Source organism: Gammaproteobacteria bacterium, assembly GCA_028819075.1.
Lineage (GTDB): Bacteria > Gemmatimonadota > Gemmatimonadetes > Longimicrobiales > Gaopeijiaceae > BD2-11.
Window position 1 is genome coordinate 115,343 of the sequence record JAPPMM010000065.1, and the last position, 57,671, is coordinate 173,013.

General features: G+C 68.5%; 50 protein-coding genes (2 of these 50 running past the window's edge). 4 read left to right on the top strand and 46 right to left on the bottom strand.

Going from position 1 to position 57,671, the window contains the following annotated elements; translation table 11 throughout:
• The 16 genes from OXU32_17320 to trxA form a co-directional block, all read right to left on the bottom strand.
• Positions 1-147, bottom strand: partial view of a phosphoribosylglycinamide formyltransferase gene (locus OXU32_17320; protein MDE0075714.1) — the 5' portion only. 585 nt of this gene lie to the left of the window's left edge; 147 of the gene's 732 nt are visible here — the first part of the coding sequence; it begins with the start codon at positions 145-147; its stop codon lies off the left edge, out of view.
• Positions 144-800 (bottom strand): MBL fold metallo-hydrolase, encoded by a 657-nt coding sequence (locus OXU32_17325; protein ID MDE0075715.1) that lies wholly within the window; start codon positions 798-800, stop codon positions 144-146. Before OXU32_17325 ends, OXU32_17320 begins: the two co-directional genes overlap by 4 nt.
• A gap of 58 nt (positions 801-858) precedes the next feature.
• Positions 859-1,188 carry an iron-sulfur cluster assembly accessory protein gene (locus OXU32_17330; GenBank protein ID MDE0075716.1) on the bottom strand — a complete coding sequence of 110 codons (330 nt, stop codon included), beginning with the start codon at positions 1,186-1,188 and terminating at the stop codon, positions 859-861.
• A gap of 140 nt (positions 1,189-1,328) precedes the next feature.
• Entirely contained in the window at positions 1,329-2,723 is a 1,395-nt protein-coding gene (selA, locus tag OXU32_17335; protein ID MDE0075717.1) for an L-seryl-tRNA(Sec) selenium transferase, read from the bottom strand.
• Complete coding sequence (locus tag OXU32_17340) at positions 2,720-4,441, bottom strand: Ig-like domain-containing protein (protein ID MDE0075718.1); 1,722 nt, start codon at positions 4,439-4,441, stop codon at positions 2,720-2,722. Before OXU32_17340 ends, selA begins: the two co-directional genes overlap by 4 nt.
• Positions 4,438-7,191, bottom strand: coding sequence for a valine--tRNA ligase (locus OXU32_17345; GenBank protein ID MDE0075719.1), 2,754 nt, complete (start codon positions 7,189-7,191; stop codon positions 4,438-4,440). Before OXU32_17345 ends, OXU32_17340 begins: the two co-directional genes overlap by 4 nt.
• Positions 7,188-7,994, bottom strand: a complete 807-nt coding sequence (locus tag OXU32_17350) for a hypothetical protein (protein MDE0075720.1) — start codon at positions 7,992-7,994, stop codon at positions 7,188-7,190. The genes OXU32_17345 and OXU32_17350 overlap by 4 nt, the downstream gene beginning before the upstream one ends.
• Positions 7,994-8,632 carry a fumarylacetoacetate hydrolase family protein gene (locus OXU32_17355; protein MDE0075721.1) on the bottom strand — a complete coding sequence of 213 codons (639 nt, stop codon included), beginning with the start codon at positions 8,630-8,632 and terminating at the stop codon, positions 7,994-7,996. The genes OXU32_17350 and OXU32_17355 overlap by 1 nt, the downstream gene beginning before the upstream one ends.
• A gap of 86 nt (positions 8,633-8,718) precedes the next feature.
• On the bottom strand, positions 8,719-8,934 hold the full coding sequence (locus tag OXU32_17360) for a hypothetical protein (GenBank protein ID MDE0075722.1): 216 nt from the start codon (positions 8,932-8,934) through the stop codon (positions 8,719-8,721).
• Positions 8,935-9,063: 129 nt separating this feature from the next.
• On the bottom strand, positions 9,064-11,664 hold the full coding sequence (locus OXU32_17365) for a DEAD/DEAH box helicase (GenBank protein MDE0075723.1): 2,601 nt from the start codon (positions 11,662-11,664) through the stop codon (positions 9,064-9,066).
• A 40-nt stretch (positions 11,665-11,704) separates the two neighbouring features.
• Positions 11,705-12,988 (bottom strand): asparagine synthetase B, encoded by a 1,284-nt coding sequence (locus OXU32_17370; protein MDE0075724.1) that lies wholly within the window; start codon positions 12,986-12,988, stop codon positions 11,705-11,707.
• Positions 12,985-14,769 (bottom strand): hypothetical protein, encoded by a 1,785-nt coding sequence (locus OXU32_17375; GenBank protein ID MDE0075725.1) that lies wholly within the window; start codon positions 14,767-14,769, stop codon positions 12,985-12,987. The genes OXU32_17370 and OXU32_17375 overlap by 4 nt, the downstream gene beginning before the upstream one ends.
• Complete coding sequence (locus OXU32_17380; protein MDE0075726.1) at positions 14,766-18,146, bottom strand: hypothetical protein; 3,381 nt, start codon at positions 18,144-18,146, stop codon at positions 14,766-14,768. The genes OXU32_17375 and OXU32_17380 overlap by 4 nt, the downstream gene beginning before the upstream one ends.
• On the bottom strand, positions 18,143-18,805 hold the full coding sequence (locus OXU32_17385) for a DUF4159 domain-containing protein (protein MDE0075727.1): 663 nt from the start codon (positions 18,803-18,805) through the stop codon (positions 18,143-18,145). Before OXU32_17385 ends, OXU32_17380 begins: the two co-directional genes overlap by 4 nt.
• Positions 18,806-18,856: 51 nt before the next feature.
• On the bottom strand, positions 18,857-19,702 hold the full coding sequence (gene rsmI, locus OXU32_17390) for a 16S rRNA (cytidine(1402)-2'-O)-methyltransferase (GenBank protein ID MDE0075728.1): 846 nt from the start codon (positions 19,700-19,702) through the stop codon (positions 18,857-18,859).
• A 22-nt stretch (positions 19,703-19,724) separates the two neighbouring features.
• On the bottom strand, positions 19,725-20,054 hold the full coding sequence (gene trxA / locus OXU32_17395; protein ID MDE0075729.1) for a thioredoxin: 330 nt from the start codon (positions 20,052-20,054) through the stop codon (positions 19,725-19,727).
• A 115-nt stretch (positions 20,055-20,169) separates the two neighbouring features.
• Here trxA and OXU32_17400 point away from each other — a divergent pair, with 115 nt between their 5' ends.
• On the top strand, positions 20,170-20,625 hold the full coding sequence (locus tag OXU32_17400; GenBank protein ID MDE0075730.1) for a VOC family protein: 456 nt from the start codon (positions 20,170-20,172) through the stop codon (positions 20,623-20,625).
• Here OXU32_17400 and OXU32_17405 read toward each other — a convergent pair.
• Together OXU32_17405 and clpB are read right to left on the bottom strand one after the other, a co-directional pair.
• Positions 20,612-21,127: a hypothetical protein gene (locus OXU32_17405; GenBank protein MDE0075731.1), complete on the bottom strand. Its 516-nt coding sequence runs from the start codon at positions 21,125-21,127 to the stop codon at positions 20,612-20,614. The two genes, OXU32_17400 and OXU32_17405, sit on opposite strands and share 14 nt — an antisense overlap.
• Positions 21,124-23,715 carry an ATP-dependent chaperone ClpB gene (clpB, locus tag OXU32_17410; GenBank protein MDE0075732.1) on the bottom strand — a complete coding sequence of 864 codons (2,592 nt, stop codon included), beginning with the start codon at positions 23,713-23,715 and terminating at the stop codon, positions 21,124-21,126. The genes OXU32_17405 and clpB overlap by 4 nt, the downstream gene beginning before the upstream one ends.
• Before the next feature lie 287 nt (positions 23,716-24,002).
• Between clpB and OXU32_17415 the strand changes: the two genes are divergently transcribed.
• Together OXU32_17415 and OXU32_17420 are read left to right on the top strand one after the other, a co-directional pair.
• The gene (locus OXU32_17415) at positions 24,003-26,000 is read left to right on the top strand and encodes an oligopeptide transporter, OPT family (GenBank protein ID MDE0075733.1); all 1,998 of its coding nucleotides are present in this window, start codon (positions 24,003-24,005) and stop codon (positions 25,998-26,000) included.
• Positions 25,997-26,350, top strand: a complete 354-nt coding sequence (locus tag OXU32_17420) for a hypothetical protein (GenBank protein ID MDE0075734.1) — start codon at positions 25,997-25,999, stop codon at positions 26,348-26,350. Before OXU32_17415 ends, OXU32_17420 begins: the two co-directional genes overlap by 4 nt.
• 31 nt (positions 26,351-26,381) lie before the next feature.
• Here the strand turns inward: OXU32_17420 and guaA are convergent, their stop codons facing one another.
• The 26 genes from guaA to murA form a co-directional block, all read right to left on the bottom strand.
• Positions 26,382-27,938, bottom strand: coding sequence for a glutamine-hydrolyzing GMP synthase (gene guaA / locus OXU32_17425; GenBank protein MDE0075735.1), 1,557 nt, complete (start codon positions 27,936-27,938; stop codon positions 26,382-26,384).
• Positions 27,935-29,188 carry a diaminopimelate decarboxylase gene (lysA, locus tag OXU32_17430; GenBank protein MDE0075736.1) on the bottom strand — a complete coding sequence of 418 codons (1,254 nt, stop codon included), beginning with the start codon at positions 29,186-29,188 and terminating at the stop codon, positions 27,935-27,937. The genes guaA and lysA overlap by 4 nt, the downstream gene beginning before the upstream one ends.
• A gap of 1 nt (position 29,189) precedes the next feature.
• Complete coding sequence (proS, locus tag OXU32_17435) at positions 29,190-30,650, bottom strand: proline--tRNA ligase (GenBank protein ID MDE0075737.1); 1,461 nt, start codon at positions 30,648-30,650, stop codon at positions 29,190-29,192.
• Positions 30,643-30,933, bottom strand: coding sequence for a hypothetical protein (locus OXU32_17440; protein MDE0075738.1), 291 nt, complete (start codon positions 30,931-30,933; stop codon positions 30,643-30,645). Before OXU32_17440 ends, proS begins: the two co-directional genes overlap by 8 nt.
• Positions 30,927-31,433 (bottom strand): hypothetical protein, encoded by a 507-nt coding sequence (locus OXU32_17445; protein ID MDE0075739.1) that lies wholly within the window; start codon positions 31,431-31,433, stop codon positions 30,927-30,929. Before OXU32_17445 ends, OXU32_17440 begins: the two co-directional genes overlap by 7 nt.
• The gene (hisS, locus tag OXU32_17450) at positions 31,430-32,734 is read right to left on the bottom strand and encodes a histidine--tRNA ligase (GenBank protein MDE0075740.1); all 1,305 of its coding nucleotides are present in this window, start codon (positions 32,732-32,734) and stop codon (positions 31,430-31,432) included. Before hisS ends, OXU32_17445 begins: the two co-directional genes overlap by 4 nt.
• Positions 32,735-32,765: 31 nt before the next feature.
• Complete coding sequence (locus OXU32_17455) at positions 32,766-34,130, bottom strand: bifunctional folylpolyglutamate synthase/dihydrofolate synthase (protein ID MDE0075741.1); 1,365 nt, start codon at positions 34,128-34,130, stop codon at positions 32,766-32,768.
• A complete protein-coding gene (accD, locus tag OXU32_17460; protein ID MDE0075742.1) occupies positions 34,112-34,969 on the bottom strand; it encodes an acetyl-CoA carboxylase, carboxyltransferase subunit beta in 858 nt (285 codons plus the stop codon). Before accD ends, OXU32_17455 begins: the two co-directional genes overlap by 19 nt.
• Positions 34,970-34,976: 7 nt before the next feature.
• A complete protein-coding gene (gene rodA, locus OXU32_17465) occupies positions 34,977-36,233 on the bottom strand; it encodes a rod shape-determining protein RodA (GenBank protein MDE0075743.1) in 1,257 nt (418 codons plus the stop codon).
• 28 nt (positions 36,234-36,261) lie between these two features.
• Positions 36,262-38,106, bottom strand: a complete 1,845-nt coding sequence (gene mrdA / locus OXU32_17470) for a penicillin-binding protein 2 (protein MDE0075744.1) — start codon at positions 38,104-38,106, stop codon at positions 36,262-36,264.
• Complete coding sequence (locus OXU32_17475) at positions 38,103-38,576, bottom strand: hypothetical protein (GenBank protein MDE0075745.1); 474 nt, start codon at positions 38,574-38,576, stop codon at positions 38,103-38,105. Before OXU32_17475 ends, mrdA begins: the two co-directional genes overlap by 4 nt.
• A gap of 43 nt (positions 38,577-38,619) precedes the next feature.
• A complete protein-coding gene (locus OXU32_17480; protein ID MDE0075746.1) occupies positions 38,620-39,546 on the bottom strand; it encodes a rod shape-determining protein MreC in 927 nt (308 codons plus the stop codon).
• 72 nt (positions 39,547-39,618) lie between these two features.
• Positions 39,619-40,662, bottom strand: coding sequence for a rod shape-determining protein (locus tag OXU32_17485; protein ID MDE0075747.1), 1,044 nt, complete (start codon positions 40,660-40,662; stop codon positions 39,619-39,621).
• A 166-nt stretch (positions 40,663-40,828) separates the two neighbouring features.
• Positions 40,829-41,941 carry an alanine dehydrogenase gene (gene ald / locus OXU32_17490; protein ID MDE0075748.1) on the bottom strand — a complete coding sequence of 371 codons (1,113 nt, stop codon included), beginning with the start codon at positions 41,939-41,941 and terminating at the stop codon, positions 40,829-40,831.
• Positions 41,942-41,957: 16 nt separating this feature from the next.
• Positions 41,958-43,175 carry a pitrilysin family protein gene (locus OXU32_17495; GenBank protein ID MDE0075749.1) on the bottom strand — a complete coding sequence of 406 codons (1,218 nt, stop codon included), beginning with the start codon at positions 43,173-43,175 and terminating at the stop codon, positions 41,958-41,960.
• An 89-nt stretch (positions 43,176-43,264) separates the two neighbouring features.
• Positions 43,265-45,391, bottom strand: a complete 2,127-nt coding sequence (locus OXU32_17500; GenBank protein MDE0075750.1) for a polyribonucleotide nucleotidyltransferase — start codon at positions 45,389-45,391, stop codon at positions 43,265-43,267.
• 8 nt (positions 45,392-45,399) lie between these two features.
• The gene (gene rpsO, locus OXU32_17505) at positions 45,400-45,660 is read right to left on the bottom strand and encodes a 30S ribosomal protein S15 (GenBank protein MDE0075751.1); all 261 of its coding nucleotides are present in this window, start codon (positions 45,658-45,660) and stop codon (positions 45,400-45,402) included.
• A 136-nt stretch (positions 45,661-45,796) separates the two neighbouring features.
• Positions 45,797-46,141, bottom strand: a complete 345-nt coding sequence (locus OXU32_17510) for a 4a-hydroxytetrahydrobiopterin dehydratase (protein MDE0075752.1) — start codon at positions 46,139-46,141, stop codon at positions 45,797-45,799.
• Positions 46,138-47,160, bottom strand: a complete 1,023-nt coding sequence (locus OXU32_17515; GenBank protein MDE0075753.1) for a bifunctional riboflavin kinase/FAD synthetase — start codon at positions 47,158-47,160, stop codon at positions 46,138-46,140. Before OXU32_17515 ends, OXU32_17510 begins: the two co-directional genes overlap by 4 nt.
• Positions 47,157-48,035, bottom strand: coding sequence for a tRNA pseudouridine(55) synthase TruB (gene truB, locus OXU32_17520; protein MDE0075754.1), 879 nt, complete (start codon positions 48,033-48,035; stop codon positions 47,157-47,159). Before truB ends, OXU32_17515 begins: the two co-directional genes overlap by 4 nt.
• The gene (gene rbfA / locus OXU32_17525; GenBank protein ID MDE0075755.1) at positions 48,032-48,403 is read right to left on the bottom strand and encodes a 30S ribosome-binding factor RbfA; all 372 of its coding nucleotides are present in this window, start codon (positions 48,401-48,403) and stop codon (positions 48,032-48,034) included. The genes truB and rbfA overlap by 4 nt, the downstream gene beginning before the upstream one ends.
• Before the next feature lie 68 nt (positions 48,404-48,471).
• Positions 48,472-48,750 (bottom strand): DUF503 domain-containing protein, encoded by a 279-nt coding sequence (locus OXU32_17530; protein ID MDE0075756.1) that lies wholly within the window; start codon positions 48,748-48,750, stop codon positions 48,472-48,474.
• A gap of 33 nt (positions 48,751-48,783) precedes the next feature.
• On the bottom strand, positions 48,784-51,717 hold the full coding sequence (gene infB, locus OXU32_17535; protein ID MDE0075757.1) for a translation initiation factor IF-2: 2,934 nt from the start codon (positions 51,715-51,717) through the stop codon (positions 48,784-48,786).
• A gap of 125 nt (positions 51,718-51,842) precedes the next feature.
• Positions 51,843-53,189: a transcription termination factor NusA gene (nusA, locus tag OXU32_17540; protein ID MDE0075758.1), complete on the bottom strand. Its 1,347-nt coding sequence runs from the start codon at positions 53,187-53,189 to the stop codon at positions 51,843-51,845.
• Positions 53,190-53,444: 255 nt separating this feature from the next.
• Positions 53,445-53,765: a hypothetical protein gene (locus OXU32_17545; GenBank protein ID MDE0075759.1), complete on the bottom strand. Its 321-nt coding sequence runs from the start codon at positions 53,763-53,765 to the stop codon at positions 53,445-53,447.
• A 66-nt stretch (positions 53,766-53,831) separates the two neighbouring features.
• Positions 53,832-55,109, bottom strand: a complete 1,278-nt coding sequence (murA, locus tag OXU32_17550; GenBank protein MDE0075760.1) for a UDP-N-acetylglucosamine 1-carboxyvinyltransferase — start codon at positions 55,107-55,109, stop codon at positions 53,832-53,834.
• 308 nt (positions 55,110-55,417) lie between these two features.
• Between murA and OXU32_17555 the strand changes: the two genes are divergently transcribed.
• Positions 55,418-56,059, top strand: a complete 642-nt coding sequence (locus OXU32_17555; GenBank protein ID MDE0075761.1) for a hypothetical protein — start codon at positions 55,418-55,420, stop codon at positions 56,057-56,059.
• Between the two features lie 47 nt (positions 56,060-56,106).
• On the opposite strand, the gene gatB is transcribed toward OXU32_17555, so the two are convergent.
• Both gatB and gatA read right to left on the bottom strand, forming a co-directional pair.
• Positions 56,107-57,546 (bottom strand): Asp-tRNA(Asn)/Glu-tRNA(Gln) amidotransferase subunit GatB, encoded by a 1,440-nt coding sequence (gatB, locus tag OXU32_17560; GenBank protein MDE0075762.1) that lies wholly within the window; start codon positions 57,544-57,546, stop codon positions 56,107-56,109.
• Positions 57,543-57,671, bottom strand: the end of a protein-coding gene (gene gatA, locus OXU32_17565) for an Asp-tRNA(Asn)/Glu-tRNA(Gln) amidotransferase subunit GatA (GenBank protein ID MDE0075763.1). The gene runs 1,257 nt beyond the window's last position; the window shows 129 of its 1,386 coding nt (coding positions 1,258-1,386); its start codon lies off the right edge, out of view — the gene reads right to left on this strand; it ends in the stop codon at positions 57,543-57,545. Before gatA ends, gatB begins: the two co-directional genes overlap by 4 nt.

Consider the following 57,671-nt stretch of genomic DNA (forward strand, 5'->3'; position numbering starts at 1 on the left):
GCCGCGCTGGAGCACCCTGGCGTCTTCCTGGTCGCTTACGACCAGCTCAACGCGCCAGGGGGGTGCGTCGAGGCCGGCGTGATAGTCGAGGATGGCCTGCAGGTTCGAGCCTGAACCGGACGCGAACACCGCCACGGGCAGGCTCACACGAACTCGCCTCCCTGGAAGGGCATCAGAAAGGGATTGGTTCGGCGCTCCCATCCCACCGTGGTCTCGGGACCGTGCCCGGTCAGAAGACGGGTGTCGTCGGGGAGCGTCAGCACCTGTTCGCGGATCGAGTGCAGCAACTGCTGCATGTCTCCACCCGGCAGGTCGGTGCGTCCGATCGAACCCGCGAAGACGACGTCCGCCACTACGGCGATCCGCTCGTCCTCATTGACCAGCACGACATGACCGGGAGAGTGACCGGGGGCGTGGCGCACGCGGAAGGCGCACTTCCCGAAACGGAGCTCGTCCCCGTGGGCAAGCGCTTCGTCGACGGCGGGCAGCCGCGGCGCGTGCACCCCGAAGGCAGTCGCCTGTTCGGTCGCGGCCCGGTAGAGGAAACCATCGGCCGGGTGGAGGAAGATCGGGGCGTCCGTGACGGTACGGATGTCGGGCACCCCCTCGACGTGGTCCAGGTGGGCGTGGGTCAGCACGACGGCCTTTACGTCCAGATGGTCCGCTTCGATCGCGCGGCACATGTCTGGCGCCGCTGCGCCCGGATCGATGACCAGCGTCTCGCGGGTTGCATCGCAGATCGCCAGCCACGCGTTCTGCTGGAAGCCGTCCGCGCCGGTGAAGGTCCTTAGACGGATCACCTGCGGGATGGGTTCGTCACGGGGGTCCTGGGGCGGTCCGCTCGGACCGGAAACGGGATCAGACCGTGAAGGAGCTTCCGCAGCCGCATCCGCCCGAAGCCTGGGGATTGGTGAAGCTGAAGCCTTGTCCCATCATGCTGGACACATAGTCGATCTGTACGCCCTCGAGGTACTGGGCGCTGAAGGGATCCACGAATACCCGGAAGTCGTCCAGCTCCAGCACTTCGTCGTCGTCTTCGGGAGCCTCTTCGATGTTCAGTCCGTACTGGAAACCGGAACAACCGCCCGGGAGCACGGCGACACGCAGCCCGGCGGCGGACCTGGGATCGTGTTCCTCCAGAAACTGCCTGATCTTCTCGGTAGCTTCGGGCGTCAGGGTGATCTGCATGGTCTTGCTCCTGAGGGTGCGACTCCATCAGTTGACGGGTCAACGGGAAAAACCCGGCTGGCGCGCCGGTGTTCCCCTTCCCCGCCGGCCCCTTGTCCGGCTCGCGCGCCGGCGCCTTGCGGGCCCGCACACATCGTGCCTTAATCCTCGTCCGGAAGGCACGCGCGCACAACCCGCTCCACGAGCAGCGACTCCTCTTCCGGCTCGACAGTACGAGGATCGAGGATGAGGCGATCGGCTTCCACGGGCGCAAGCACCGGCGGATCGCCGCGTCTCAGGCGCCCGGCGACGGCGGACACGGATCGCGCACCGGTGTCCGGTTCCACGACGAACGTGTCGAGGGCGACCCCCGGACAGGTGCCGCCCCCCACCAGCGAAGTTCCGCGCCTCACGCGGCCTGGCACGCCCCGGGCTTCGAGAGCGGCGGCGAGGCGGGTAGCCCGCTCGAGCAGCTCCCCCGGAGAGGCGGCGATCATGCGCAGCGCCGGGATCTCCCTCAGCGCGCGGCCGGGATCCCTGTAGAGGCGCAGGGTCGCCTCGAGCCCCGCCAGCGTCACCTTGTCGACGCGCAGGGAGCGGCAGAGCGGGTTCTGCCGCATCCTCGCGATCGGCTCCCCCCGTCCCACGAGGATGCCGGCCTGCGGGCCGCCCAGCAGCTTGTCCCCCGAGAAGCCGACCACGTGAGCACCGTTCGCCAGGCTGTCGGCCACCCGCGGTTCTCCCGGAAGGCCGAGCGCGGCGGGGTCCATCATCAGCCCGGTGCCCAGGTCGTGGAAGAAGTGGACACCCAGGCGATCGGCCAGCTCGGCCAGCTCGGCAACGCCGGCCTCTTCGGTGAACCCCTCGATGCGGAAGTTGGAGCGGTGCACCTTGAGCAGCGCCGCGACCTCGCCGGTGTTGAGCGCTGCCTGGTAGTCGCCGACGCGGGTGCGGTTGGTGGAGCCCACTTCGCGCAGCCGGACCCCGCTGCGTACCAGGATCTCCGGTATGCGGAAGCCGCCTCCGATCTCTACCAGTTCTCCCCGCGAGACCGCGACTTCCTTCCCCGCTGCGAGGGTGTTCATGCCCAGCACGAGCGCGCCGGCGGCGTTGTTGACCACGAGCGCGGCTTCGGCCCCCGTGAGTTCCCGCAGGAGTTGTACGCAGTGCACGTAGCGCGACCCGCGGCTCCCGCGCTCCAGGTCGAACTCCAGGTTGCCGTACCCGCGCGCGGCGCGGGCCATGGCGGAGCGGGCGGCAGGCGCGATGGGCGCCCGGCCCAGGTTGGTGTGGAGCACCACGCCGGTGGCGTTGATCACCGGCCGGAGGGAGGGGATGCCGTCCAGGACCAGCGCCTTTTCGACCTCGCCGGCGAAGTCGCCGATGTCCGGCGGCGCGTGGCCGGTTCCGCGCGCGAGATCCTCCCTGGCGTGGTCCAGCGCCGAGCGCAGGTGGTGGACGATCCGCTGGCGCGGATGCTCGGCGAGCAGCGCGGCGAAGGCGGTGGAAGCCAGCGCCCGGTCGACGCTCGGCAGGTGGCGGCGCGGATCGGTCATCGCGCCGTGCGCGGCGGCGAACCGCGGGAGAACCGGCTCCGCGCCGGCGGCATCCGCGCCCGCCTGGCGCGCAAGGGGAGGTTGGTGGCCGGGAGAAGCGCGACGGTGTCGCGGCGCACCGAATCTCCCGGTGGTGCCGAAACCGTGTCGCGGCGCAGGGAGTCTGCGGCCGGCGACGGGATCGTGTCCCTGCGGACGGAGTCGGCCGGAAGCGGAATGGTGTCGCGAGCGGTCGAGTCGGCCGGGACGGTCAGCGTGTCGTCGGGCGTTGCTTCCCCGGGGGCGTCCGCTGCCGCGGGAATGGTGTCGCGAGCAGTCGAGTCGGCGGGAGGGAGCGTGTCGCCAGGGGCCGCCGGGATGGTATCCGTGGCAACGCTGTCCGCCTCGGCTTGCGTGGTGTCTTCGGGGGGCGGGGGCGGGGCGGGACGGGTAAAGCCGACGGTGCCCCCGCCTCCCCCCACGCCGTTGATGTTGGTGATGTTCGATATCTCGACCTCGTAGGGCACCTCGGGGACCAACACCCCGTCCAGGATAACGACGAAGGTTTGCTGCGCCGTGGGCTCTTCCTGCTCCGCCTCCCCGGCTTCCGGCGCGTCCTGCGCCGCCGGAGCGGGCGGCGGGGCGGGTTCCGTCTCGGCCGGCCCGGGTGCGGCTTCGGGATCGGCTGCCGCCGTTGTATCCCCTGCCGCAGCCTCCGCCTGCGCCGCCGAATCCGCCTGCGCCTGCGCCACGCTGTCCCGAACGGCTTGTTCCCGCGCGAGGCTGTCGGCCAGCGCGCTCCGATAGGCGTCCGCCTCGTGCTGATGGAGGACGGCCAGGGCTCCGGGCGCGTCGACGCTGTCGGAAGTGACCACGACGCGCACATCGTCCAATGGGAGTTCCGGATCGAGGTAGTCGTCGAGGGAGACGCCGAGGCTGATGGAGTCCTCGACGGTAACGCGCGCGAGCCGGGCCGAGGTGGTGTCGCGCGCCAGCAGCGCGACCTCGAGCACAATCGTCGTGTCGGCGGCTTCGCCAGCGCCGTTCAATGGGGCCGGACGCGTTCCCTGGGGCTCGGTGAAGTCGGGCTGGGCGTTCCGGTTGCGGTCCAGGTAGGCGCTCACCACATAGTCGCCCGCCGGCAGGTAGCGCAGCGCGAAGATCCCCGCGCTGTCGGTGACGGCGGTGTGCACCACGCCGCTTTCGGCGACCGCCGCATCCACCCGCGCGTCACGAAGGGGCTCGCCCGTAAGCCGGTCGACGACCGAGCCCGCGACAACGTTGGGGGTGAACTCCGGCCCGGTCGAGAAAAACAGTTCGAAGGGTTCCTGAAGGGCATTGCCGAACATGTCCTGAATGACCGGCAGCACCGTCACGCGGTAGATGTGCCCGGCCTCGAATCCGCCCAGAGCGCGCACCGTGAGTCCCTCGCGGCCGTGCGACACGCGCACCTCGCCCGAGGCCGGCGACACCACCACCGACTGGTCCAGGGTGCCCGCGCTGGGTCGCTCGCTGATGCGCTCGCTGAAGCGGAGGGTCACCGGAGAACGGAAGGGCTCAACGGTGGAGAATGTATCCGGCTCGCTCAGGATCACGATCGGGGGAAGCCGGTCGGGAGGGCCGCCGGGAGGGGTGGCTTCGCGCGCACACCCCGCCATCAGCGCGCCGAGCAGAGCGGGCAGCAGCAGGGGCGTCCGCCCCGGATCCCTGCCCCGCGGCCGTTCGAATGCGGGGATCACCGGTGCGCCAGCGCCGCCAGTTTCTCCTGCAGCTTGTCGTGCTGTTCGCGGAAACTGGCGAGCTTGTCGCGCTCGTGGGCCACAACCCGTTCGGGCGCGCGCTCGAGAAAATTCCGGTTGGCCAGCTTGCGCCGGGCCCCGTGCATCTGTCCGCCGAGGCGCGCGACCTCCCGCCGGAGGCGGTCCCGCTCCCGGTCCAGGTCGATGACGTCCTCGAGCGGAATGAAGACTTCGGCGCCGTTCTGCAGGACCGCATGCGCGCCTACGCCGCGAGGCCTTCCGTCGAGCATCACCGCCTCGACGCGCGCGAGCCTCGCGATCGCCTCTGCCCCGGCGGCCAGCGTCTCCGTGAAACCGGGGGGCACCGAGGTGAGGACAACCCTTACCCGCCGGCCCTCCCCGACCCCGTATTCCTTGCGCAGGCGCCGAACCCCGGTGATGAGTTCCTGCAGAGCCGCCATCTCACGTTCCACCCCGGGCGCCTCCCACCGGGACTGCGCCTCGGGCCACGGCGCCACCATCAGCGCGGGAGGGCGTTCGGCGCCCTCCGGAAGCCGCAACCGTTCCCACAGCGCCTCGGTAACGAACGGCACGACGGGGTGAAGCAGCCTCAGGATGGTGTCGAAGGCGCGGGCCAGCGTCGCCCTGGCCGCCGTCCGGCTCGCCTCCCCCGCATCGCCGCGAAGGCGGGGCTTGACCATCTCCAGGTACCAGTCGGCGAACTCGCCCCAGAAGAGCTGGCGCAGCCGCTCCGCGGCCTCGTGCAGCCGGAACGCTTCGAGCGCCTGCGTCACCTCCCGGCAGGAGACGGACAATCGCGACAGCATCCAGCGGTCGGCCAGCTCCAGATCCTCCTCCACATCCTCGGGACGCGGAGCTGGTTCGTCCCCGAGGTTCGCGAGCGTAAAGCGGCCGGCGTTCCAGAGCTTGTTGGCGAAGTTGCGCCCCGGCGCGAACGAAGCCTCCAGATCGGTGTGGTCCAGGCGGATGTCCGCTCCCACCCCGCATTCGGCCACCATCGTATAGCGCAGCGCATCGGCTCCGAAGCGCCTGACCACCTCGAGCGGATCGATCCCGTTGCCGCGGGACTTGGACATCTTGTGCCCGCTGATGTCGCGCACCGTGCCGTGCAGATACACTTGGGTGAAGGGCGTCTCCCCCATGACTTCGAACCCGGACATGATCATCCGGGCGACCCAGAAGAAGAGGATCTCCGGGGCGGTGGAGAGGACGTGCCCGGGGTAGAAGACATCGAGGTCCTCGGATTCCTCGGGCCACCCGAAAACCGAGAAGGGCCACAGCCAGGACGAGAACCAGGTATCGAGCACGTCGGGATCCTGCTCCAGGTCCCCGGAGCCGCAGGTCGGACAGGCGTCCGGGTCCTCCAGCGCGGCGAAGATGTTGTCGCACCCGCAGTACCAGACGGGGATGCGGTGCCCCCACCACAACTGCCGCGAGACGCACCAGTCGCGGATGTTCTCCATCCACTTCTCGTAGTCGTTGCGGCGTCGCTCGGGGACGAAGGTCACGACGCCGTCGCGCGAAGCCTGGAGCGCCGGTTCGGCGAGCGGTTCCATGCGCACGAACCACTGCTTGCTCAACCGGGGTTCGACCACCGTGTCGCAGCGATAGCAGCGCGGCACGGTGTGCGGGTGCGGCTTCGAGCCGGCTACCAATCCGCCCGCCTCCAGCGCCTTCAGCACGGCGCCGCGTCCCTCCTCGCGGCTCATCCCGCGAAAGGCCGGCGGGACGTTCTCGTTCAGACGCGCATCCCGGGTGAGGATGTTCAGGAGCGGAGCCCCGGAGCGGCGAGAGATCTCGAAGTCGTTGATGTCGTGCGCGGGCGTGACCTTCACCATCCCGGTACCGAAATCGCGATCGACGAAATCGTCGCCGACGATGGGGATGCGACGGCCGGCCAGCGGAAGCACGGCTTGGGCGCCGATGAGTCCGGCGTAGCGCTCATCCTGCGGATTGACCGCCACGGCGGTGTCGCCCAGCATGGTCTCCGGGCGCGTCGTGGAAACCGTCAGATACCAGGAGCCATCGTCCGCGCGGTCCAGCGATCCGCCCAGGCGGCGTGCCTCGGCGGCGCGGTCCCAGGCGGCCTTTTCCAGAGGATAGCGCAGATCGTAAAGCGTCCCTTCGACCTCATGCCCCTCGGCTTCCTCGTTGGAAAGCGCGGTCAGGCAGCGGGGGCACCAGTTGACGATGTACTCGCCGCGATAGACCAGGCCCTTCTCGAAGAGGCGCACGAACACGGTGCGCACGGCTTTGCTCAACGCCGGCTCGAGCGTGAAGCGAGTGCGTTCCCAGTCGCACGAACAGCCGATCGCGCGCAACTGCTCGAGGATCAGGCCGCCGGTCCTGTCGATCCATTCCCAGGTACGCGCGAGGAAGGCTTCACGGCCGAGGTCGTGGCGGGTTTTGCCCTCGGCGGCGAGTTGGCGCTCGACCACGTTCTGGGTGGCGATGCCGGCGTGGTCGGTGCCGGGGACCCAGAGGGCCGCCCGTCCCTGCATGCGGCGCCATCGCACCAGCACGTCCTGGATGGTGTTGTTGAGCCCGTGCCCCATGTGCAGGACCGCGGTCACGTTGGGGGGCGGGATGACGACCACGAACGGCTCGGTGCCCTGCTCCCGGGCCCGCTCGGCGGTCATGCGGAAGTACCCGCCGTCGAGCCAGCGGCGGTAGATGCGTGGTTCGATCCGGCCGGGATCGAGACGGGGCGGCAGGTTGAGGTCGGTCATGTCCCCGGCGGGCGGCGCACCGAATCCCCGCGCGCCACCGCGCGCTCGGTGTCCATGCGTTCACGGATCGCCCGCGCGCGGTCCTTCCAGGACTGCTCCACGGCGGCCGCAACCGCGCCCCGCTGCAGCTCCATCCATTCCCAGTCGCGTTCCCGCAGCTCGTTGATGCGCGAGGGGTTGGGACCGAACTGGAAGGGAAGCGGGAGCGTAATGTTGCCCAGGTGGATCTTGCCCGGGGAGAATCCCCAGCGGCCGCCGTCGGCGTCCGTGTAGGTCCAGTCCATCGCGGCGACCCGGGCGGCCTCTGCGGTCGTGATCGAGTCGATCCAGAGCTCGAGGACCGCGGCCATCTCGAAGCGGGCGCGCTCCTCGAGGGTGAGGTCGAGCAACTCCGGGTCGATGGGGCGCCAGACCTCGGGGTTGTTCATGAAGGGCCGCAACCGCTCCGCGGCGGTGCGCGGGTCGCCTGCCGGGACTTCGACGTCGGCCACGACGACCGTCGGACTCGCGTCCTCCGGAAGCTCCGCTTGCTCGGGCGCCGGGACGACCTCGGGCTCCGGCTCCGGAGCAGGCTCCGGGGTCGCTTCCTCGAGTTCGAGCAGCTGCACGATCTGCATGCCGTCCTGGCTGGCTGGTACGAAGACAGGCAGGGGCGGGAGAGCGGGCGCCGCCTCGGGGTTCAGATGCGGATAGACCAGAATCACGATCGCATGCGTCGCCACGGAGATGGCTGCCGCGACCCAGCGCACCCACCGGGGAGCCCCGGAGGAGGCGATCGAGCGGGCCGCGGGCGCATCCCTCATCAGCTCGAATCGACCTCCTCCACCGCCACCGGGTTGGCCACCGTCCCGACGCCCGGGATCTCGACTTCGACCCGGTCGCCGGGAGCGAGCGGTCCGATGCCGTCGGGCGTGCCGGTCGCGATCAGGTCCCCCGGCTCGAGGGTCATGACCGCGGTGATGAAGCGGACCAGCTCGGGGATCGGGAACACCATGGTGTTCACATGGGCGTGCTGGCGCACGTGCCCGTTGACGCGCGTGATCACCTCGAGCTGGCCGACATCCACGTCGGCCACCGGGACCGGTTCACCCACGGGGCAGAAGGTGTCGAAGCTCTTGGCGCGCGTCCACTGTCCGTCCCTGCGCTGCAGCTCGCGCGCGGTCACGTCGTTCAGCGGGACGATGGAATCGACCACGTCCCAGGCATCCTCGCGCGCCACCCCGCGGGCACGCTTCCCCACCACCAACGCGATCTCTCCCTCGAAGTCCACCCGCCCGGCCCACGAAGGCATCCGGATGGTCTCGCCGGAGGCCAGCAGCGAGGAAACCGGCTTCAGGAAGATGATCGGCTCAGGGGGAACCTCGGTGCCCAGCTCCTGTGCGTGGAGCGCATAGTTCTTTCCTACGCACACGATCTTGGTGGGGATATTCTTCAGGCTCATGGGGACGCGCCCGTGCTTTCCGTGGTTGAGGTGATCAGAGGTCGAATCGGGACCCGTCCGAGGCAGCCGCGCGCGGTTTCGGCCTTCTAACCGCCCGATGGCAAGCGGTTCCTCCGGCGCGTGTGCAGAAGCGTGCCGACCAATGCCCCCAATCCGGCGACGGCGAGGAAGCCACCGATCACGGCCCACCAGAAGCCCAGGTCGGCGTGCCCGCCGGCCCATCCATCCGCCGAGTGGCCGAAGGCCAGGAAGGTTATGACCGCGTAGAAGGCTGCGACGAGTATGCCGGCGATCCGTTTCATGGAATCAGAGCCCGATTCGGGTGCCGCGCAGAGGCAGGACCTCTGTCGCGTGAAGGGGAGACCGCGAACGCTGGTAATGTACCCCGTTGGTCGCGGGGGACAAGCTGCCGGCCGTGTCCCGGCTCTTGCCTATCCGGTGTGCTGCGCGGCCTGCGGTTCGCCGGCGGGCTCGTAGAATGCGCGCAAGTACTCCTCCACGCGGCGCCAGGGCCCGTGGGCGAGCGGCGCCGGGGGGAGCGAGTCGAGCAGGTAGCGGCCGTAGCGGTACTTGACGATGCGCGAGTCCAGCAGCACCACGGCCCCCCGGTCCCGGCGCGAGCGCACCAGGCGACCGAATCCCTGGCGCAGGCGAAGCGCCGCCTGAGGCAGCATGAACTCCTGGAACGGATTCCCTCCGGCCGCCTCGATGGCTTCCATGCGTGCCTCGACCACGGGATCCGTGGGGACGCTGAACGGAAGCTTCTGGATGAGCAGTGCGCGCAGGGGGCGGCCGGGCACGTCCACTCCCTCCCAGAAGGAGGACGTGCCCAGCAGGATGGCGTTGCCCGCCTCGACGAAGCGGGCCAGGAGCCGGGACCGGTCATCCTCGCCGTGCACCAGCAGCGGCCAGGATCCCGCTCCCTCCGCCCTGAGCGCCTTCGCCACCGCGCGCAGGGATCGATGCGAGGTGAAGAGGGCGAACAGCCCACCCCCGGAGATGTCGGCGAGCGCGGCCACCGCCCGGGCCGTGGCACGATCGAAGGAACCGCTTCCCGCGGAAATTCCGAACGATGGCCGGGGCAGGTCCGACGGGACGCAAAGCAGGGTCTGCGCACCGAAGTCGAAAGGAGAGTCGATGCGTGCTTCATCGACCTTCAGGGCGCCCACCTCCCCGGTATCGCCGGCGAGCCCGAGACGTCTTCGCAGAAAGCTGAAGTCCTTGCGCGTGGTCAGGGTCGCGGAGGTGAGCACGGTGGTGCGAACGCGCTCGAACAACTGTTCTCTGAGCAGTTCGTCCAGCTCGATGGGCGCGGCGGCGAGGTGCAGATTGCGCCGTTTGCCGCGCCGGGCGCTTCTCTGCTCCACCCAGCGAACGTATCGCTGTCCGTCTTCCGCCGGATCCAGGACGAGGCGCAGGCTCCGCGAAGCATTGGTCAGGCGGCGCTCGATGCTGCGCAGATCGAGGATCCTGCCCTCCAGCGGTTCGCGCCACTCGTCGGTGAGCTCGATGCGCAGGGACAGTTCCGAAAGTTCGCGGGCCAGCCCAGCGAGCGCGTCCAGCAGCGCGCTGAAGTTCTCATGCACGCGAGCCCGGTCGATCGGTTCGGGGAGTTGCTCGGAACCCAGCCTGACGCGCACGCCTCCGGGGAGGGGCGTCATCTCGTCGAGGATCTCGAAGAAGGCCTGGAATGCCGCGCGCGCCTGCGTGAGCGATGGGAGCACCCGGTCCGTCAGGCGGTCCAGAAGCGGTTTTGCGGCGGGACGTGCCAGGGAGCCCTCCGGCCGCACGCCATCCTCCGTAGCCGTGGGCAGGCCGGTGAGCTTGCGGCGCACCACGCCCGCCACGCGTTCCAGGCGGGTCAGCGTGGCGCCCAGCCCTTTTCGGCTCAGGCTTGCACCCAAGTGGCTGGTGGCGGCGTCCTCGACGTTGTGCGCTTCGTCGAGAATCAGTCGCCGGTACGCCGGCAGCGCCGCGGACTGGGTGAAGTTGTCGGTGACGATGCGCAGGGAGAGGTCGGAGAACAGCAGGTGGTGGTTCACCACCAGCACGTCGGCCGATGCCGCAACCCGGCGCGAGCGCTGGTAGAAGCAGGACTGGAAGTGCGGGCAGCGGGCGTGCAGGCAGATGTCGGAGTCGGACTGCACTTCCTCCCATACTTCGCGGGACGGGGCAGTCGCCAGGTCTGCGAGCGATCCGTCCTCCGTTGCGGCGATCCAGTCGAGCAGCCCGTTGACTTCGCGGGTGCGGTCCTCCTCGAAGAGGGTGGCCGCGCCTTCCGCCGCCAGGTGCGCGCGGCGGATGGAGATGTAGTTCCCCCGGCCCTTCATCAGCGCCCAGCGGAAGTCCTCTCCCAGAAGCTCGCGCACGAGGGGAAGATCCTTGGCGACGAGTTGTTCCTGCAGGTTGATGGTGTTGGTGGAGACGACCGTGCGTTCCTTGTTGCGGATCGCCCAGCGGGCCGCGGGGAGCAGATAGGCGACCGACTTTCCGGTGCCGGTGCCGGCCTCCACCAGGGTCACCCCTCCCTGATTGTATCCCCGCGCCACCTCCGCCAGCATGGCGCGCTGGCCCGGACGATCCTCATAGCGCCCGTGCAGGCGCGACAGCGCGCCGCCCGGGGCGGCCACCGCCTCCAGTTCGGGGATATCCAGGGGTTCGAGCGACGACGGCGGCGGCGGTTCCACCACCACGTACAGCGCCCGCGCCAGGTTGTCGACGATGGCGCTGCCGACGCCCTGCTCGTAGAGCTGTCCGGCCACGTGGAGGTCCGCGTCGGAGGGCTCCAGCACCCCCGAGGGGTGGTTGTGCAGCATGATCTCGCCGGTGCGCGCGTCGTTGGCGGCGGCGAGCACGGCGGCTCGATTGCCACGGGCCACGGTGCGCGGGTCAACGATGACGCGCTCGGGGGTCACGGTGGCGAGAAAGCTGACCTCGCGCCCGCCCGCCCGCGCGATCTGCTCGCGCATGCGGCCCGCCGCCTCGCGAGCGAGGACGAGATCGGGCCGCGGACGAGTCCGCTCGGCGGTCACGGGGCGGAGGTCCGGAGTATGATCTTCCCTGCCGTCGGCGTCAGGTCTTGCGCTGCTTCTTGCGAGCCGCCGGGAAGAGGACGTTGTTCAGGATCAGGCGATAGCCGCCTGAGTTGGCGTGCAGCGAGAGATCCGTGGGGGGATCGCCGATCTGGTGCTCGGGGTCTTCCGGATCGTGCCCGCCGTAGAAGGTCCAGGTTCCCTCGCCCCGGTTCCCGTGGAGGTATTTGGCCCATCCGCCCTCCTGCGCCAGGACGATGGCGCCCGGCTTGATGCGGTCCAGGCGGAAGGACGTGGTTAGCCCGTAGAAGTCGGAGAGCACGTCCTCATGGCTCTGCGTCAGCATCGACGGCACGGGATCCAGCTTGGCCGAGAACTCGAAGAGCGAAAACGTGCCGAGTTCTTCCCGCCAGGGCGTATTGACCTGGTGGCCGTCGATGTCGCTGAACGCGTTGACCGACGGAGAGAGCTGCACTTCGGCGTTCTGAAACCCCAGCGCCCGACCCCACTGCATGTGTGCCGAGGCGTCGAGGGCCGGCGGGGTCCCGTCGGCGAAGGCCGCCGCGATGTCGGCATCCCGGGCCGCCAGGGCCAGGCCGAGCGTCTCGGTTGCCGAGCACATGGCAAAGAGGAAGCCGCCTGCCTCGACGTAGTCCAGAATCACGCTCGCAACCGCCTTCTTGAGCGCGGGCACGTGCGGATATCCGAACGCGGTCGCCACCTCCTGGTTTCGGGCCACTTCCTCCTGCAGCCAGGGAGCTCCCGCGTACGTGATGAAGAACTTGGAATACTGGCCCGTGAAGTCCTCGTGGTGGAGATGGAGCCATTCGTAGTTCTCCAGATCCCCGTTCAGGACCTCCGGATCCCAGACCTTGTCGTAGGTGATGCCTGCATACTCGAGCGCCATCGTCACGGCGTCGTCCCAGGGCGTCGTGTTGGCGGGCGTGTAGATCGCAACGCTGGGCGCCTTCTCGAGGATCACCGACTCCATGTTGGAGCGCGCGATCAGCGCGCGTATCGCGGCTACGTCGGCGGCGCCAACCGGCTCGATGCTGACGCCGCGAAACGCCGCTTCCCGACGAACGTCCTGCCTGTCCGGCAAGAGGAAGGCGCCGTCCCGGTAGTTGAGCAGCCACTCCGCGGTCGCGCCCCGCTCGAGGCTCCAGTAGGTGAGGCCGTAGGCCTTCAGGTGATCGTCCTGATCCTGGTCCATCGGCACCAGCAGATGCTGGGCCCGCAGGGCTCCCGGAGCCAGCAACAGGGCCGCGAGCAGCGTCGTCCGGGCCAGGCACCGCCCGCCTCTCGATCGGAAAGAATCGTTCACGATGCACCTCCTGACGCCCTCAGGCGTTCCAGTTCGCGGCGGGCCACCGGCACGACCGCGCTGTTGGGGCGGGCCAGAATGAGTTCCTCGAGCAGCTCGATGGCGGCCGGCACGCCGGTGGGGGTGGTTGCCCGGTAGCGGGCCAACTGCAGGATGGCTTCCGGCGCCTCGCTCGACTCCGGAAAGGTGGCGGCCAGAGATTCGCGCAGGCGCGCTGCCTCGCTCTGCTGGTCGATTTCGTCGGCGATGCGGGCGGCCATGGCGAGGAGGGGCGGCTGGTCGTCCGGCGGCAGGGCGTGCACCGCTTCGGTCACCAGCGAGAACGCCGCGCCGGCGCCCTCCCTGTGGCGCGCGATGGCCACCCTGCCCGCCAGCGCGGCCGCCTGCTCGCCCACCCGGTCCAGGATGCCGATCAGCTGCACGATCGCCGTAGCCTCGGTCGCGGGCAGTCCCCCCGCGGCGAGCATCAGGTTGATCCGGGCGCTCTCCCGGTTGTCCGCCTCGAGCGCCAGCCACGCGCGCTCCTGGGCGCTCAGCGGACCCTGAACCCCTTCCAGCACGAACGCTGCGGTTTCCAGGTCGCCGTTCTCGCGAAAGCGTGCCGAAAGCGCCACCGCCAGCGGATCGGCTTCGGGTGCGTTCGGAAACTCCTCGCGGAAGGCCGCGAAGCGGTCGAGCAGCGCGAGGGGAGCGCCGGTCGCCGTCTCCAGTCGAATCATCTCGGCGAGAGCACGTCGCCGCTCCGGCGAGCGCTCGGGCAGTCCGCGGGCGTACCGCTCCCTGGCCTCCAGCGCGCGCACGGTATCGCCGGCAACGAGCGAGGTGACCGCGATCTGTCGATCCAGCGTGCGCGCTCGTGAACCCCTCGGAGTCTCCCGGCGCAACTGCTGCAGCGTCCACAGCGCAAGCTGATCGGCGTCCTTTTCCTCGGCGAGCCGCAGCAATGCGTTGAGGAAGCCCTCGCGCTCACGCTCCGGAAGATCTCCCGCAACCTCCTCCGCAAGACTCAGCGCCTCCGGCTGCAGGCGAGCCTCGAGCGCGATCTCGATTGCCGCCCGCCTGCGGGTTTCGGACGCACCTTCCGCCGCCAGCTCGCGAACCACCGCGGGTGCCAACCCGGGATGCTCCCCGCCGGTGCGCACCATCCGCCGCAAGGCCCCGGGCGCCTGGGCATCCGGGCCGTCGAGGGCGCGTGCCCACTCCATGAGGGCCTCCAGGGGACGATCGAGGCGAAGCAGGACATCTCCGGCTTCGACCGCGAGGACTCCACCACCCGCGCGGCTCTGTCCCCGCCGAAGCACGGACAGCGCTTCCTCGCCCCCGAACGCCCGTTCGTACACTCGCGCGACTTCGCGATAGGAATCCGGCGAGGCCGGGTTCTGCGCGATCCAGGACTGCGCCGCGGAACGCAGTTCGGCCAGGGAATCCACCTCCAGGAGGATCCTCAGCTTGAGGTAGCGGGGACCGGTGGACACGGGGTCGACCGCCAGGAACGCGTCGATGGGATCCAGAACCTGCGACACCCGGCCCTGTGCCCGCAGCACGCGCTCCAGTGCGAAAATGGCTCCCGAGGAAGCCGGCCGCTCCGCCAACAGCGACGTGAGGATCTCGACCGAGGCGGCGTAGTCTCCCGCCGACTCGGCGCGCGCAGCCTCGCGCAGCAGCCGGGATTCATCGCTCGACGACAATTGGCCGTCCGCGGTGGCGGGTGCGAGCGCAAGCGCCATGCCGATCACGAGCCAGGGAACTGCCGACAGCCTCCGCCGGGTGCCGTCGTTCACGACCCGCCTCCCGGGGGCAGGGTGGCGGCAGCCTGGTTGAGGCGCTCGAAGTACTCGATCACCAGGCGCCTCTGCGCGGGGGGCAGGCGACCCAGCACATCCGCCGGAGGAAGCTCGAACCGGAGCGCGTTCAGGTCCTCTTCCGAAAGAGGCCCTACGACGTTTCGCTCGAATTCTCCGGGAACCTCGGATTCCCGCTCATCCGACTCCTCGTCCCGCTCGAGGCTTCGCCCGGCATCCAGCAAGCGCTGGAAGAGTTGCTCCTGGCGTTCGATGGTTTCCGCTCGCAGGCGCTCCATCGCGAGTTCCTCGGCCAGAGCGGCCGCCTCCTGCGCAAGCTCATCAAGATCCCCGAGCGCCTGCTCTTCGGAGTTCGGCTGCTGCGCCAGATCACCGAGCTCGCCGGCCACCGCCTCCTGACCCTGCGAGAGCTGTTGCATCTGCCTGGCGAGCGCCTGCTCGCCCAGCTGCATCGGCATGAGTTCCTCGGTCTGCATGATCAGATCACCCTGTCGCTGGGCGATCGCCTCGAGCATCTCCTGCATCTCTCCGGCTCCGCCCGAAGCCGCATCCTGCCCTGACTGCCCGGCGCCTGCGATGGCCTGGAGCGCAACCTGGTTGAGCGCGCGAACCGCCGCCTCGGCGGTCGCGGTCGGAGACGGCGTCGACCCACGCCGGCTGTCGAGCGCTTCCAGCGTCTCGGTGATGGCCTCCATGGCTTCGCCGATGGCGGTGCTGACCGCGCGATCAACCTGGCCGGAGGCGCGCGATCCGGCGCTCAGGTTCTCGGCCATGTTGCGCACCCCACGCAGAAGCGATGCCTCATCGGCCCGCATGGCCGCCTGCTGCTCCGTGTTCGCGCGCCGCATCTGCTCGCGCAACGCGGCCTGCTGGCGCGCGAGGGAGAGCGCATCCTCGGCCGTCTGCCGGAGGGCCTCGCGGGCGGCGGCATCCATGGACTGCGTCATCTCGGCGCGCGCTTCCGCCAGCGCCTCCTGTGCTTCCCTGAGCGCCTCGGCCGCCTCTCTGGCCTCCTGCGCGGCCGACTGTGCTTCTCCTGCCTCCGCCTGCTCGCGGGCTTCGGCCATGTCGCGGCGCGCTTCGTCGGTACGCTCGCCCGCGGTCTGGGCGCGGTCTCCGGCCTGTTGCTCTCCCAGCTCGTCGAGGTGCTCGCGCGCCTCTTCCATGCGCTCCAGGAGCGCTTCGGTCTGCTGCTCCAGGTCGGCCTGCTGGCGCGCGCGCAGGTCGAGGGTGTCCCCCTCCTCCATCGCGTCGGCGAGCGCATCCTCCCTGCGCGCCAACTCCGCGGCCTCCTCCTCGGCGGCGCGCAGTGCCTGTTCCGTTGCGGCGCGGCGGAAGCGCTCGATGGATTCCTCCAGACGCTGGCGCATTTCCTCCTGGTCCTGCGCGAGCCGTTCCAGCGCTTCCAGGGAAGCGGCTTCGTCCATCTCCTCCAGGTTGCGCGCCATGTCTTCCATGCGTTCGCGCAGCTCCTCCGGCATCATCTCCTCGAGAAGACGCTGAAGCTCCTCCATCTCCTCCGTGAACTCGGGATCCGGCAGACCTGCCTGGCGCATGGACTCGGAGACCTCCTCCAGCTCCTGCCTCAGCGAATCCACCTCGGCGGCCAGTTCCTCCTGCGCCTCGAGCGCCTGCCGCAGCTCCTCCTGCTCCTCGAAGCTCAGCTCCTCCTCGCCCTGCGTTCCAGGGTTCCGGCGCTCCTCGGCGAGCTCCGCCTGATTGCGCCGCTCCAGCTCGCGGGTCTCCTCGGCCGCTTCTCCCGCCTGTTCAGCCAGCGACTCGACCTCGGCCGCCGCGTCCTCGAGCATCTGCTGGGCCTGCCAGCGAAGCTCGGAGGCCCCCGGCATGCGCAACACGTATTCCGGGCTCTCGCCGATCTGCGGCGACGGTGCGTTGTCGAGCACGCGCGCCCGGTAGCGGACCACGTCGCCGGCGAGCAGTCCCCAGTCTGATACGTCCAGGAGCGGGCGCACGAGGGCGCTCCGGGTGCCGGCCATTCCCATTCTGCGCACGACCGGATCCTCGGGCGCCCCCAGAGACCGCACCCGGTAGGCCACCAGCTCGACGGAAGCGAGTCCGTAGTCGTCCTGAGCCTGAACGACCAGCGGCTGCTCCATCGAGAGAGGCAGAACGGTGTCGCGGCCGGGAAACACGATGGCGACAGCGGGCACCGAGTCGCGCACCAGGGTGATGTCGAGCGGAACGGGCGGGATCTCCGGACCGCCGCCGCGCGCATCGACCAGATGCCAGTGGTATACGCCCCCGACGCGCGGCGTCCAGTCGGCATGGAAGCGGGGGCCGTCGACCTGCAGGGCGACAGCCGGTCCGCCCGGCTCCTCGACCGCGAGGCTGGCCACCTGAAGTTCGCGGCTGGCGCGTCCTTCCACGCGGACGCGGGTGCCCACCGGAACGCTCAACCCGGGCGCGGATCCCCGATACTCCTCCGCATACCGGCCGGTGTGGGGAGGGAAGGTGAGCTGCAGGGTCAGATCCGCCACGAACAGCGGGTCCACCGGCGTGACCCGGTAGCGCTCGCTCGTGCTCCCGTCAGGCGCCGACGCCCAGTACTCGAAGGCGGTTTCCACGGCGTTGAACCGGAACGTTGCGACGCTGTCAGGCATCTGGCGCGTGTCGGCGCGCGGTACGTCTCCGGGCGCGCGGGAGTGCAGCGTAACCTCGAGGCGTCCCATCGTTTCGACCTCGATGGCGACGTCCGACCCCCGGGCGACCTCGATGTCCCCCGGCCGGACCACCAGAGGGGCATAGCGCGGGCTCGCCATCACCCCGAAGGGAGTCGCGAGCCCCGACCACGCGCGCCGCGACCGTTCCGGCGACGCGACCCACGCGGAGATCACGGGTACGCTGGCCACCACCAGCGCCCCCGCCCCGAGGCGCATCCAGCGGCCGCTGCGCCGGTGGAGCGATCCGGCCAGCACGGACGTGGGGGACGTGAGGCGCCCCGCAACCCGCGCTTCGGCACGGCGTGCCAGCGCGGCCGATACGCCGGGCGGGACCGAACGGGAGAGTTCGAGCGAGCTACGCACCACGCCGCGGGCCAGACCGGTCGCCTCCTCCATGGTTGCGGCGACCCTGGCTTCGTCGAGCCAGCGGCGCCGGAGCCGGAGCAGCAAAGCGACCAGGGTGGCGACCGCGGCGACCGCGAGCCCGTCCAGGATCAGCGGCGCCGCGCTTCCCTGACGCCACCCCGCCGCGCCCCCCAGCCACCATGCGAGCATCAGGATGACGGCCACGGGAACGGTCGCCCACAGCACTCCCGCCATCCCGAAGCGGGTTCCGACGTGACCGCGCACGGCCTCGAATGCGCCGCGGACGCTCGGGCGGGCCGCCGGGCTCATGAGGCCCCCCGGGTGATGGCGTAGACGAACAGGTTCACGCCCATGCGCAACGCCTGCTCGCGGGTTTCGGGGGGATCCTCGTGCACCTCGGGATCCTCCCAGCCGTCTCCCAGATCGCTTTCGTAGCTGTAGAACAGCATCAGCCGGCCGCGCTCGAAGAGGCCGAAGGCCTGGGGCGGGCCTCCGTCGTGCTCGTGGATCTTGGGCAGGCCTTCCGGGAGCAGGTGAAAGGTGCCGAAGACCGGATGATCGGGGGGGATCTCCACGAGTTCGCGGCCGGGGAACACGCGCGCGATCTCCCGGCGGAAGGACTCGTCGAGACCGTAGTTGTCGTCGACGTGCAGGAATCCCCCCCCCAACAGGTAGTCGCGCAGCGCGGCCTGCTCCTCCAGCGCGAAGCTCACGTTGCCGTGGCCGGTCATGTAGACGTAGGGGTAGTCGGGGAGCGCGGGATCCCGGAGGGTGATGGTGGCTTCACGATCCGCCACCGGCAACCCGGTGTCGGCTGCGATTCGCTCCAGCAGATTGGCCAGCGAGGACGGGTTCGCATACCAGTCCCCTCCTCCGTCGTACTGGAGGCGCGCGATGGTGAGCGTCGGTTCGACGGGCGGGGTGGCCGCGAGCACGGCCGCGAGGATCGCGAGAACAATCTTCAGCATCGATTCCTGAACCACTCCCGCCCCTGAGCGCGCCTGCCGCGCGGCGCGTGTCTACTCCGTCTCCGGCCCATCCGGCACAACAGTTGAATGTACGATCCGGTAGGCGCGGTTGCGAGATACCCCGAGCAGGGCCGTCAACTCCCGGACGGCTTCACTCGGCCGCGTGCCCCCGGCCAGCAGTTCCGCGGCCCGTTCCCGAACCGCGGATTCGTCGGGTTTGCCTTCCGGAGAGCGGTCGACCACCAGCGTCAGCTCTCCCCGGGGGGCGCGCGCTCCGAAATGAGCCCGGGCCTCGGCCAGGGTCCCTCGCACGAACTCCTCGTGCAATTTGGTCATTTCCCGCGCCACCGCCACCCGGCGGCCGGAGCCGCACGCATGCTCGAGGTCGATCAGCAGGCGGCACAGCCGGCCGGGGGCCTCGAAGAGCACGGTAGTCTCCTGCGAATGGGCGACCCGCTGCAGCAGAGCGCGCCGTTCGAGTCCCTTGCGGGGCGCGAATCCCAGGAAGGCGAAACGGTCGGCCGGAAGCCCCGACCCCACCAGCGCTGCCAGAACCGCGGACGGACCCGGCACCGGAACCACGTCGTGCCCGGCTTCCAGCGCGGCGTCCACCACGCGCGCGCCCGGATCCGAAACCAGCGGGGTTCCGGCGTCGCTCACCACCGCGGCGTCAAGTCCCGACTCCAGGCACTCGAGGACCCGCCCCGCGCGCGCCGCCTCATTGTGCTGATGCAGGGAGGTGAGGCGCGTGTCGACGCCAAGGTGCTGCAGCAGCCGTCCGGTCCTGCGCGTGTCTTCCGCGAAGATCCTCTCTACCTCGCCCAGGACCTGTGCGGCGCGCCCCGAGAGGTCGGAGAGGTTGCCGATCGGGGTGCTGACGAGGTAGAGGGTCGCCACCCCCGGCTCGCGTATCGCGGACCTACAGGTGCGCCTCGATCTTCTCCTCGAGATGGGCCCTCGGAACGGCGCCGACAACGGTGTCGACGTGCCTCCCGTCCTTGAAGAAGAGAATACTCGGGATCGAGCGCACCCCGAAGCGCGCGGAGGTGCCGGGGTTGGTGTCCACGTCCACCTTCCCCACCGTCACCCCACGGTCACCATACTCGTCTGCGAGCTGGTCGACGATGGGCGAGACGATGCGGCAGGGGCCGCACCAGGTCGCCCAGAAGTCCACCATCGCCAGTCCCTGGCTGTTCTCTATGTCGTCGGCGAAGCTCTCGTCCGTAACCGTCAGAACTCGATCGCTCATTCTGGCTGATCTCCTTGATCCCGGTCCCGGGTCGTTCGTACGATGGAAGCGGAGGCGCCGCACCGCGCTTCCCTGCTTCCCTGGATTTCGAAGTATAACCGAATCTCGGCCGGTCATGGAATTCGACCCCGCAGCGGGGCCCGTGGATCCCTCGCCAACCCTGCCGCGCTACCCGGTGGACCATGTCGGCATCGCCGTCCACTCGATCGCGGAGTCGGCGCCTCTGTTCGAGACCCTGACGGGTGAGCGGGCCTCGCCTCGCCGGTCCCTCCCGGAACACGGCATCGACGTATGCTTCATCGGCGCAGTGGAGCTGCTCGAACCCCACGACCGGGGCGGCGCGGTGGCGCGGTTCCTCGCAGCGGGGGGCTCGAACCTTCATCATGTGGCCTTCCGCGTCGAGAACGTGCGCGTCGAACTCGACCGCCTGATCGCCGCGGGGTTCCGGCCCATCGACCGCACTCCGAGGCCCGGTGCGCACGGCGGCCTGGTCGCCTTCCTCCATCCCAAGGGGACGGGGGGAGCGCTGGTGGAACTGGTCGAGCGGGCGCGGCCTCTCAGCGCCCCGTGATCTTCTCCAGTTCGACCGACTCCACGAGCCACCCGGACGCGGTGCTGATCACGAACACTCCGACATCGCGATGGATCCGCTCTCCCCGTCGAACCTCGACGGATACCCGGGTGACGGGCCGATCGCGACCGGGGACCGGCTCCGCGGCGATCACCACATAGCCGTCGTGCCGCAGCACCGCCGCGATGGCATACATGCGAACCTCGACCTCCTGCCGGGTCGGGCAGCGGTCCGCGGCTCCCAGCCAGGACGCAACCCGGCGGAGTCCGCAGCCCAGTCCTCCGCCGGTGTCGGCGATGGAACCCCCGTCGGTGCCGAACGCGTGCGCCATCGCGTCGAGGTCCTGTCGGTCGGCCGCGTCCAGAAAACGTTCCGCGGCGCGGAGAGGGCCGGCGTCGTTCTCAGCCGGAGGCAGCGGCGGGGAGGTTGCGCACCCCGCGGCCCCCAGAGCCACCGACCAGCGGATCGCGGCTGCACCAACCCGGCGGAACGGCCCGCTCACGCCCGTTCGAAGGCCAGGCCGGCGGCGTCCGCGGCGGGGACCACGCGAATGGTCGCGGATTTCCCGGGATCTTTCTCGAGCAGCGACATGGCAAGCGGGTCCTGGACGAGACGCTGAATGACGCGCCGCAGCGGGCGCGCGCCGAACGCGGGATCGTAGCCCTCCTTCGCGAGGAGCTCCCGGACTTCGGGCGCAACCTCGAGCGTGATGCCCAACTCGCCGGCCAGCGCCTGCACCCGGGCGAGCTGCAGATCAACGATCGCGCGGATCGAGGCCCGGTCCAATGGCCGAAAGAGAACAATGTCGTCCACTCTGTTCAGAAACTCCGGACGGAAGTGTCGCCGCAGCTCCCGGGTGACGGTCGCCTCCACCTCTTCCCACGGATCGGTTCCGGCGTGCCTCAGGATGTAGTGGCTGCCCAGGTTGGAGGTCATGATGATCACGGCATTGCGGAAATCGACCGTGCGGCCCTGGGAGTCGGTCAGCCTGCCATCGTCGAGAATCTGAAGCAGGACGTTGAAGATGTCGGAGTGCGCCTTTTCGATTTCATCGAACAGGATGACCGCGTGCGGGCGCCGGCGCACGGCTTCGGTCAGCTGGCCGCCTTCGTCGTAGCCCACGTAGCCGGGAGGCGCGCCCAGCAGCCGCGACACGGCGTGCTTCTCCATGTACTCCGACATGTCGAGGCGCACCATCGCGCGCTCGTCGTCGAAGAGGAACTCGGCCAGCGCGCGCGCGGTTTCGGTCTTCCCCACCCCGGTCGGACCCAGGAAGATGAACGATCCGATGGGCCGGTCGGGATCCTGGAGCCCGGCCCTTGAACGGCGCACCGCGTTCGAGACGGCCGCGAGCGCCTCTTCCTGTCCGATCACCCGCCCGCCAAGCAGCGCCTCCAGCCGAACCAGCCGCTCCCTCTCCGATTCCGCCAGGCTCGCCACCGGAATCCCCGTCCATTCCGCGACGACCGCGGCGATGTCGTCGGCGTCCACCTCCTCCCGCAGCCAGGTGCCGCCCGCCTGCAGCTCCGCCAGCCGCTGCTCCGCCAGCCTGAGCGAGGTGCCGAGCGCCGGGAGCTCGCCGTAGTCGATCTCGGCGGCCCGCTGAAGGTTGCCGGTCCGCTTCGCACGCCCGGATTCGGTGCGGAGCGCGTCCGCCGCCTCCTTGAGCGTCTTCAGGCGGTCGATGGCGTCCCGTTCCGCCTGCCACCCGGCTTTCATGCTGGAGCTGCGTTCCCTCAACTCGGCCAGCTCCAGGCGGATGCGCGCGAGGCGTTCCCGCGCGCCGGGGTCGCCGTGCTCGTCCTCCAGAGCCTGGCGCTCGATCTCGAGCTGAATGGCGCGCCGTTCGACCTGGTCGATTTCGGTGGGCAGGGAGTCGATCTCGATCTGGAGCCGGCTGCCGGCCTCGTCCATGAGGTCGATCGCCTTGTCTGGCAGGAAACGGCCCCCGATGTAGCGGTCGGACAGCTGGGCCGCCGCGACCAGGGCGTCGTCGCGGATGCGCACGCCGTGGTGCACCTCGTAACGCTCCTTGAGGCCTCTCAGGATGGCGATCGTGTCCTCCACCGACGGCGGCGCCACGTACACGGGCTGGAAGCGCCGCTCCAGGGCAGGGTCCTTCTCGATGTGCTTCCGGTATTCGTCGAGGGTGGTCGCGCCCACCATGCGCAGGGCGCCCCGTGCCAGCAGCGGCTTCATCATGTTGCCGGCGTCCACCGCCCCTTCCGCGGCGCCGGCGCCGACGACCGTGTGCAGCTCGTCGACGAACATGACGAAGCGGCCCTCGGCGTCGGAGATCTCCTTCAGCACCGCCTTCATGCGCTCTTCGAACTCGCCGCGGTACTTGGCACCGGCGAGCATGGCCGAAATGTCCAGAGACAGGAAGGTTTTTTCCGCCAGCGCGCCGGGGACGTCGCCGGCAACGATGCGCTGGGCCAGGCCTTCGGCGATGGCGGTCTTTCCCACCCCTGGCTCGCCGATGAGCACCGGATTGTTCTTGGTGCGGCGGGCGAGCACCTTGATCACCCTGCGAATCTCGACGTCCCTGCCGATGACCGGGTCCAGCTTGCCGCGGCGCGCCAGCGAGGTCAGGTCGCGGCTGTAGCGCGCGAGGGCCTGATACCGGTCCTCCGGGGTCTGGTCGGTGACCCGGTGGCTGCCGCGGACCGCCGACAGTGCCTCCAGCACCCGCTCCTCCATGGCGCCCGCCGACCGCAGGATTTCGCCCGCGTCGTCCTTCTCGACGGTGAGCCCGAGCAGGAGGTGCTCGGTCGACACGTAGTCGTCCCCGAGCTCGGCGGCATGGCGCTCGGCCGCGGAGAGAGCGCGCGCGAGATCGCGGCTGACGCGCGCATCCGATCCCCCCGAGACGCGGCCCAGTCCGTCGAGTGCGGCCTGTACCCGCTCGCCGACCGCGGGGGCGGAGACTCCGATCTTGTCCAGGATCGGCGTGACGATGCCCTCTTCCTGTCGGAGGAGGGCGTCGAGCAGGTGGATGCCGTAGACCTCGGCGCTCCGGCGTCGGCCGGCGTCCGCTATGGCGGCCCGCAGCGCCTCGGCCGCCTTCACCGTCAAGCGGTCGACTTCAATCATCTGATATTCCCTCCGCGTGTGGTCGTGCACGCCTTGTCTGCCATTTTGGCAGACCATAAATCTGCCAATTTGGCAGACTTCGGTGCCTGAGCCCCGATCCATCCACGCCCGCATGGGCTTCCGGGCATCCGCCCACCCCTGAAATTCAAGATTCGGACCATCCGCGGAGGCCGCGGTGTAGCCAGTTCCAGCCGGCTCGGCCTCCCCCGTTCGCGCGCTTGACAAGCCGAGAAGGCGCGATCCACGTTGCCCGGGTTCCGCGCAACCCGTGGCTGGAGGCAAGAGTGGCGACAGTCGATCCCGGGCCCCGTGGCGGGCTCCCTCCCCAGGCCTACGAGACCCTGCCGGGCGACCAGTACCGCCCCTACGTGGGCGCGCGCGAGCAGATCCTGGAGTTCACGCCCCGGGCCGTGCTGATCGGAGCGGTTCTGGGCATCGTGTTCGGCGCCGCCAACGCCTACCTGGGGCTGCGCGTCGGGCTCACGGTAAGCGCCTCGATCCCCGCGGCGGTCATGGCGGTAGCCATCTTCCGCATCTGGGGCGGCACCATTCTCGAGTCCAACATGGTGCAGACGGTGGGCTCGGCGGGGGAGTCGCTGGCCGCCGGGGTGATCTTCACGCTCCCCGCGCTGTTCCTCTGGGCGCGCGAAGACCCCGCCATCCTGGTGAGCGTCACGCAGATCACGGTGATCGCGCTCTTCGGGGGAATGCTGGGCGTGCTGTTCATGATTCCCCTGCGCTCCTACCTCATTTCGCGCGAGCACGGCAAGCTGCCCTATCCCGAAGGCACTGCGTGCGCGGAGGTGCAGGTGGCTGGGGACGTGGGGGGCGGCAAGGCCCGCCTCCTCTTCGCCGGGCTCGGTGTCGGCGCCGTCTATCAGGCGCTGGCCAACCCACGCGGGCTCTCGCTATGGAACGAGTCGCCGGCGGCGCCTCTCCCGGGCAAGGCCCAGATCGGGGGAGACTTCACTCCCGAGCTGCTGGGCGTCGGGTTCATCATCGGACCGCGCATCGCCACCATCATGTTCTCGGGGAGCGCGCTGGCCTGGCTGATCCTGATCCCGGTGATCAACGCCTGGGGCGGCAACGACGTCGTGTATCCGGGCACGGTCCCGATGGCGGAGCTGGGATCGGCGGAGATCTGGAGCAACTATATCCGCTACGTGGGGGCCGGCGCCGTGGCCTTCGGGGGCATCGCGACCCTCGTCAAGTCGCTGCCCACGATGATCGAGAGCTTCAAGCTGGGGCTGGGCGGCATCGGGGGCGGCGGCGGACCGACTTCCCGCACGCAGCGGGACCTGTCCATGCGCTTCGTCTTCACCCTCGCCCCGCTGCTGGCCGTTGCGCTCTGGCTCTGGCCGGGCGTCCCGGTGAACCTGCTGGGCGCGGTCCTGATCGTGCTCTTCAGCTTCTTCTTCGTGACGGTATCCTCGCGCATCGTGGGGCTGATCGGCTCCTCGTCCAACCCGGTTTCGGGGATGACCATTGCCGCCCTGCTGCTCACCTCGCTGATATGGGTGGGACTGGGGCTGAACGACGGTACCGCCGCCTCCAAGGTCGCGGTGCTGGCGGTGGGCGCGGTGGTGTGCATCTCGGCGGCGATCGCGGGAGACACCTCACAGGATCTCAAGACCGGATTCCTCCTGGGAGCCACCCCGCGCTCGCAGCAGATCGGCGAGCTGATCGGGGTGATCACCAGCGCGGCGGTGATGGGCGGGGTGCTCATCGTGCTCAACGAATCGTACGGCATCGGAGGAGCGGAACTGGCGGCCCCCCAGGCGAACCTGATGAAGCTGGTCGTGGACGGCGTCCTGGCCGATACCCTGCCCTGGATGTTCGTCATCGTCGGCATGGCGCTGGCCGCCGTCGTCGAGTTCGGACTCAGGCTGCCGTCACTGGCGTTCGCCGTGGGGCTGTATCTGCCGGTTTCGCTCATGACCCCGATCTTCGTGGGGGGCATGATGCGGCGCGCGCTGACCCGCCGTTATTCGGGCCCGGAGGGCGGCGGAGACCGGCTGGCCGAGCAGCGCGAACGGGGCGTTCTGTTCGGCTCCGGCCTGATCGCGGGAGCGGCCTTGGTGGGGGTCCTGATCGGGGGTGCGATCTACCTGGTCACCCAGGTGACCGGCGACCCCTCGCGGGCTACGCAGTGGATTGTTGGCCACGCGTGGAGCGTAGGCCTTTTCACGGGGTCATCCGGGCTGGTCGGGACACTGATCTTCGCGGGGCTCTGCCTGCTCCTCTGGCGTGCGGCCACCAGCGGAGAGGCAGGCAAGGCATGAGACCGGTGACGGCGCGTGGGGTGCGGAAGTTCCTGGCGGGCGGCCTGCTGTGCCTGCTGTTCGCGTGCGGCGGCGACCAGGCGCCCGACGCGGCGGGGACGATCTCCCGGGACGCTTTCGTAGGCACCTATGTGGAGCTGCGCACGGCGGCGCTCCATTCACCCGATGGTCGGGTCGGCCCCGAAGCGAAGGCGGAGATCCTGGAGTCCAATGGGGTCACCGAGGCCGATTTGCTCGACTACGTCGACGTCCACGGGGCCCGCCTGGAGTTCATGGTCGAAGTGTGGGCCGAGATCGACGACACGCTCCGGGCCCTGCGCACCGAAGACGACCCCGCTCCCGCGTCCTGATCTCCGCGGGAGCGAGCAAAGCCCGTCCTCCTCACTCCCACTCGATGGTGGCCGGGGGCTTGGAGCTGATGTCGTAGGCCACGCGGTTCACCCCCGCGACCTCGTTGATGATGCGGGTGGAGGCGCGCGCCAGCACTTCCGGCGGAAACCGGTACCAGTCGGCGGTCATGCCGTCGCGCGAGGTCACGGCGCGCAGCGTCACCGCGCACTCGTAGGTCCGCGCGTCGCCCATCACGCCCACGGACCGCACCGGCAGGAGTACCGCAAACGCCTGCCAGATCTCGTCGTAGAGCCCGGCGGCACGGATCTCCTCCAGAAAGATGGCGTCCGCCTGCCGCAACACCTCCAGCCGCTCCCACGTGACTTCGCCCAGGATGCGCACGGCAAGCCCCGGGCCCGGAAAGGGATGGCGCGCCACGAACGCCTCCGGGAGCCCCAGCTCCTGCCCCACCCTGCGCACTTCATCCTTGAACAGCTCGCGGAGCGGCTCGATCAGTTCGAACGGCATGTCGTCCGGAAGCCCGCCCACATTGTGATGGGTCTTGATGGTTGCGGACGGACCCCGCACGGAGAGGGACTCGATGACATCCGGGTAGAGCGTGCCCTGCACGAGCAGGGACGCGTCCTTACCGGCCTCTCGCGCCGTGCGCTCGAAAACGCGGATGAAGATCTCGCCGATGATCCGGCGCTTGCGCTCGGGATCGTCGACCCCGGCGAGCCCTTTCAGGAACTCCTCGCGCGCGTCGGCGACCAGAAGCTCCATCCCCATGTGCCTGCGGAAGGTGCGTTCCACGCCCTCGCGTTCGCCCTTCCGGAGGAGCCCGTTGTCCACGAAGATGCAGGTCAGGCGGTCGCCGAGCGCGCGATGCACCAGGGTGGCCGCGACCGAGGAGTCGACCCCGCCGGAGAGGCCGCAGATGGCGGACCGGCTCCCCGCCTGCTCGCGGATGGCGGCGATGCTCTCTTCGACGAACGCGCTCGCCGTCCAGCTCGGACGGCAGCCGGCGACGCGGAAGAGGAAGTTGGAGAGCATCCGGTCGCCCTCGGGGGTGTGCGCGACTTCCGGATGAAACTGCACTCCGTAGATGGCCCGGTCCTCGGCCCGGAACGCGGCCACCGGGAGGCCTTCGGTGGAAGCGACGACGCGATACCCTTCCGGAGGCTGGTCCACATGGTCGCCGTGTGAACACCAGACCGTGACCGGATGTTCGCGCGCGAATCCCGCGAACAGGCCTTCCGCTTCCCTCAGGCGCAGCTCGGCTCGTCCGTACTCGCGCTTGCCGTACTCCACCCGTCCACCCTCCAGTTCGGCGATCAGTTGCATGCCGTAGCAGATTCCGAGAACCGGAACATCCATGTGCAACAGCTCCGGCTCCACCCCCGGGCCATCTTCCTCGTAGACCGAGGACGGCCCGCCCGAGAGCACGATCGCGCTGGGCGCCCAGCTCCGGATCCACTCCACGGACCGGGTCGGCGGGTGGATCTCGCAGAAGACCCGCTCCTCGCGGACGCGGCGCGCGATGAGCTGGGTGAACTGCGATCCGTAGTCGAGGATCAGAACCCGGTCGCGCGGCCTGGTGAGGGTCATGACGGGATCCTCTCCCCCCGAATCAGATCGGCGAAGGACTCCCGCCGGCGGATCAGGTGAAGTCCGCCGCCGGCAACCAGCACTTCCGCCGGGCGCAGGCGGCTGTTGTAGTTCGAGGCCATGGAGAAACCGTAGGCGCCCGCGGTCCGCACCACCATGAGATCGCCCGCGGAAGGCAGCTCGATGGCGCGGTCGCGCGCGAGAAAGTCGCCGTCCTCGCACACGGGGCCCACCACGTCGGTCACTACCACCGCCGCGCCCGGACGCGCGCGCACCGGCTCGACCTGGTGATACCCGCCGTAGTGACTGGGGCGCAGCAGCTCGGTCATGCCCCCGTCCGTGATCACGAAGGTCTTGTTTCCGGATCGCTTCACGTACAGCACGCGCACGATGAGCGTCCCGGATTCGCCAACGATGAAGCGGCCCGGCTCCAGTACCAGCCGCAGGCCGCGCCGTCTTACGGCAGGCAGGACCGCTGCGGCGACGCGCGCGAGATCGATCTCGGAGTCGTCTCCGTAGGCGACCCCGAACCCACCACCCAGATCGACGTACTCGAGCGGGATGCCCTCATCGGAAAGCGCCCGCTCCAGGGCGAAGATCTCGCGCGCGGCGCGTTCGTACGGTTCGGCGTCCACGATCTGCGACCCGATGTGGACTGCGATGCCCGCGACCCGTAGCGCGGCCCGGGAGGCCGCCCATCGATAGAGGTCCATGATCTCGTCGGCGGGAACCCCGAATTTGGTGCCGGCGTGCCCCGTGCGCGTGTACTCGTGAGGCGTGGGCGAGGCGATGTCCAGGTTCACGCGCAGCGCGATGCGGGCGCGCACACCCCGCCGGACGGCGATGCGTTCAAGCAGATGCAGCTCCTCACGGCTCTCGACGTTGAACCCGTAGATTCCGGCTTCCAGCCCCGCGCCGAGCTCCTCCTCGCTCTTGCCTGCACCGGCGAACACGATCCGCCTTGCCGGAATCCCCGCCTCGAGGGCGCGCGCCAGCTCTCCTCCGCTCACGATGTCGGCGCCGGAACCGAGCCGAGCCAGGCGGTTGAGAAGCGCCAGGTTTCCGTTGGCCTTGACCGAATAGGCCACGAGCAGGCGGGCGCCCGCGAAGGCGGCTTCGAAGGTGCGATACCTGTCTTCCAGCAAGGCTCCATCGTAAAGATAGAGTGGGGTCCCGAAGCGAGCGGCGATGTCGTCGAGGGCGAACGGTCCGCAGCGGAGCACGCCGTCCGAGCGAGCCAGCGGAGTCACCTCAGTATGCCCGCGCCCACGCCACCTCCATTTTGGCAGCGCCGCCGCCGATGCACCGCGAAGGCCGGCTGGACGACGCGAACTCGTCGTCGGGGATGACCCGGATCGTGGCCCTGGTCGCCTGATTGACCTTCTCTTCCACGTCGGGGTCGCCGCTCCATCCGGTGTACACCAATCCACCCCCCGCGTCCAGGATCTCCTTGAGCTCGCCGAGATCCGAGACCCCCCTGTGGGAGTTGGCTTCGCGGCGCGCGCGGGCGCTCTCGAGCAAGTCTGCGTGCAAGGCGTCGAGAAGAGCCGGTAGGGTGGCCAGGGCTTCTTCGCGCGACAGAAAGCGCTTGCGCTCGCTGCTCGAGAACGGAACCCGCCGGGCCAGCACCACCTGCCCCTTCGCCACATCGCGCGGCCCGATTTCGGCGCGGAAGGGAGCGCCCTTGCGCTCCCACTCGTAGAACTTTGCCCCCGGGTTGAGGTGGTCGCGGGCGTCGATGCGCACCCGCACCCCTGCCGCGACCAGCTGGTCGCGGAAGCGGTCGGCCTCTTCCAGCACCAGTACGCGCTGCGCGTCCGTGCGCCAGATGGGCACAACCACGACCTGGGCCGGAGCGATCCGCGGCGGCACGACGATGCCGTTGTCGTCGCCGTGGGTCATCACCATGCCCCCGACCATGCGCGTGGACACGCCCCAGGAGGTGTTCCAGGCGTATTCCTCGCGCCCCGCCTCGCTCTGGAAGGTGAGGCCGAACTGGCGCGAGAAGTTCTGTCCCAGGAAGTGGGAGGTGCCCGCCTGAAGCGCGCGATTGTCCTGCATCAGCGCCTCCACGGAATAGCTTCGCACCGCACCCGCAAACTTCTCCGATTCGCTCTTGAGCCCGCTGACCGGGGGCATCGCGATCCAGTCCTCCTGGAACTGCCGGTACACCCCGAGCATGCGCCGTGCCTCCTCTTCGGCCTCTTCCCGCGTCGCATGTGCGGTGTGGCCCTCCTGCCAGAGGAATTCCGAGGTCCGCAGAAAGAGCCGGGTGCGCAGCTCCCAGCGCATCACGTTGCACCACTGGTTCAGCAGCAGGGGCAGATCGCGATAGCTCTGCACCCACTTCGCGTACATCGAGTAGATGATGGTCTCGGAGGTCGGACGAACGACATAGGGCTCATCGAGTTCCTTGCCGCCGGCGTGGCTCACCACCGCGAGCTCCGGCTTGAAGCCCTCGACGTGCTCCTTCTCGCGCTCGATGAAGCTCATCGGAATGAGCAGGGGGAAATAGGCGTTCTCGTGGCCGGTCTCCTTGAAGAGGCCGTCCAGTCCCTGCTGCATCAGTTCCCAGATCGCGTACCCCCAGGGACGAATGACCATGCATCCGCGCACCGGCGAATAGTCGGCCAGTTCCGCGCGCTGAACGACATCGTTGTACCAGGCCGAGAAGCTCTCGCTCCGGGGCGTCAGCCGCTTGTCATCAGCCATTTGTCTGGTCCTGGGGGTGGCCCGCGGCGCCGCGGGAAGGGTCGCGTCTGTTCTCTCGGCGAAGTACGAAGAACCCGGGAACGCTGAAGAGCAGGAGCGAGGAGATGAACCACGATATCCGGAAGGGCGCGCCCGTCAACTCGTTCAGGAGCAGCGCCACCAGCGCGCCCCCGCCCAGGGACAGGGCCGCGGCCGCGGCCAGAATGAAGAACTCGAGGATGTTGAGCCGGCGCACGGCGCGAGCCATGTCCCGGCGCACCCCCTTGTTGCCGTCGGCTACCATTCCGGGGGCGTTCCGTGGTAGAAGTAGACCCGGTGGCCGCTACCCCGCCCCGTTCCAACCTCGCCGTACCAGCCCTCCAGAGGAATCCATTCGCCCCAGGCCACGGGCACCAGATCGCCTTCATTCGCTCCCGGCGGCACCGCCGCGTGGTAGACGATCGCACGAATCGCGACCAGGGCCGAATCGCGGGCGGCGCGTTCGGGCAGCAGCTCCCGCAGGGTTCGGCTGAATTCCACGCGCCCGCCGGGCTCCTGCGCGAGCAGATGAAGGGTAAGGCGGCGGTCCAGCACCGGGTCCGGCACTTCATCGAAGAGGACGAGAGGAATCGCCTCGGCATCGTCGGCGCCGAAGGACGAACGCGCTGCCGGGGGCGCCGGAGCGGGCGCCGCGTCCTCCCTCGCGTCGGGTGGGCGGTCGGGAGAACAGGCTCCCGCGCACAGACACGCGGCAGCCCAGACGAGAACCCGCGGCGGTTGCCGGCCTGCCCGGCGAGAGGTCATGGCGTCGGCCTGCCCCGGCGCAGATCGGCCAGCGAGACTTCCTGCTGACTGCCTTGCGCCATGTCGCGGATCACCGCCACCCCTCTCGCCGTCTCCACCGGCCCCAGAAGTATGACCCTGCGGGCCCCCTGGCGGGCGGCCATGGCCAGCTGCTTGCGCACGGGACGTTGCTCCAGGGCATAGGAGACGGTGGAACCCGCCTCCCGCAGGGCGTGGGCGATTTCCCGTCCCAGCAGACGCTGGGCCGGCGAGACGCTGGCAATGAACCAGTCCATCGCGGGGGTCGACCGCGGGAGCAGTCCCCGATCGCGCAGCAACTCGGTGAGCACCACATCCCCCATTCCGAACCCCACCGCCGCAAGAGGTTCGCCGCCGACCCGCTCGAGCAGCTGGTCGTAGCGGCCTCCCCCGCAGATGGCGCGCAGTTCGCCCCTGCGATCGAAAAGCTCGAAGACGATGCCGGTGTAGTACGCCAGCCCGCGCACGATGCGCAGGTCGAAGCGAAGGAACGGACCGAGCCCCATCGCCGTCAGGTCCGCCTCGTAGCGGCGCAGTTCGGCAAGGCTGGCGCCCACGGCATCACGTTCGCCAAGCAGGTCTTCGACCACGTCCAGCCCGGAACCGTCCAGGATCTCCAGAAGTGAATCCACGGCCCGGGGGGCCAGCCCGGCGGATTCGTGCAGCCGGGCGCGCGTCAGATCCGGGCCCACCCGTTCGTACTTGTCTATGTGGACATAGGTTGCCGCGATCCGGTCTCCCGGCACGCCCAGCGCGTCGAGAATCGCGGACAGCAGGCGGCGATCCGAGACCCGGGCCAGGAAGTCGTCCGGTCCAAGACCCAGCGCCCGCAGGGCGTCGACCGCCACCGCCAGGACTTCCGCGTCCGCGCCCGTGCCGGCCTCGCCGAGGATGTCGACGTTCCACTGGAAGTGCTCCCGCAGACGCCCCCGCTGCTGTCGCTCGTAGCGAAAGAGCTGCGGGATCGAAAACCAGCGGATGGGCTTCGCCATGGCCCGGCTCCGCTCGCCGAGCATGCGCGCCAGCGACGGCGTCATTTCAGGGCGCAGCGATACCTCACGCCCACCCTTGTCGACGAATGCGTACAGCTGCCCGACGATTTCGTCGCCGCTCTTTTCCCGGTAGAGTTCCAGCGGTTCCAGCGGGGGACCGTCGTATTCCTGGAAGCCGTAGCGACGCGCCATTCTGCGCCAGCTTCTGAACACGTGTTCCCGCTCGGCCAGGGCCTCTGGAGCGAAGTCCCGAAAGCCCGGAAGTCTGGGGAAGGCTTTCCCTTTTGGCATGGCGGCGAATCTATGCGCTTCGCTCGACGCGTCAAACCCGGAAAGGGGCTGGGAACGGCTGGATGCAAAGCTCGTCGAGAGCGCTGCCGACCGTGTGGCAGGACCCCGTGACCACCGCCGTGCCGCCTTCCGCCCGTTCAGCCACTCTTGCCAGAGCGCTGCCGAAGTCCGCCTCCACCTCGAGCGTGAACCGTGGTGCGAGCGCGGCCGCCACCTGTCCGGGGTTCCACCTCCGTTCGCCCGGCGCGGACGGGGGCTGGGTCAGGACCGCTGCGTCGGCGGTCGCGAGGAGACCCGGAAGCATGCCTCCCCAGTCCTTGTCCCCCAGGATGCCCGCGAGTACCACGATCGGCCGCGCAAGACCGAGTGACCGCAGGGTGGTGGCGAGCGTCTCCATTCCCGCGACGTTGTGAGCCACGTCGAAGACCCAGGTTACGCCGCTCTGCCGCACCAGTTGTACCCGGCCCGGCCAACTCACCCCCGCCAGGCCCCGCACGACGGCGCGTCGAGCGGGCCGGAGTTTCTCTGGAAGCGATTCGAGCGCCCTCGCCGCCAGCGCCGCGTTGGTCGCCTGGTGGCTTCCCGCCAACGGCACCGAGAGTTCGAGGTCACCCCACGCGTCGGAGGACATGCGAAAGCTCGTGCGCGCCCTCGAGAGCTCCAGGTCCCGCAGGTCGCTGAGTGCGTCGAGCACGAAAAAGGGAGCCTCGGCCCGTGTTGCCCGATCCGTCAGGATTCGCAGCACGGGCCCGCCCGTCTCGCTCGTGTGGACGGGAATGCCCGGCTTGATGATCCCGGCCTTCTCGCGGGCAATGTCCTCCACCGTGGGGCCCAGGTAGTCCGCGTGGTCGAGCGAGACGTTGGTGATGCAGGTCACCAGCGGGACGATCACGTTGGTCGCGTCGAGACGGCCGCCCAGCCCGACTTCCACCACCGCGATGTCGACTTCCCGGTCGGCGAAGACCCCGAACGCCAGGGCGGTGGTCGCTTCGAAGAAGGTGGGCCCGATCCGGTCCACGGCGCCATGCAGGTCGGCCGCCACCCGCGTCATGGTCTCGTGTTCGACCGGACGGCCGTCGACCTGGATGCGCTCCCGAAAATCGCACAGGTGGGGCGATGTGTAGAGCCCCGTGCGCAGGCCGGCCTCCCTCAGCACCCCGGCGCACATCGCCGCTACCGACCCCTTCCCGTTGGTCCCGCCGATGTGGATCGACGGCCAGGCGAGCTGTGGCTGCCCCAGGGTCGCGAGCAGGGACCGGGTCCGATCAAGACCCCACTGGACGCCATGCCCCAGCCGTGGAAACAGGTCGTGCATCGCGGGCGCTCCGGGCTCGGGCGCCGTGTTCTCCAGCGCTTGTGGAGCGGCGCCGGAGAGCTTCAGCCCTGGGGCTTCCACCCCGCCCACATGTGCCGCAGCAGAAGTGCCACGGTGGCCTTCAGTTCGCTGCGCGGCACGACGCAGTCGAGCATGCCGTGCTCGAGAAGGAACTCGGATCGCTGAAACCCGTCCGGAAGCTCCTGCCGGATCGTCTCCTCGATCACGCGGGGCCCGGCAAACCCGATGAAGGCGTCGGGTTCCGCGAGGTTGACGTCGCCCAGCATGGCGTAGGACGCGGTGACCCCGCCCGCTGTCGGGTTGGTGAGGATGGATATGTGGGGCAGGCCGGCCTCGTGCAGCCGCGCCAGCAATGTTGCCGTCTTCGCCATCTGCATCAGCGACAGGATTCCTTCCTGCATGCGGGCTCCGCCGGAGGCGCTCACGACGACAAGCGGGACACTCTCACCGAGCGACCTGTCGATGATTCGGGCCAGCTTCTCCCCCACCACCGATCCCATCGATCCTCCGATGAAGGAAAAGTCCATCACCGCCAGCGACACCGGGATGCCGTCCAGCTTGCCCGAACCCACCACCATGGCTTCCGGCCGTCCGGCACGCTGCTCGGCCACCTGCACCCGGGCGGTGTAGGGCTTCGAGTCGACGAAGCCCAGGGGATCGGCGCTGGCCAGGCCCGCGTGCTCCTCGCTGAAGGAGCCTTCGTCCATCAGCAGACTCAGATAGTCGGAGGCCTCGAATCTGAAGTGGAACCCGCACTCCGGACACACGGAGAGATTCTGCCTGAGTTTTTCGCGGTATACGATGGCGCCGCAGCCCGGGCACTTCCTGAAGACGTCGCTCGGAACATCCCGGCGATCCTGGGCGCGCAACGGCTTCTTGGGCTTGTTGAACCAGGCCATGGCTTGTTCAGTTCTGCCGGGCGACGCGCACGGCGAGCGCCGCAGCCACCCAGCACATCAGCAGAAAGGAGCCCCCGTAGCTGATGAACGGAAGGGGAATGCCGGTCACCGGCACCAGCCCGACGGTCATTCCGGTGTTTACGAAGACGTGGGTAATCCAGGCGCCGAAGATACCGAAGAGCACGAAGCTTGCAAAGTGACTGGCGGTTCCGGTCGCCATGCGGATGAGCCGGAACAGAACATAGGCGAAGCCGGAGAGAACCAGCAGCGTGCCCATGAAACCGAACTCCTCCCCGATCACCGCGAAGATGAAATCGGTGTGCTGCTCGGGCAGGAAGTTGAACCGCTTCTGGGTGCCCAGCGTAAACCCCTTGCCGGTCAATCCACCGCTGCCGATGGCAACCTTCGACTGGACGAGGTGGTAACCCGCCTGCTGCGGGTCGAGGCCAGGATCGAGAAACACCAGCACCCGGTTCTGCTGGTAGGGTGCCAGGGAGTCCCAGAGGAGCCGGGCGACCGTGCCCACGGCCAGATTGAACACGAGCACCGCCACGTACTCGAAGGTGTAGAGGCGGGAGCGGCGCAGATAGAGAATCCCGATCAGCGCCACCATGTACGCCGAGAACAGCCAGGTGTTGAAGGAGACGACCAGCGCGATGGCGGGACTCACCAGCAGGAACAGATAGGTCAGCGGTATTCCCGACCAGAAGAGCACCGCCATCAGGATGCCCACGAAGGCCATCGCGGTGCCCAGATCCGGCTGTAGCAGCACCAGGACGAGAGGGAGCCCCACCAGCGCGCACGGCCCGATGACATCGGTCAGCTGCCACGATCGCCGGGAACCAGGTCCGGGCGCTTCCAGCCGTGAGGCCATGAGGCGCGACAGCGCCAGGATGGTTGCAATCTTGGCGACTTCCGCCGGCTGGAACTGAAAGCCGCCGAACTGCAGGAAGCTGGTCACCCCGGCCGCGGTGCCACGGCCGGTACCAACGACCAGTGTGACGGCCAGCAACACTACCGCCAGCACATAGGCGGGCACCGAAGCCCACTCGATCCAGTTGCTCGAGATCCGGCTGATGACGGTGAAGGCCGTCAGCCCGAATGCGAACCATACCAGCTGCCGGATCCACACGCCTTCGACGACCGGGCTGGGCACGTTCAGCTGGCCGGTCGAATAGATCATCGCCACGCCGAAGGCGGAGAGCGCGAGCAGGGCGAGGATGAGGCCGCTGTCGAGTGCCCACCGCGAGAACAGGGCCTTCATCGGGCAGGCTCCACGGCGTCGGAGGGAGTCACCAGATTGCCCACGGAGCAGGCGTGCCCGTCAGGAGGTGTTCGCCAAGCGTCTGTATGGTGTCGGTGGGGATGCCGTAGCGCTTGCGCAGGAAGTAGTCCGCGGACTTGGCGGCGAGCGGCGCGGCCACGATGGATCCGCTTTCTCCGAGCTCCACAAGCACCACCACGACGATCTCGGGCGGTGCGTCCCGGGGGCCCGCCATCGCCGCGAACCACGCGTGGCTGCGATCCGGATCCTGTGCGTTCTGGGCGGTGCCCGATTTGCCCAGGAGTGCCCAGTGCTCGACCGACGACATGTACGCAGTGCCGCCCGGCATGAAGACCCGCCTGAGCCCTTCCATCAGAATCTCGCCGTGCTCCGGTGAAATCCCGATGTCCCAGGTGTCGCCCGCCTCTTCCCCCTGCAGGATGCGTGGCGCCGGAGCCTGCCCGCCCCGGGCCATGGCGAGGTAGAACTGGGCGATCCCAAGCGGTGTCTGGTCGTTGGGGCCCTGCCCGATCGCGAGCGACAATACCTCCGTTTCCTGCGCGCGATACCCGAACCGCTCCTCCCAGAAGCCGAGATCGCTCGGAAACACCCCCGGCGATTCGCGGGGCAGGTCGATGCCGCACTGCCGCGCGAAGCCCATTTGGTTCGCGTTGGCCAGAAGACGCTCGAGCCCGATCCTGAGGCCCAACTGGTAGAAGTACACGTTGCACGAGTGCTGGATCGCCTCCACGAGATCGAGAGACCCGTGACCGGCTTCGTTCCAGCAGCGGAACAGGCGGTTGCCTACGAACATCGCTCCCGTGCACCCCCGCGACATGTGTTCGTGCGCCTCCACCAGGCCGAGCTGCAGACCGATGGCCGCGACCGCGAGCTTCCACGTGGATCCGGGGGCGTAGCGTCCCACGACTGCGCGATTGAAGAGCGGCTGGTCCGGGTCGCTGTTGAGGGACGCCCACTCGTCGGGCTCGATCCCACCCACGAAGCTGTTGGGATCGAAGGTCGGGGCCGAATACAGCGCGAGCACGCCACCGTCTTCGACATTCAGCGCCACTACCGCGCCGCGCATGGAGTCGGGGAAGATGTGATGGATCCACTCCATCAGATCAAGGTCGAGATTCAGTTGCATGTCCACCCCGGGCTCGGGCGCCTGCACGACCTGCCCGAACGGAGAGCTCACGACCCGGCCCAGCGCGTCCACCTCCGAATAGCGCAGGCCCCGCTTCCCCTGAAGGCGGGCTTCATACTGCCGCTCTACACCCTCCTTGCCCACCGTCATCCCGCTCGAGTACTCCGAATACAGTTCCTGCTCCAATTCCTCCGCCGTCACTTCGCCTACATACCCCATGAGGTGGGAGACCGCGCGCGCAGCCTGGTACTGGCGCTTCGGATCCATCCGCACCACCACGTTCGGCAGTTCCGCGCGGTGCTCCTCGAGCGTGGAGACGAGATCGAAATCGGCGTCGCCGTCCACCAGGAGCGGCTGATAGGGTTCGCGGCGGGCGCGTTCGAGCAGCAGTTCGATCCTCGCATCGTCCAGATCGACATACGATTGCAGGCGCTCGAGCGTGGTCTCCATGACCCCGGAAGCAGAGGAAGGGAACACGTGCAGCGAATAGCCCGGGACGCTGCTCGCGACGACCCGCCCGCTACGATCGAAGACGGCGCCACGGGGAGCTTCAATGGGAAACGGCCGCAGCCGGTTCGACTCCGAGCGAAGCTCGTATGTGTTGGCCTCGAGCACCTGGAGGCGGAAGAAGGCGACGGTGAGGACCGCGAAGAGCGCTATGAGGCCGACGACGGCGATGCGGGCGCGCTGCGACGCCTCCGGACCGGGAACCTGGAACTGATTCATGACTCGCCCTCGCTGAAGGGACCGATGAGCTTCACGACGAGCACGCCCACCAGGGCGGCATAGAGCGCGGCCGGAGCCGCAGTGAGAATCATCGGTTCGATGAACCCGCTCGTGACGCCGGCGGCCTGCTGCAGGATCCAGTGGATGAAGTCACGCAGCCACTTGCCGGTGACGAAATAGATGATGTGAAAGGAAAGCGAGGTGGTGGGTACGAAGAATGCCCTGGTCTGCACGCCCAGAATGCCCACCACGGTCATCGCCACGGTGTTCGCGCCAAAAGCTACCAGCGCGAACGCGTCTTCCAGCATGCCCAGGGCGAAGCCGACGCATGCCGCGGTCCCGAAACGGACCCTGCGAACGTGGAACAGGAGCGCGACGGTCAGGAGATCGGGAGCTGCGGCACCCATCCCCAGGCCGAGCCTCAGAACGAAGTGGAAGAAGACCAGAATCAGGGTGACTGCAACGACCACGCCCGGCCCGATTCCCAGCCGCGGGGAGCCGGGGAGCGGACGGTCAACCACGGCCATCGGCACCGGGCGCGCCACCGGGCCCGGCTTGTCGAGCGGAGTCCGGGATCGGCGACGTTGCTCGCGGGAACAGGCGTGACAGGTCCGCTTCCTCCCCCGGTCCGGCCGTGTCGGCAATGCCGACCAGCGCGTGCGTGACGGAGGCCGGATGCACCGTCGGGTACACCCAGTAGCTCCGGTGCCATCCTTCCTCGACGTCGGCCAATCCGCCGATCCGGCCCACGGGCACGCCGCGCGGATAGACACCGCCACGGCCGCTGGTAACCATCAGCGTGCCGTCCTCCAGGACGTTGAAGTACGGGATGCCGGTCAGAATGAGCCGCTCGGCTTCCCCGAACGTGGCCGGTTCCGGGCCGACAATGCCATAGAGCTCACCGTCCTCCGACATGACGGAGGCCCGGAAGTCCGGGTGCGACCAGTCCATGCCGATCGAAAGCGAGGGGTGGGCTTCGAGAACCCTGCCGGCGAGCCCATCGGCCGTAATGATCGGGGACAACCCATGGACGCCCTGCTCATGGCCGAGGTCGAGCACGACCGTGCTCTGAGAACCCAGGTTCCCCGGGCGATGCACGCTCACCGCGCGATACGACCGCTCCACCAGCGGCGCCAGTCCGATCAGGACTCGAAGGCGTCGGTTCTCCTCTATCGCCGGCGCATTGTTGGCAACCCAGGCGCGCAGGGAGTCCACCTGCGCGCGGAGCATGTCCGCTTCGCGGCTCATCGACCGGGCCGCGGACAGTGCGCTGCGTATGTCCACGAACGGGCGCAGCAGGGTCAGGCGAATGCCGGACGCGATATTCTGCTGGGGCCCCGTGGGAATCAGGTAGAAGAACAGGCCGGCCAGCAGGCAGGCGGCCGCCAGAAGGAACTGCGTCCGCAGTCCGTTACCGCCGGCGCCGCCGTATTCGCGCATCAACCCCACCCGTCGGGCTCAAGGCCTGCCCTGCCGCCTCGACCGCTCCGCGAGCTGGTCGACGATCAGCGGTCAAGCCGTCAGGATCTTACGAAACGTGTGCAGATCCTCCAGAATCCGGCCCGCCCCGCGCACAACGCAGGTCAGAGGATCTTCGTCAACATGCACGGTCAGGTTGGTCTCGAATGTGATCAGCTGGTCAAGGCCCTGAATCATCGCGCCACCACCGGTCATCAGGAGGCCCCTGTCCACGATGTCCGCGGAGAGCTCCGGGGGCGTCGACTCGAGCGCGCGGCGCACGGCGTCCACGATGGACCTGATGGGCTCCTGAATCCACTCCCGAACCTCCGAAGAGCCGATACGGATCATCTTGGGCATTCCGCTGACGAGATCGCGACCCTTGACGTCCATCTCCTGTTCCTCGCCGGTGTCGAAGGCGGAGCCGATCTGGATCTTGATCATTTCGGCGGTGGATTCTCCGATGAGCAGCTTGTAGTGCCTGCGCATGGAGTCTTCGATCGCATGATCGATCTTGTCGCCGCCCACGCGGATCGAGGAGTTGGCGACGACGCCCGACAGGCAGATCACGGCGATCTCGGTGGTGCCGCCTCCGATGTCGATCACCATGTTCCCGGTCGGCGACTCGATGGGCAGGCCCATGCCCACCGCGGCCGCGACCGGCTCCACCACCATGTACACGGACTTCGCGCCCGCCATCAGTGCCGACGAGCGCACCGCGCGCCGCTCGAGCTCGGTAATGCCCGAAGGAACGCCCACGACCACACGGGGCTTCATCCGGAACATGCGCCGGGACGTGACCCGCTTGAGGAAGTGGCGCAACATCATCTCGGTGATGTCGACATCCGCGATCACGCCGTCCTTCAGAGGACGAATCGCCTCGATGTCCTCCGGCGTGCGTCCGAGCATGCGCTTGGCGTCCAGGCCTATCCCGAGGATCTTGCGCGAGGTCTTTTCCACGGCGACCACGCAGGGCTCGTTCACCACAACCCCCTCGCCCCGGACGTACACGAGCGTATTCGCGGTTCCCAGGTCCACTGCGATGTCGTGGACGGGAACGAGGCTGCGGCGCGGCTTGAACCAACTCGAAGAAAGCACTCTAAATCTGTTATTTACAATGGCTTGTTGAGATTCGCGCCCAAGGAGCAAGCAGGCTCCGGGCAGTCCCCGGGAAGTGCCCGCATCTTAAGTAGTGGCGTGGTCCGGAGCAAGATTGGGAGTCGGCCTCAAGGGGAGTACGAAGGGTGCCACCGGTCGACACGGTTCAGAGACAACTGCTGAGCGGCGTGGACCGCAGGCCGAACGCATCCGCCACCGCTCCGTGAACCACCTCGCCCCGAACCACGTTGAGACCACGGGCAAGGGCAGGATTGCGGCGACAGGCATCCCGCCAGCCCCCGCCCGCGAGCTCGAGGACATAGGGCAGCGTGGCGTTGGTCAGGGCCAGCGTGCTCGTCCGAGGTACGCTGCCCGGGATGTTGGTGACGCCGTAGTGGATCACGCCGTCGACCACGTAGGTGGGAGCTTCGTGCGTGGTCGGCCGAATGGTCTCTACGCACCCGCCCTGATCGACGGACACGTCCACGATCACCGACCCTGGGCGCATGGTCGCGAGATCCTCCTCGAACACCAGGAACGGCGTCCGCGCACCCGGCAGGAGCACCGCCCCGATGATCAGGTCCGAATCGCGCAACTGCTTGCGCACCGCGTAGCGCGTGGAGTAGAGGGCATGGACGCCCGCGGGCATCACATCCGCCAGATGACGGAGCCGGGGAAGCGACGTGTCCAGAATGGAGACGCGCGCTCCAAGCCCTGCCGCCACCTTCGCCGCCTGGGTGCCCACGACGCCGCCCCCCAGAATCAGCACCTTGCCGGGCATGACCCCGGGAACGCCCCCGATGAGGATTCCGCTGCCGCCGGAGGAGCGGGTCAGGTATCGGACACCCTCCTGCACGGCCATTCTTCCGGCCACCTCGCTCATCGGCGTAAGGAGGGGCAGCGCGCCCTTGTCGGTGGCCACCGTCTCGTATGCGATGGCCACGGTGCCGGACTCCATGACCGCCCGGGTGAGGGCTTCGGATGCGGCGAAGTGGAAATAGGTGAAGACGATCTGCCCCGCACGCATGTCGGGCCACTCTGCGGCGAGAGGCTCCTTCACCTTCAGTATCATCCCCGCGCGCGCCCACAGCTCAGCCGCGCTGTCGACCACTTCCGCGCCCGCGCGCTGGTAGAAATCGTCGGTAAATCCGCTGGCCAGCCCGGCGTCCTTCTCGATGAGCACCTGATGGCCGGCCTGGGTCAGGGCTTCGACGCCCGCCGGAACCAGCGCGACCCGGTATTCGTGTGTCTTGCGCTCGGCGGGAACTCCGATCAGCATGGCGTCCGCCGGGGCTTCAGGGTCCCAGACGCAGCAGGCACTGGCGGTCGGGATGAAAGAACTCGGCCGCGGATTCGGCGACCTCCGCTTCCGTCACGCGATCGATGCGTGACAGAAGTTCGTCCAGCGTGGTGAAAGGCTCCTGGTGAAGGGCGAAGCCCGCCAGCCGATACAACCGGGCGCCGGGGCTCTCCAGGGAGAGCATGATCTGCCCCTTGACCTGACTCTTGACCTGGACGAGGTGTTCGCGCGGAAGGCCTTCGCGCGCCAGGGTGGCCAGCTCTTCCCTGATGGCGTCGATGACCTGGCCGGCCCCGTCGTGACGGGTGCCCGCGTAGATGCCGGATATCCCCGCTCGGGAATAGAAGGACTGGAAGGTATACACCGAGTAGGCCAGGCCCAGTTCTTCGCGAATGCGCCGGAACAGCCGCGAACTCATGCCGCCCCCCATCGCCGCGGCGAGCAGCACCAGGGGGTATCGTCTGCGGTCGGCCCTGGGAGGGGTTACGGTTCCGGTCACAATGTGGGTCTGGGCCGTCTCCCGCCGGACATGAACCTCCCTCCCCTCCACCGACCCCGGGTCGGGGATCGGGGTCTCGGGAACGCCGTCGGCTGCGCTGCGGAAGTAGTGTGCGGCCAGTTCCACCACCCGATCGTGCGCCACGTTGCCGGTGGCGGCGACGACCATGCCTCCCGCGCCATAGCGGCTCCGGTGCAGATCGCGCAGGGAATCTCCCTCGACCGCCGAGACGGTGTCGCGGGTGCCCAGAATGGATGTCCCGTAGGGATGCCGGTCCCACAGGTGTTGGCCGTGCAGTTCGAAGGCGAAGTCCTCCGGAGCATCCTCGACCGCGGAGATCTCTTCGAGCACGACGCGCCGCTCAAGCTCCAGATCTTCGTCGAAGAGCGTGGGGAAAAGCACCAGGTCGGCGAGCACATCGAGCGCCTGGGGCAGGTGCTCATCCAGCACACGGGCCTGGAAGCTCGTGTGTTCCCGGCTGGTGAAGGCGTCGAGGGAACCACCCAGGCTCTCGAGGGCGAGCGCGATCTGCTCGCGTGAACGGTGTTGCGTTCCCCTGAAGACCATGTGCTCGAGCAGATGACTCGCCCCCAGCACATCTTCGCCATCGTGCGCCGAACCCTGTGGGACCCAGACGCCGACCGCCGCGGAGCGGACCCCCGGAATCGATTCGCTGAGGACCTGGATGCCGGAGTCGAGCGTGGTGACCGCCATGCGGTCCCGGTTTCGGGTTGTGGCGGGAGCGGCAGGAACCAGCGCGGCCGGGCCGGTGGGCCGCTGGGATCGGCGGTATCGGCCAGGTGTCACCGGCGGGCCCGGGACGCCGTTCCGCCCCGGGTGTTGTCGGCAAGAGCCGCGCGCCTGGAGAGGCGCAGCCGGCCCTTTTCGTCGATCGCGAGCAGCTTGACCCGCGTGATTTCGCCGACCTTGAGGACGTCTTCGGTCTTGCCCACCCGCCCTTCAGCGAGTTCGGAAATGTGGCAGAGCCCTTCGGTGCCCGGGAAGATCTCGATGAATGCCCCGAAAGTGGTGGTGTTCTTGACGGGACCTTCGTAGATGCGTCCGACCTCGGGCTCCTGAGCGATGGCTTCGATCATTTCGCGGGCGCGTACGCCGGCCTCGCCCGAGACGGCGGCGATCTTCACGACGCCGGAGTCCTCGATGTCGATCTTGGCTCCGGTTTCATCTTGTATCGCCCTGATGGTCTTACCCTTGGGGCCAATGATCTCACCAATCTTCTCAGGGTTGATCGAGATCGAGATGATGCGGGGGGCGTACTGGGACAGGTCGGTGCGGGCCGCCGGGATGGCGTGGTCCATGGCATCCAGAATGCGGCGTCGCGCCGTGCGCGCCCTGCCCAGCGCTTCCTGCATGATCGCCAGATCGAGCCCCTCGATCTTGATGTCCATCTGAATCGCGGTGACGCCCTTGCGCGTCCCGGCCACCTTGAAGTCCATGTCCCCGAGGGCGTCTTCGAGCCCCAGAATGTCGGTAAGCACCGCGAAGCGGTCGCCCTCCTTCACCAGCCCCATCGCCACCCCGGCGCACGACGCCTTGAGCGGCACGCCCGCATCCATCAGCGACAGCGAAGCAGCGCAAACGGAGGCCATGGACGAGGAGCCGTTCGATTCGAGAACGTCGGACACCACGCGGATCGTGTACGGGAAGTCGTCGTAGTCGGGAAGCAGGGGCTGAATGGCGCGCTCGGCCAGATTGCCGTGTCCCACTTCGCGCCGCGACGTCCCGCGGATGGGCCTCGCTTCGCCCACCGAGAAAGGCGGGAAGTTGTAGTGAAGCATGAACGACTTCGTGGTTTCCTCGAGGGTATCGATCGAATCGATGCGCTGTTCGTCGCGCGAGGTGCCGAGGGTGACCACGCCCAGGGCCTGCGTCTGTCCGCGCGTGAAGAGGGCCGATCCGTGCGGCCGTGGCAGGACGCCCACCTCGCAGCCGAGCTGCCGGATGTCGTCGACGCCACGACCGTCGGCGCGCCTGCCCTGGTCGAGGATGCCCGCACGCACGTGCTGCTTCTCTAGCTTGCGCAGGACTCCCTTCACTGCGGCGCGGACTTCTTCAATCTCCGTCCCTTCGGTCTCCAGTTGGCCGGCCACCTCATCTCCGAGCTCGGCCAAGGCCGCGGCCCGGGCCTGCTTTTCCTCCACCTCGAACGCGGCCGCCACCCCGTCCCGGGCGAGCGCTTCGACCTGGCCGACCAGCTCCGGAGCCGGCTCCACGCTGGTCCACTCCATCTCGTCCTCGTAAGCCCCGGCGACGAGATCACGCTGCATGGCCACCAGCTCGCGGATCGCTTCGCGGGCGACGCCCAGCCCTTCGAGGAGATCCTCTTCGGGCACCTCCACCGCGGCGCCTTCGACCATGGTGATCGCCTCGGCCGATCCCGCCACCACCAGGTCGACATCCGAATACTCGAGCTGCTGGAAGGTGGGATTCACGATCCAGGAGCCCTGAATCCGGCCCATGCGCACCGACGCCACCGGGACATGGAAGGGAATCTTCGACATGTTGAGCGCCACCGAGGCGCCCATCAGGCCGAGGACGTCCGCATCGTTCTCCTGATCCGCGCTCAGGATGTAGCAGATGATCTGGGTCTCGTTCATGTACCCTTTCGGGAACAGCGGACGGATGGGGCGATCGATCGAGCGCGCCGCCAGGATCTCCTTCTCGCCCGGGCGGCCCTCCCGCTTGAAGAAGCCCCCGGGAATCTTGCCGCCGGCGTAGGTCTTCTCGCGGTACTCGACGGTGAGGGGGAAAAAGGGAAGATGGGTTGGCTTCATCTGTGCCGTGGCCGTGCACAGCACCATCGTATCGCCAAAACGAACGAGGCAGGCCCCGTGGGCCTGCTTCGCCATGCGCCCGGTCTCCAGGACCAGGGTGCGTCCTGCAAACTGTCGCTCGATTCTTTTCAGCATTCTCTGACCTAGTGGCGGAGACCGAGGTCCGCGATGAGTTCGCGGTACTTCTCGTAGTCGGTCCGCTTCATGTACTCGAGGAGCCGCCTTCGCCGGCCCACCATCTTGAGCAGGCCCTGGCGGCTGTGATGGTCCTTCTTGTGCGCGCGGAAGTGACCTTGGAGATGATTGATTCGGTGGGTCAGGATCGCGATCTGAACGGGTGCACTGCCCCGGTCACCATCATGAACCTGATACTTGCGGATGACTTCTTCCTTAACGAATCCCATCGCGGGACCGCCTCCTCAAGAGTCTTACGCTGCAAGGGAAGCCGGGGCGCGAACCCACTGACTTGTAAAACGGCGACCAAAGCTAGCCATAAGGGATGGGGGCTACAAGGCGCGCGCCCCAACCGGGCGACACGGCTCAGCCTCCGCCGAACGCCGCGTCGGTCCTGGCGGCCATGACGAAGTCGTTGACATGGAGGTTGCGAATCTTGTGGGTCCACCAGGAAACGGTGACCCGCCCCCATTCCGTCAGGAGCGCCGGGTGATGTCCCTGCTCCTCGGCGAGCGCGCCCACGCGGTTGGTGAACGACAGCGCCTGGACGAAGTCCGGGAAGGAGAAGACGCGCTCGAGACGGGGAATGCCGTCGCGCTCTACGATCTCCCAGTCGGGAATCTGTGGACGCCACGCCGAGACTTCGGCTTCGCTGGCGGGAGGAGCTCCTGCCCTGCACGGTTCACAGGTCTGACGGGTCAGTTCGGTCATGGTGTCATCCGGGATCTGGTCTGTGGAGAGGAATCGCGTTCGCGGTATTCGGCCAGGATGCGGCGGGCAAGCCGGACATCCTCGTTCATCCGGCCGACCAGCTCCGCCACGCTGGCAAAGGATCGCACCTCGCGGAGCCGCTCGATCAGATCCAGCCGGATTTCGGTTCCGTAGAGGTCGGCACCGCGCAGGTCGGCACTGTAGTCGAGAAGATGCACTTCTATCGACGCACGGGAACCGGGGAAGGTAGGGCGCGGGCCGATGTGCAGGGCTCCGTCCCACCTCCCTGCGGGCAACCCGGCGCGCACCGCGTAGATGCCTTCGCCGGGAATCAGCTTGCCGGGGTCCCGAATCTCGAGGTTGGCGGTGGGGAAACCCAGGCGCCGCCCGCGCCCGTCACCCCGGACGACCACCCCGCGCAGCGAATACGGGCGCCCGAGCCCGGTGTGCGCGGCACGCACGTCGCCTTCCAGCAACGCCCTGCGAATCCTGCTCGACGACACGGGACCTCCCCCGGCGACGACGGGCGGTACGACCTGGACGTCGAAGCCCAGCTCCGTTCCCATCGCATCCAGGGTTTCCGCATCTCCCGACCGCCCCCTGCCGAATCCGTGGTCGTAGCCGATCACGAGTTCCCTCACCCTCATGCGGGCAACGAGGATCTCCTCCACGAAGCGCCGGGGAGTGTAGCGGGCCAGCGCCCGGGTGAACGGCAGGAAGACGGCGTAGTCGAGGTCGCTCTGCGCGAGGATCTCCTTCTTCTCGATCGAACTGGTCAGAAGTCCGGGCGCGTCCTTCGGCCTCAGGACCTGGAGCGGATGGGGGCGGAAGGTCACCAGGACGCTGGGCCTGCCCGTTTGTCGGGCTCTCCGGCCCATTTCGCGCAATACCTCCCGGTGGCCCAGATGGACGCCGTCGAAGGTCCCCACCGTAACCACGCTCCCCCGTTCGCAGCGCGGGACCAGTGCGGGTCGGGCGGATCGCGCGGCGCGACCCTCCATGCGGTCGGACGCCGTCACAGGAACACCTTGCGCGGTTGCAGCACGCCCCCCCGGCCGACCCCGATCGCGACCAGGGTTCCCTGCGCGAGCGCAACCACCGGATCGGCCTCGGGAACGGGCTCAAGGGTCGGTTCGATGGCCTGTCCGCACGCCAGGCGCGCGGCGTCCTCCTCGCCCACGCGCACGGCCGGAAGGTGCGCCAGCGCCCTCGCGGCTGACAGGTGTGCGACCGGGGGAAGCTCGTCGCGTAGCCCGTCGGCAGCCGCCGCGTCGCGAACGCTCAGCGAGCCCACCGCCGTGCGCCGGAGCGCAGTCAGGTGGGCTCCCGTCCCCAGCGCCTCGCCGAGATCGCGCGCCAGCGCCCGAACGTAGGTCCCGGAAGAACACCGAACCGCAAACGTGACCAACGGAAGGGCGCAGCGGATCTCCCCCACCCCGTACACCTCGACCGGCACCGGCTCGAGCTTGACCGTCTCGCCCTGGCGAGAGCGGCGGTGGGCGGCGGTCCCGCGCACCTTCTTGGCGGAATAGCGCGGCGGAACCTGGAGGATGGGGCCCTGGAACGCCTCGAGGGCGTGCCGGACGGTGCGCTCGTCCAATTCACGCCATCGAGGGCTTCCGCCCACCACGTCCCCGTCCATGTCGTGCGTGCTGGTCGACACGCCAAGGCGGGCGGTCGCCAGATAGGTCTTGTCCATCGCCGACAGGTACTGCGAAATGCGGGTGGAAGGACCGAGGCAGAGCAGGAGCAGCCCCGAGGCGAAGGGGTCCAGGGTTCCTGCATGGCCGACGCGCCTGAGGCCCAGGCGCGCGCGCGCTTCCCGGACGATGTCGTGGGAGGTGGGGCCGATGGGCTTGTCGACCAGCAACACGCCGTCACGGGCGCGGCTCACGTCTCCTCCCCTTCCCCGGCTGCGCCGTCGCCGGGGAGAACATCCTTGAGGATCTGTTCGATACGTGCGGCGTGTTCCAGCGACGTGTCTTCGACGAAGCGCAGTTCGGGTACGCGCCGGATGTGGAGCTCCGCGCCCAGCGATCCCCTGATGAACGCGGCCGAGGCGGCGAGCCCCTTCATGGCCCGATCGCGTTCCCGGCCGTCGCCCGCCAGCCTTACGAACACCCGCGCGAAAGAGAGGTCGGAGGTCACGCGGACTTCCGTAACCATCGGCATGCCCACCCGGGGATCGCGCACCTCGCTGCGGAGGATGCGCGTGATCTCCCGCTGCAGCTGGCTGTTCACCCGGGCGAGCCTGCGAGCCATCTGCGCTCAGCGGCCGCGGCCGTTGAACCATGCGCCCACGTCGACCTCCATGCGCTTCCGCGCGCGCTTCAGGCCAGGGGGTCGCGGACCGAGAGTACGACGACGCGGCCATCGGCCTCCACGAAGCCGGCGAGACGGCCGCGAATCGACTCGGCGTGACGCCCTTCCGTGGTCACGAAGACCGCCGTAAGACCCGCTCGCGCGTGCAACTCGCGCATATGGGTCTCCGAAACGCCGACGTTGAAGCGATGGCGCATGCGGTCCTTCAGGGAACGCACGACGTTGCGCTTGTCCTTGAGGGACACGCATCCCGGAAGCAAAAGGTCCCAGGAGATCGCCCCGATCACCACGGCCGGCGAACCGCCGGACCGCCCGCGGCCTCATCGCGCGTGAGCACTTCCGGCCAGGGTGCGCGCGACTTCCTCGACCACGAAGCACTCGATGACATCACCCACTTTCACATCGTTGTAGTTGGCGATTCCAATCCCGCACTCGAGCCCGTTGCGGACCAGCTTCACATCGTCCTTGAACCGCTTGAGCGAACTGATCTCTCCCGTGTACACCACGACGCCGTCGCGGATCAGACGCACCGTCGACGGGTGTTCCACAGCCCCCTCGCTGACGTAGCAGCCCGCGATGGTGCCGACCCTCGTCACCCTGAAGGTCTCGCGCACCTCCGCGCTTGCCACGACCTTCTCGAGGCGCTCCGGGGCGAGCATGCCTTCCAGAGCGGCGCGCACGTCGTTTTCCGCGTCGTAGATGACGTCGTAGACCTGGATGTCCACGCCCTCACGCTCGGCCAGCTGCCGGGCGTTGATGTTCGGACGCACCCTGAAGCCGATGATGACACCCCCGGCGGTGCGCGCGAGCAGGACATCCTCCTCGTTGATGGCTCCCACCGCCCGGTGGACGATCTCCACCCGCACTTCCGCGGTGCTGAGTCGCTGGAGCGTATCCGACACCGCCTGTACGGAGCCGTCGACGTCGCCCTTGATGATGAGCGGCAGAGTGCTGACTTCACCCGCGGACAGGATCTGGGAGAAGTCCCCAAGCCTGATCCCGCGATCCTTGATGCGCAGGAGCTTCTCGCGCTCCAGGCGCTGGCGGGTGCTGGCGATCTCGGATGCCCGCATGGCCTCCATGACCTGCAGCGTGTCGCCCGCCTGGGGCACGCCCCTGACGCCCAGAAGCTGCACCGGAGTGCCGGGGCCCGCCTCTTCCACGACCGCCCCGCGCTCGTCCAGCAGCGCGCGCACGCGGCCGTCGAACTTGCCGCAAATGAAGTCGTCGCCCACTCGAAGGGTACCCCGCTGAACCAGCACGGAAACGACGGGGCCCTTCCCGACATCCAGTCTGGCCTCGATCACGGCGCCCGTTGCCGGGCGGTTCGGGTTGGCCTTCAGTTCGAGCAACTCCGCCTGCAGCAGCACCTTCTCCAGAAGCTCGTCCATGCCCGCTCCGGTGCGGGCGGAGATCGGCGCCACCAGCACGTCGCCCCCGAAATCCTCTACGGTGACGTCGTGACTGAGAAGCTGCTGCTTGACGCGTTCGGCGTCTGCCGCCGGCAGATCCATCTTGTTGATGGCCACCACGATGGGGACGCCGGCGTTGCGCGCGTGGGAGATCGCCTCGATGGTCTGCGGCATGACGGAGTCGTCCGCCGCCACCACCAGGATCACGATGTCGGTGACGTCGGCGCCCCGCGCGCGCATGGCGGTGAACGCGGCGTGGCCCGGCGTATCCAGGAACGTGAGCGAGCGGTCGCCGTCCACCTGGACGTGGTAGGCCCCGATATGCTGGGTGATGCCACCGGACTCGCCCGCGACGACGTTGGTGTCCCGGATCGAGTCGAGCAGCTTCGTCTTTCCGTGGTCCACGTGACCCATGACCGTGACCACGGGTGGGCGTGGCATAGCCAGCTCGGGATCGTCCTCCTCCTCCACTTCACCGTCTTCCGCGGCGCCGTACTCCTGCTCGCGGACGGCGGTAAAGTTGAACTCCTCCAGCAGCATTTCGATCTGGTCGAAATCCAGCCGCTGGTTGATCGTGACCATGAGGCCCAGGCTCTTGAAGGCCGAGCCGATGAGTTCGGTTGAAGATATGTCGATGAGTTCCCCGAGTTCGGCCACGGTCAGAAACTCGTTCACGCGCACGGTGGTGGCTTCGCGCTCCTCCTGCTTGCGGGCTTCCTCCTTGCGAGCCTCCTTTTCCTCCACCCTGGGACGCGTATCACGGCTCTTGCGCCGACGCCGGCCCCCGCCCTTCAGTTCGGCCATCACGCGCTGGATGTTCTCCTGCACGGCGCCCTGGTCCACCCGCTGGCGCCTTCTGCCCTTCTTCCGTCCCCGCTTGCGTCTGCCGTCGGGCCCGTACCCTTCGGCCTGGATGCGCACCTGGCCTCCGGGCCCGGCGCTGGCTGCGGGAGCCAGTCGGGGTGACTGGCGCACGACCCGCACGGGACCTTCGGGCCCCTGACTGCGCGCCGACCGCAGCTTGGGTCGGGCCGCAGCCGGGAAGGTCTCGGCCGAAGTGACGTTCGCGTCGTGGGCCGGGGCCGCATGGCCAGGGTCGGAGGAAGCCCCGGCCGGTGGCTGCGCGGAGGCTGAGGGCGGGGTCGGCGGCTCCGGCGATGCGCCAGAGGCGGTCGGGGCGGCAGCTTGGCTCCCGGACCGTGGGTCGGGGACCGCGTCGCGATGGTCGGCCGGGTGCGATGCGGATGCGGACCCGTCTTCCGCGCGCCGTGCCGTACCCGGCCCATCGCCGGCGTCGGCAACCTGCGCCGCGGCGGCCGCGTCCGCGGCCACGGCATCCTGCCCGGCGGTGGCCCCGGCCGCGCCGCCATCGAGCTGGTCTGCCCCGGCCGGCGGCGACTCGCTTCCTGCGCCGGGCATGTCCGGACCCGATGCTGCGGTCTCGGGAGAGGACGTCTCGCCATTGGGCGCGTGGTGTCCCGCGGAACCGGCGTCCTCGGCGGGTTCCGCCGCATCGCCCGCGGAGGGCGGTCCGGCGGCCACCTGTACGGAATCGGCCTGCTCGGTCACCGGATCCGAGTTCTCCGCCGTCCCGACCGGGGACGCAACGGCTACAACTTCGGCTTCGCTCGGCGTCACGCGCCGGATTCGCCTGCGACTGCGCCTCCGCCGGACATGGGTTGACCGAACATCTTCCAGCGCGGCCTGCACGGCTTCACGGGTTCCGAAGCCGCTTTGTCGCCGCTCGCGCTCGATTCGCGCCAGGAGACGCGAGACGTCGTCGCCGGGCACAAAATCCCTGTCTCCGTGCAGCGCTACGCCCATCTTGCGCAACAGCGTCAACAGCATCCGCGACGAGACCCGCAAATCTCTCGCAAGCTCAAACACCCGCATGCCCCTGGACTTCCTCCCTGGTTGGCTTCCCCGGCCCGGCCGACGAACTCCGTCTGCGCCGTGCCCCGGCTATCTCATCCGTCTGTGTGCTCTCCGTCCGCAAGAGCTTCGGGTTGCGCGTCTTCCTCGCCCTCGATCACGGTCAATTCGTCGATCAGCCCGACGATCTGGTCTACGGCGTCAGTAGAGAGTCCCGGTATCGCCAGAAACTCGCCCCTCTCCAGGTTAATGATCTGGAGGAAGGTGGTGTATCCCGCCCCTCCGAGCGCCTGCAGCGCGTCGGCCGGCAACTCCAGTTCCGAGAGCGGAAAATCGGACGTTTCGTAGTTTTCCTCGGCGTCCGGGAAGATGGCCGTGTCCGCTCCCCGCTCAAGCCACTCGCGAGACCCGTAGAGGTCGATCTGCCACCCGATCAACTGCGACGCCAGACGAACGTTCTGTCCATTCCGGCCGATCGCCAGGGACAACTGATCCTCGTCCACGATCGCGGTGATTACCTGGTTGTCGTAGTTGCTGATGACCTTCGCAACCCGCGCGGGCGCAAGCGCCCTGCGGGCGAAGACTTCGGGATCGGGATGCCAAGGCACGATATCGATCCGCTCTCCGCCCAGCTCGGAAACGACGGCCTGTACGCGGGATCCTTTCAGCCCTACGCACGCGCCCACGGGATCGATGGATTCGTCACGCGACGACACCGCGATCTTGGTTCTGCCGCCGACTTCCCTGGCCTTTTCCCGGATGTCGACGATGCCCTGGTAGATCTCCGGCACCTCGAGCCTGAAGAGGGACTCGACGAAAACGGGGTCCGCGCGCGACAGAATGAGCCGGGGCCCCTTGGGAGACTCCTCGATCTTCTTCAACACGGCGCGGATCGGATCGCCCTGGCGGAAACGCTCCCGGGGGTTCTGCTCCTTCCAGGGGATGATGGCGTCCGCGTCCTTGGCGAGGTTCAGCATCACCACCACCTTGCCCCGCTCGATCTGCTGCACGTCGCCCGAAAGCAGCTCGCCGACCCGGTCCGCGAACTCTTCGCGAATCCGGTCGCGCTCGTTCTCGCGAATACGCTGGACGATGCGCTGCTTGGTCGCCATCACCGCGTTGCGTCCGAACTCGGTGAAGTCCATGGGGATTTCCATGAGATCCCCGATTTCGAAGGCCTCGTCGTCCCAGCGGGCTTCCTCCAGGGAAATCTCCGCGGAGCCGTCCTCGACCTGGTCTACGACACGCTTGAGGACGACGATGTCGATCGCTCCGCTCATGTCGTCCACGTCGATCTCGGCGCGCACGTTGGGCCCATGGATGCGTGCGAGGCCGGCCATGATCCCGTCCTCGATCAACTCGTTGAGTTCGTCCACGGACAGGTTCTTGGTGGCGGCCATGTCCCGGAATGCCGCAATTATCTGGCCCGAGTTCGCTATCATCGACTCCGTTCACCCTGCCGACACACGCGGATCGTCCGCCCGTCCCGTGCAAGTCGGGATCATGTCACGGGTGGCCCGCCCGCGCGGCGCCGCCCGGCTTGCCGGGTAAAAAAAAGCGGGGGCCACTGGCTCCCCACTCTCAAGATCGTCGGCCGACGATCCGCCCGGACCCTGAACAATAAGGGTTTGTCCACCCCCGTTCAAGGCTTCGGAGCCGGCCGCGCGGCTCCGGCTGCCAGCGTGGCGCGTCCCCGGTCACGGGGTCGGGTCTTGCCGCTCCAGGCGCTCGATCCTCGCGGCGAGACGCTCTACCGCCTCCCGCAGCTGGTCCATCTCGCGACGGGTCACGAAGTCCAGGCGATCACGGGCGGTCTCGGCCGCCGCCTGAGCCCTGGACAACGCGCCCTTCACCGCATCGCGCGCCGCTTCGGCGTTCGGCCCGCCCTGCTCGCGGGTCTCGGCCAGGGTTTCCTCAATGGCGTCCTTGAGCGCCGAAAGAAAACCGAGCCCCTGACTCAACCCTTCGCGAATGCCCTTTCTCCTGCGACGCTCGCCGTCGCTTCCCTCTTCCTTCACGGTGTACCTCCCTGCCCCTGGTGTCGTGTGTCAGCCGGATTCCACACCCCGTGCAGGACCCGGTGTTCAACCCACGCGCTCGATGTGCGCTCCGAGTCCGCGCAGGCGTTCGTCGATCTGCTGATAGCCGCGTTCGATCTGGGCGATGTTGTGAATCTCGCTGGTTCCCCTGGCAGCCAGAGCGGCGAGCAGGATCGCCATGCCCGCGCGAATGTCCGGGCTCTCGAGGCGTCCGCCCCGCAGTTGCGCGGGGCCGACCACGACCGCGCGATGCGGATCGCACAGGATGATCTGCGCCCCCATGGAAACAAGCTTGTCGGTGAAGAACATGCGTGACTCGAACATCTTCTCGTATACGAGCACGGTGCCGTGGCACTGCGTGGCCGTGACCAGCGCGATCGACGTGAGGTCGGCAGGAAACGCCGGCCAGGGCCCGTCGTCGATCTTGGGCACGTGGCCGAAGGCGTCCGGCCGGATCCCGAGCTCGCGATCGCCCCGCACGACCAGCGACCCGTCGACAGGTTCGCACTCGACGCCAAGGCGCCGGAAGCCCAGCAAGGTCGAATCCAGATGCTCGATCGGGACATCCTCGATGACCAGTCTGCTTCGCGTCACTGCCGCGAGGCCGATGAAGGAACCGATTTCGATGTGGTCGGCGCCGATCCGGTATCTGGCTCCGCCCAGCTCTCCGACGCCCTCGATATCGAGGACATGCGTGCCGATGCCTCGGATGCGCGCACCCATCGCATTCAGCAGGTGGCACAAGTCCTGGACGTGCGGTTCGGCCGCCGCGTTTCGAATCCGGGTTCGGCCGCGGGCCAGCGTGGCCGCCATCACGGCGTTCTCCGTGCCGGTCACCGAAGGCTCGTCCAGGAACATCGAGGCGCCCTTCAGGCTGGACGCGTGGATCTCGAACTCCCTTCCCAGCCGCGTCTCTCCCCCCAATGCCGCAAGCGCCATGAAGTGGGTGTCCAGCCGGCGGCGGCCGATCACGTCACCCCCGGGAGGGGGAAGCAGGACGCGTCCGAAGCGCGCCAGCAACGGCCCGGCGAGCAGAATCGAGGCCCGAATGCGCTCTGCGAGCGCGCGCGGGGGACGGACGTCGCTGACCTGTCCCGCATCCACGGTGACCACGTTGGGCCCCTCCCAGGACACTTCGGCGCCCAGGGCGCGCAGGATCGCGGCCAACGCCTCCACATCCTTGATGCGGGGGACGTTCTCCAGGGTGACCGGCTCTGTCGCGAGGAGCGTCGCCGCAAGTGCCGGCAACGCCGCGTTCTTGTTTCCTGCCGGCCTTATGGTCCCGCTGAGGGGGTGGCCGCCTTCGACCAGGAAGTGTGCCATGACATGGGGGTGGAATGGTGGACCAGGTGGAAGCTACGGGAGCGCGGCCAGCGCCGGGACCTTGGGGGCGGTCGCGCGTCGGGTCGCTGGTCGCATTGCCGCGCCAACATACCGCGTCGCCGACGCCCCGGCCAGCGGGATCAGGACGTGCATGGAAGTTCTTGCAGCGCAAGCCCCGAATGCGCTACCATTGGAGAACAGATGATTCTACAAGTTATTGTCAATACGTCAGATGCACCCTTCGGTGAGGCGCTCTCCGAGGGAGGCCCCGCCAATCTTCTCGGCTCCACGCCGCTCCTGATCATACCATGATTGCAACGGTTTGGACGATAGCGGCCGCGGCATCCGCCCGGGTGTCGGGGCAGGAACCGGCGCCCGACACGGTTTTCGTCATGGTCGCGCCCTCGGGGATCGCGAACGTCAGCGAGTGGGGCCTCCTGGCCCTCGTGGTCCTGGCCTCGCTCGGCGCCGTGGCGCTGCTGGCCTTCCTGAGGCGGCTGGACAGGCACGGGCGCCGGCTCACCGACATCGCGCGCCGGCTGGAAGAGCACAGCCGGCCGGTGCTCGAACGGGCTGCCGGCGTCGCGGACAACGTGGATGCCGTCTCCCGCTCGCTGCGCGACGAGGCGCGGCACCTCACAGGGTCCGTGCGGGCGCTGTCCGACCGGCTGAGGCAGGCATCGACGCACATGGAAACCCGCATCGATGAGTTCAACGCGTTGCTGGAAGTGGTGCAGGCCGAGGCTGAAGAGACTTTTCTCAAGACGGCTGCGGCCGTTCGCGGGGTGGGCGCCGGCGCCCGCGCCCTTGAGCGCACGCGCGGCGGCGCCCGCTCCGTGCTCCCGGTCGAAGAGGATGCCGCGTCGGGGCCCCCAGGCGATGAGCCGGCTGACACCCCCGCCGTCACAGGGCCGGATGACGGGCGCGAGCCGGCTGGCGAGACCGGATAGCGGCGGCGGGCAGCCCGTGGGTCAACTCGGCCGGCGATCCGCCGACTTCAATCGGCATCGGCGTCCAGCGCGGCCCGCAGCAACTGGCTCACGCGGCGCGGGTCGGCCTTGCGCCCGGAGGCACGCATGACCTGGCCCATGAGAAACCCGAAAAGGCGCGTCTCCCCCGCGCGGTAGCGGGCGACTGCCTCCGGATGCGCCGTCACCGCGTCCGTCACCCACCTGTCCAGCACCTGGTCTTCCCGTACCTGCCTGAGCCCTTCCCGCTGGACGACCGCCCCGGGCGCGTCGCCGGTGCGCGCCATGCCGGCGAGGACCGTCTTTGCCGCCGTGGCCGACAGCGTCCCCTTGTCCACCAGCACAAGCAGTTCGGCGAGTCGCCCGGGTGCCAGCCCCGGTGAGGAAAGGTCGGCGATTCCTCGTTTCACCGTCTCGAGCACCGGCCCCATCACCCAGTTGGACACCGTCTTGGGCTGCCTACCGCACGCGACAACGGCTTCGTAGTAGTCCGCGAGTCCCCGGGACGAAGTAAGCACGTCCGCGTCGTATGCGGGCAACTCGTACTGACGCCGAAAGCGCTCGCGCTTTGCACGCGGAAGCTCGCCCAGTTCCGCCCGCAGCGACGCGACGCGCGCGGCCGAGAGGACGAGAGGCGGGAGGTCGGGATCGGGGAAATACCGGTAGTCCTGGCTGTCCTCCTTGTCCCGCATCACCCGCACGTCGCCTCCTGCGGCATCCCAGAGCAGGGTCTGGCGGGTCACGGCGCGGCCTTCGGCGCGAAGCCGGGTCTGGCGCCAGATCTCGACGCCGAGCGCCTTTTCCACCGCCGAGAAACTGTTGAGGTTCTTGACCTCGGTGCTGGCCTCGAGGCGCTCGCTTCCCTTCTTCCGCAGGGACACGTTCGCGTCCACGCGCAGGCTGCCTTCTTCCATGTTGCAATCGGATATCCCCAGGTATTCCATCAGCCGCTTGAGGAGCTGGAGATAGGAGCGCGCCTCCCGGGGAGAGCGCAGGTCCGGCTCCGAAACGACTTCGATCAGCGGGGTGCCGGTCCGGTTCAGATCGATGGCGGTCGCGGAGGCGAAGCGGTCGTGTAGCGACTTTCCGGCGTCCTCTTCCATGTGCACCCGCCGGATCCGCACCCGCCGGCCGCCATCCAGTTCCACGGCACCCCGGGTGGCCAGGGGGCGTTCGAACTGGGAGATCTGATATCCCTTGGGCAGATCGGGATAGAAGTAGTTCTTGCGGGCGAAGACGGAGACGGGGTGGATGGTGCAGTCCAGCGCGAGCGCCGCCCGGAGCGCGAGATCGACCGCTCCCGGGTCGAGCACGGGGAGCGCGCCGGGCAGCCCCAGGCAGACCGGGCACACGGCCGTGTTGGGCGGTGCTCCGAATGCGGTTGAATCCGCGCAGAACAGCTTGCGCCCGGTGTCGAGCTGAACGTGGACCTCCAGGCCGATCACGGCTTCCAGCCGCGAATCCTTCATGCAGCACTTGCGCCGGACGGAACCGGGGGAGATCCCACCGTCCCCAGTTCGGCTTCGAGCGCCGCGGCCGCGGTCAGCAGCGTGTCCTCCCGCCAGTGTGCGGCCATGAGTTGACCCCCAACGGG

Excerpts from the sequence above, each read along its gene's own strand:
- OXU32_17330 (MDE0075716.1), bottom strand. The coding sequence starts at position 1,188 with ATGCAGATCACCCTGACGCCCGAAGCTACCGAGAAGATCAGGCAGTTT.
- selA (MDE0075717.1), bottom strand. The coding sequence starts at position 2,723 with ATGACCGATCCGCGCCGCCACCTGCCGAGCGTCGACCGGGCGCTGGCT.
- OXU32_17345 (MDE0075719.1), bottom strand. The coding sequence starts at position 7,191 with ATGACCGACCTCAACCTGCCGCCCCGTCTCGATCCCGGCCGGATCGAA.
- OXU32_17350 (MDE0075720.1), bottom strand. The coding sequence starts at position 7,994 with ATGAGGGATGCGCCCGCGGCCCGCTCGATCGCCTCCTCCGGGGCTCCC.
- OXU32_17355 (MDE0075721.1), bottom strand. The coding sequence starts at position 8,632 with ATGAGCCTGAAGAATATCCCCACCAAGATCGTGTGCGTAGGAAAGAAC.
- OXU32_17360 (MDE0075722.1), bottom strand. The coding sequence starts at position 8,934 with ATGAAACGGATCGCCGGCATACTCGTCGCAGCCTTCTACGCGGTCATA.
- OXU32_17380 (MDE0075726.1), bottom strand. The coding sequence starts at position 18,146 with ATGAGCCCGGCGGCCCGCCCGAGCGTCCGCGGCGCATTCGAGGCCGTG.
- OXU32_17385 (MDE0075727.1), bottom strand. The coding sequence starts at position 18,805 with ATGCTGAAGATTGTTCTCGCGATCCTCGCGGCCGTGCTCGCGGCCACC.
- trxA (MDE0075729.1), bottom strand. The coding sequence starts at position 20,054 with ATGAGCGATCGAGTTCTGACGGTTACGGACGAGAGCTTCGCCGACGAC.
- OXU32_17400 (MDE0075730.1), top strand. The coding sequence starts at position 20,170 with ATGGAATTCGACCCCGCAGCGGGGCCCGTGGATCCCTCGCCAACCCTG.
- OXU32_17420 (MDE0075734.1), top strand. The coding sequence starts at position 25,997 with ATGAGACCGGTGACGGCGCGTGGGGTGCGGAAGTTCCTGGCGGGCGGC.
- guaA (MDE0075735.1), bottom strand. The coding sequence starts at position 27,938 with ATGACCCTCACCAGGCCGCGCGACCGGGTTCTGATCCTCGACTACGGA.
- proS (MDE0075737.1), bottom strand. The coding sequence starts at position 30,650 with ATGGCTGATGACAAGCGGCTGACGCCCCGGAGCGAGAGCTTCTCGGCC.
- OXU32_17440 (MDE0075738.1), bottom strand. The coding sequence starts at position 30,933 with ATGGTAGCCGACGGCAACAAGGGGGTGCGCCGGGACATGGCTCGCGCC.
- OXU32_17445 (MDE0075739.1), bottom strand. The coding sequence starts at position 31,433 with ATGACCTCTCGCCGGGCAGGCCGGCAACCGCCGCGGGTTCTCGTCTGG.
- hisS (MDE0075740.1), bottom strand. The coding sequence starts at position 32,734 with ATGCCAAAAGGGAAAGCCTTCCCCAGACTTCCGGGCTTTCGGGACTTC.
- accD (MDE0075742.1), bottom strand. The coding sequence starts at position 34,969 with ATGGCCTGGTTCAACAAGCCCAAGAAGCCGTTGCGCGCCCAGGATCGC.
- rodA (MDE0075743.1), bottom strand. The coding sequence starts at position 36,233 with ATGAAGGCCCTGTTCTCGCGGTGGGCACTCGACAGCGGCCTCATCCTC.
- mrdA (MDE0075744.1), bottom strand. The coding sequence starts at position 38,106 with ATGAATCAGTTCCAGGTTCCCGGTCCGGAGGCGTCGCAGCGCGCCCGC.
- OXU32_17480 (MDE0075746.1), bottom strand. The coding sequence starts at position 39,546 with ATGCGCGAATACGGCGGCGCCGGCGGTAACGGACTGCGGACGCAGTTC.
- ald (MDE0075748.1), bottom strand. The coding sequence starts at position 41,941 with ATGCTGATCGGAGTTCCCGCCGAGCGCAAGACACACGAATACCGGGTC.
- OXU32_17495 (MDE0075749.1), bottom strand. The coding sequence starts at position 43,175 with ATGGCGGTCACCACGCTCGACTCCGGCATCCAGGTCCTCAGCGAATCG.
- OXU32_17500 (MDE0075750.1), bottom strand. The coding sequence starts at position 45,391 with ATGCTGAAAAGAATCGAGCGACAGTTTGCAGGACGCACCCTGGTCCTG.
- rpsO (MDE0075751.1), bottom strand. The coding sequence starts at position 45,660 with ATGGGATTCGTTAAGGAAGAAGTCATCCGCAAGTATCAGGTTCATGAT.
- OXU32_17510 (MDE0075752.1), bottom strand. The coding sequence starts at position 46,141 with ATGACCGAACTGACCCGTCAGACCTGTGAACCGTGCAGGGCAGGAGCT.
- rbfA (MDE0075755.1), bottom strand. The coding sequence starts at position 48,403 with ATGGCTCGCAGGCTCGCCCGGGTGAACAGCCAGCTGCAGCGGGAGATC.
- nusA (MDE0075758.1), bottom strand. The coding sequence starts at position 53,189 with ATGATAGCGAACTCGGGCCAGATAATTGCGGCATTCCGGGACATGGCC.
- murA (MDE0075760.1), bottom strand. The coding sequence starts at position 55,109 with ATGGCACACTTCCTGGTCGAAGGCGGCCACCCCCTCAGCGGGACCATA.
- OXU32_17555 (MDE0075761.1), top strand. The coding sequence starts at position 55,418 with ATGATTGCAACGGTTTGGACGATAGCGGCCGCGGCATCCGCCCGGGTG.
- gatB (MDE0075762.1), bottom strand. The coding sequence starts at position 57,546 with ATGAAGGATTCGCGGCTGGAAGCCGTGATCGGCCTGGAGGTCCACGTT.